Source organism: Ottowia sp., assembly GCF_046348305.1.
GTDB lineage: Bacteria > Pseudomonadota > Gammaproteobacteria > Burkholderiales > Burkholderiaceae_C > Ottowia.
Map to the genome: position 1 here is coordinate 1 of NZ_JAXMEM010000005.1, position 57,092 is coordinate 57,092.

Sequence of the window (57,092 nt, forward strand, 5' to 3'; positions counted from 1 at the left end):
TCATCTTCATGGTCAAGGACACGAGCTACATGTTCGTCACCGGCCCCGAGGTGGTCAAGACCGTCACGCACGAGAGCGTGACGGCCGAGGAGCTGGGCGGCGCGCTCACGCACACCACCCGAAGCGGCGTTGCGGATCTCGCCTTCGAGAACGACGTCGAGGCGCTCTTGATGCTGCGGCGCCTGTTCAATTACATCCCCGCCAGCAACCGCGAGAAGGCGCCACACCGGCCCACGCAGGACCCGGTCGATCGCATGGATGCCAGCCTGGACAGCCTGGTGCCCGAGAACCCCAACCTGCCCTACGACATCAAGGAAGCCATCGTCAAGACGGTGGACGACGGCGAGTTCTTCGAGCTGCAACCCGACTACGCCGCCAACATCGTCATCGGCTTTGCGCGCATGGACGGCAATGTGGTCGGCATCGTCGCCAACCAGCCGCTGGTACTGGCCGGCTGCCTGGACATCAAGAGCAGCATCAAGGCCGCCCGCTTCGTGCGCTTTTGCGACGCCTTCAACATCCCCGTCATCACCTTTGTCGATGTGCCCGGCTTCATGCCCGGCACCAGCCAGGAGTACGGCGGCATCATCAAGCACGGCGCCAAGCTGCTGTTTGCCTATGCCGAGTGCACCGTGCCCAAGATCACCGTCATCACCCGCAAGGCCTATGGCGGCGCCTACGACGTGATGAGCTCCAAGCACCTGCGCGGCGACGTCAACCTGGCCTGGCCGAATGCAGAGATCGCCGTGATGGGCGCCAAGGGGGCGGTGGAGATCATCTTCCGCGAGGAAAAGAAGGACCCCGAAAAACTCGCCGCCCGCGAGGCCGAATACAAGGCCCGCTTTGCCAACCCCTTCGTGGCCGGCAGCCGCGGCTACATCGACGACGTGATTTCCCCGCACGAAACGCGCAAGCGCATCTGCCGCAGCCTGGCGATGCTGAAGGACAAAAAGCTGGACAACCCGTGGCGCAAGCACGGGAATATTCCACTCTAATTTTGATAGCTTTTGACGCTTTATGGATAAGCGACAGAGCCTTAAAACACTCAAAACTACTGAACCATGTTCACCCAAATCCTCATAGCCAACTGCGGCGCAAACGGCCGTGCAGCGGGCGTTTCGTCAAATCGCCTGCCGCAGCCCACGCAGCGGGCTATTGCACGCGACCCCATCGCATAAGGAAGCCAAAAATGTTCACCAAAATCCTGGTCGCGAACCGCGGCGAAATCGCCTGCCGCGTCATCACCACCGCCCGCCGCATGGGCATCGCCACCGTGGCGGTGTATTCGGACGCGGACAAGAACGCGCGGCACGTAGCACTGGCCGACGAGGCGGTGCGCCTGGGCCCGCCGCCTTCGCGCGAGTCGTATCTGCTGGCCGACAAGATCATCGAGGCATGCAAACAGACCGGCGCGCAGGCCGTGCACCCGGGCTATGGCTTCTTGTCTGAGAACGCCGAGTTCGCCCGCAAGGTGGAGGAGCAGGGCATCGCCTTCATCGGCCCCAAGCACGCGGCCATTGCCGCCATGGGCGACAAGATCGCGTCCAAGAAGCTGGCGGGCGAGGCCAGGGTCAGCACCATCCCGGGCTACAACTCCGCCATCGACAGCCCCGAGCACGCGGTGGAGATCGCCCGGGGCATCGGCTACCCGGTGATGATCAAGGCCAGCGCGGGCGGCGGTGGCAAGGGCCTGCGCGTGGCCTACAACGACCAGGAGGCGCACGAGGGTTTTGCCTCCTGCAAGCACGAAGCCTTGAGTGCCTTCGGCGACGACCGCGTGTTCATCGAGAAGTTCGTCGAGCAGCCGCGCCACATCGAGATCCAGGTGCTGGGCGACAGCTTTGGCAACGTGGTTTATCTGAACGAGCGCGAATGCTCGATCCAGCGCCGCCACCAGAAGGTGATTGAAGAAGCGCCTTCGCCCTTCATCAGCGAGGCGACGCGCAAGGCCATGGGCGAGCAGGCCGTGCAGCTGGCTCGGGCCGTGGGCTACCAGAGCGCGGGCACGGTGGAGTTCGTGGTCGGCAAGGACCAGGACTTTTATTTTCTGGAGATGAACACCCGCCTGCAGGTGGAGCACCCGGTGACGGAGCTGATCACGGGGCTGGACCTGGTCGAGCAGATGATCCGCGTGGCGGCGGGCGAGAAGCTGGCCTTCTCGCAGAAGGACGTGAAGCGCGAAGGCTGGGCCATGGAGTGCCGCATCAATGCCGAAGACCCGTTTCGGGGCTTTTTGCCGTCCACCGGCCGGCTGGTGCGCTTCGAGCCGCCGGCGCAGGACCTGCAGCAGGGCCAGGCCACCACGGCGCTGGGCGTGCGCGTGGACACGGGCGTGGTCGACGGCGGCGAGATCCCGATGTACTACGACTCGATGATCGCCAAGCTGATCGTGCACGGCAAGGACCGGGGCGATGCGATTGCCCGCATGCGCGAGGCGCTCAACGGCTTCGTCATTCGCGGCGTGCAAAGCAACATCCCGTTCCAGGCCGCGCTGCTGGCGCACCCCAGGTTCCAGGCCGGCGACTTCAACACCGGCTTCATCGCCGAGCATTACGCACACGGTTTTTCGGCCGCCGACGTGCCGCACGCCGACCCCAGCTTTCTGGTGGCGCTGGCGGCTTGCCTGCACAAGTTCTATCGCAACCGCGCGCGCTCGCTGCAAGGGCAGTTCTGGGAAGGCAAGCAGCGATCGCCGCGGCGCGACTTCACGGTCTGCACGCTGGGCCATGCGGGTGACAACCACTACGTCAACGTCACGCTGGAAGAGGGCGCCATCGGCCCCGCCACGCGCGTCACCGTGCATGCGCCGGGTGGCGATCGGGTTTACGACCTGCATCTGAAGCACGACTTGGGCGACGCGCGCATCGAAGGCCAGTGCAACGGCCACGCCTTTACCGCGCAGATGGAGCGCGGCCGCGCGCGCAACCCACTGGCCATCCGCGTGATCCACAACGGCACCCAGCTCGACGCCTTGGTGATGCAGCCGCGCACGGCCGAGCTGCACCGCCTGATGCCCTACAAGGCGCCGCCCGACATGAGCAAGTACGTGCTCTCGCCCATGCCCGGCCTGCTGGTGCAGGTGGCCGTCAAGCCTGGCCAGGAGGTCAAGGCCGGCGAGCGCGTGGCCGTGATCGAGGCCATGAAGATGGAAAACGTGCTGTTCGCCAGCGCCGATGGCGTGGTCAAGGCGGTCAAGGCCGAGCAGGGCGACAGCCTGGCGGTGGACCAGGCGATCGTGGAGTTTGAATAGGGCAGCAGCCCTGGACGGGCGCGACGTTTGCACCGTTGCTGTGTTGACCCACGTACTCAAGCTCTCCATCCACGCCACGCCCGGCGCCAAGCGCACCGAGGCCGCGGGCACGCACGGTGAAGCCCTGCGCGTGCGCCTGGCCGCGCCGCCGCTCGATGGCAAGGCCAACGCGGCGCTGATCGCGTGGGCGGCCGAGGCCTTTCGCCTGCCCAAGGCGCGGGTCCAACTGCTGCACGGCGCCGCGGCTCGGCAGAAGGTGCTGGCCATCGCTTTCGATTCGACGGCTGAACTTGTTGCGGCACAAGCTCAGGTGGCGGCGTGGATGGCGACGAACCCCGCTGGCCGCTATGAGAACGAAAGCTGCTCGCGCAAACCCTTCCAAGGCTGAGGGCCAAAAAAGGCTCTGAAACGGCGGATTCGCATCCCATGTTCCCGTCAAGCCTGCGTCGCCGCGATCTGGGCGCCGCCGCGCTCGGTGGTTTGACCGGTGGTCTGACCGCGGCTTCGCCGGCCTGGTCCCAACGCGCCGCCGCGGCTGTCGCCCCGCCCGCTGCTGACGTGGTGCTCGCCGCGCGTCACCGGCGCGTCTTTGCTGGCTTGGCGGCGCGCATCGACGCCCAACTGACCGACGTGCAAAGCGTGGTCGTGCAGCACCGGGGCCAGCCGGCGTTCGATTGGTTCCGAAGCGGCACCACCGCCGACACGCTGCACGACGTGCAGTCCGTCACCAAGAGCGTGCTGGCCCTGCTGTTCGGCCAGGCCATGGCCGACGGCCTGGTGCGCGGCCCCGACGAGCTGGTGGCGCTGCGCCTGCCCGCCATGCTGCGGCTGGGGGCCGACGCACGCGTGCAGCGCTTGCGCTTTGCCCACCTGCTGACGATGACCGCCGGCTGGCCGCCCGACGAGATCGCGCGGCCAGGCCGCGACGATGACCTGCGCTGGCTGGTGCGCCGCCCCTTCGTGGCCGAGCCCGGCACGCGCTTTGCCTACGACAACGGCGCGGCCAACCTGCTGGCGTTGGGGCTGGCCCAAGCGGTGGGCGAACCGCTGGCCAACTATGCGCGCCGGCGCCTGTTCCAGCCCCTTGGCATCGGGCGCCTTGCCTGGCGCCGCGGCGCGCAAGGCCATGCGCTGGGCGCCATCGGCCTGTCGCTGACAACGCCGGCCATGGCGCGGCTGGGCGAGTTGGTGTTGCACGAGGGCCAGTGGCAGGGCCGCTCCCTGGTGCCGCGCGCCTACGTGCAGGATTTGGCGCGGCGGCACAGCAGCGGTGGCCCGCCGCTGTCCACGGCCTACGGCTACCTGTGGTGGCTGGGCGCGGGCAGCGTCATGGCCAGCGGCTACGGCGGGCAGTGGATTCACGTCGATCCCGCGCTGGATCTGGTGGTCGCGCTCACGTCGCGCCGCACGCCCGAGAGCGCCGCGCGCGGGCAGGGCGCCACGCTGATCCGCCGCGACATCGTGCCGGCCGTGCGGCGCCTGCAGCGCGCGGGACAATAGCGCCATGAACGACGCCACGGCCCTGCTCATCGTTGACGCGCAATACGGCTTCATGCCCGGCGGCGGCCTGCCGGTGGCCGGCGGCGACGCCATCGTGCCCGTCATCAACCGCATTGCCCCGCACTTTGCCAACGTGGTGCTGACGCAGGACTGGCACCCGCGGGATCACGTCTCGTTTGCCGCCAACCATCCGGGGCGCCAGCCCTTCGAGACCATCGCGCTGCCGTATGGCGAGCAGGTGCTGTGGCCCGTGCACTGCGTGCAGGGAACGCGTGACGCGGCGTTGCACGACGGGCTGCAGGTCGATCACGCGCAACTCATCGTCCGCAAGGGCTTTCGCCGCGATGTGGACAGCTACTCGGCGTTCACGGAGGCCGACCGCCGCACGACGACCGGGCTGGCCGCCTGGCTGCACGCGCGGGGCATCACGCAGCTGACTCTGTGCGGACTGGCCACCGACTACTGCGTGGCCTGGAGCGCGCTGGACGCGCGCGCGGCCGGCTTCGAGGTCACCGTGGTCGAGGACGCCTGCCGCGCCATCGACCTGAACGGCTCGCTGGCGCGCGCCTGGGCCGACATGGCGGGCGCGGGCGTGCGGCGCGCCCTGTCCAGTCAATTCTCATGACAAATTGGCCTGTGGCGCTTGGTGGACAGGCGCGAACAGCTACTATTTCAATAGTATCGCCTTGAACCTGCCGCGTGCCCGGTCTGCGCCACAATGCGGGGCATGAACCCACAAGACAAGGCATCAAAACCCCGCGTCGTGCTGCTGGGCACCGGCGGCACCATCGCGGGATCGGGCACGGCGGGAGCTGCTGCGGGTGCGGGCTCGGCCGCCTACCAATCGGCCGTGGTCGGCGTGCAGGACCTGATTGCCGGCGTGCCGGGGCTGAACGCGCTGGCGCAGCTGCGGGCCGAGCAGATTTTCCAGATCGACTCGGCCGACTTCACCGACGGGCATCTGCTGCTTCTGGCGCGCCGGGTGGCCGCGCTGTGCGCGCGCGATGACGTGGACGCGGTGGTCATCACCCACGGCACCGACACCATGGAGGAGTCGGCCTACTTTCTGCACCTGACGGTGCCCACCGACAAGCCCATCGTGCTGACCGGCGCCATGCGCCCCGGCACCGCGCTGGCGGCCGACGGCCCGGCCAACCTGCTGCACGCCGTGGCCGTGGCCGCGCACCCGGGCAGCGCCGGGCGCGGCGTGCTGGTGGTGATGAACGAGGAAATCTACAGCGGGCGCGACGTGGCCAAGGTGCACAGCCTGCGCATGGACGCGTTTGCGTCGCCGCACGGCGCGCTGGGCCTGGTGGTGGAGGGCGCGCCGCGCTGGTATCGGCGGGTGGAGCGAGCGCACGGGCCGCGCAGCGAGTTCGACATCGCGCGCCTCGACGCGCTGCCGCTGGTGGGCCTGGTGGCCAGCCACGGCAACATGCGCGCCGAGATCTACGACAGCTGGGCCGCTTTGGGCGCGCGCGCCATCGTGCATGCCGGCTTTGGCGGCGGCACGGTGCCCGACTATTTGAAGGCGCCGCTGGCCGGCCTGCGCGCGCGCGGGGTGCTGCTGGTGCGCTGCTCGCGCACGGGGGCGGGGCCGGTGGTGCGCAATGCCAGCATCGACGACGACGCGCACGGCTGGGTGGCCGCCGATGACCAGAACCCGCCGCGCGCGCGCCTGCTGGCGGCGCTGGCGCTCACGCGCAGCAGCGATCCGGCAGCGGTGCAGGCGGTGTTTCTGCGCTGCTGACCGACGGCGCCGCGCCGGCCGGCCCGATGTAGCGCTCGCGCTTGTGCGCCTTGATGCGCTGCACGTCCACCAGCACCAGGCCGTCCACGCAGTGGCCGAAATCCGGGTCCACGCCAAAGTCCAGAAAGCGCACGCCGCCGGGCTCGGCCACCTCGGCGTACTGCTTGTACAGCGTGGGCACGCTGCAACCCATGTTGGCCAGCAGCAGCTTCAGGCGAATGAAGTCCGCTGCGCTGTCGCCGCTGGCGTGCGCGGTGGCGTCCAGTTCGCTGCCCTGGACGTAGGGGTTGCGCGCTTCGGCCATGCCCGCCTGGCCGTAGTGGCTGCGGTAGTGGTGCACCAGCAGCTCGCGCGCGGCCTGGGGCATGTCGCGCGACAGCGAGACCGGGCCGAACAGGTAGCGGCACTCGGGGTAGCGGCGCACATAGGCGCCGATGCCGAACCACAGATAGTCCAGCGAGCGGCGCCCCCAGTAGCGCGGCTGCACGAAGGAGCGGCCCAGCTCCAGCCCCTGCTCCAGGCACGCCGTCATGCCCGCGCCAAAGCGAAACAGGCTGTGCGTGTACAGGCCGTCGGCGCCCATCTGCCGCAGCACCGGCGCGGTGCGCACCATGCGGTAGGCGCCGACGATCTCCAGCTCGCGCGGCTCCCACAGGATCAGGTGGTCGTAGTGCAGGTCGTAGCGGTCCAGGTCGCGCCGCTGGCCGCTGCCTTCGCCCACGGCGCGAAAGGCCAGCTCGCGCAGGCGCCCCACCTCGCGCAGCACGGGCGAATCCAGCCCGCCGCGAAACAGGTGGATGCGCTTGCCGTCGGGCGTCTGCCCCAGCTCCTCGCACGCCGCCACGGCCTGCGCCAGCGCGCTGCGGTCCACCGGGTGGGCCACGGCGGTCTCGGTGTGCAGCAGGCCGGGCCGGTCCTGCGCCACGCGGTACAGGTGCTTGCAGAACAGCTTGGCCTTGGCGGCATCCGGCAAGGGCATGGCGGCGTGGCTGCCGTGCGGGATGGGGTGGCCGATGCGCAGCGCGATGCTCTTGCGGTGCTGGCCGAACATCTCCTGCACCAGCAGCAGCGTGGCCAGCGGCTTGTAGCACAGCGACGCGCCGTAGAACAGCGCCGAATTGCGCCCGTCGATGTGCACCGGCACGATGGGCGACTGCGTTTGCGCCGCCAGCCGCAGAAAGCCGCTGTGCCAGCGCCCGTCGCGCACGCCGCCGGGCTGCAGGCGCGACACCTCGCCCGACGGAAAGATGATGACCGCCCCCTCGCCGCGCAAATGCTCCAGGATGGCCTTGAGCTGCCCGGCGCCGCTGCGCCCGCCCAGCACCGTCACCGGCAGCAGCAGGCGCTTGAGCGGCTCCAGCGCCGCCAGCAGGCCGTTGGCCACGATCTTCACGTCGCCGCGGATGCCGCCGACCAGGTTGAGCAAGGCCAGGCCGTCGAGCGATCCGATGGGGTGGTTGGCGACGATGACCACGCGCCCGCGCGCCGGAATGCGCTCGCGCTCGTTGTCGCGCACGGCGTAGCTGAAGGCGAAATGCTCCAGCACCTGCTCGACGAACGGAAAGCCCTCCAGGTGCGGGTAGGCCTGGGCAAAGCTGCGAAAGCTCTGCTCGTGCAGCAGGCGGCGCAGCAGGCCGCGCACGCCCTTGCTCAGCCACGGGTGGCGCTGCAGTTGCGGCAGGTGCAGATCGACGATCTGGTCCACGGAGATCATGGCGCTGGCTCCCGGAAGTCGCGGCCGGATGGCGGCCTTGGCATGGCGCCCATGGTGCGGCCGTCGCATGACAGGACGGCGACAAGTTCATGACAAATCCGGGGGAGGGCGTTTGTGGGGACCGCTCGACTGGCGGCGCGCCCTCAGCCGGGTCGTGCGAGCGCGGCGCGCGCGGCCTCGGCGCGGGCGCGCACCACGCAGCCGGGCGCGTGGTCGTTGATCAGGCCCATGGCCTGCAGGAAGGCGTGCACGGTGGTGGGGCCGACAAAGCTGAAGCCGCGTTTTTTCAGCGCTTTCGACAGCTGGACCGAGGTTGGCGAGGTGGTCACGCTCTGGTGCGCCGCCTGCTCGTGTGCGCCGGGCTCGTGGCGCCAGATCCACGCGGCCAGCGAGCCGTGTTCGCGCACCAGCGCCTGCGCGCGGCGGGCGTTGTTCAGCACGCTTTCAATCTTGCCGCGGTGGCGCACGATGCCGGCGTCGTGCAGCAGGCGATCGACCTCGGGCGCGCCCCAGCCGGCCAGCGCGTCGATGTCGAAGCCAGCAAAGGCGCGGCGGAAGTTCTCGCGCTTTTCCAAGATCGTGCGCCAGCTCAGGCCGGCCTGAAAGCCTTCCAGGCACAGCTTCTCGAACAGGCGCCGGTCGTCGGTGACGGGAAAGCCCCACTCATGATCGTGATAGGCCAGGTACTGCGGCGTGGCCAGGCACCAGGCGCAGCGCGGATGGCCGTCGGGGCCGGGGGCGGTTTGCATGGGGGCTCCAGTACGGGTTGTGATGGGGTTGAACAGCCGGACGCAGAGGACGCAAAGATCACGCAGAAGACGCAAAAGGTTCAAAAACCATTCTGATTTTTGCCAGGAAATTCAATTGGGTATTTTTTGTGTTCTTTGCGATTTCTTCGCGTCCTCTGCGTCCGGTATTGCTGCGGCCTCTATGCACCCTCCGTGCGCTGCATCAGGATGCGCTGACGCACGGTGGCGATGTGGTCGCGCAGCGCGTACAGCTCGTCGGCGTGCGCCAGCGGCACGGCAATGTGGTGGGCCACGCGGTCCAGTTCGTCCAGCTCGTCAAGCAACTGCTCGCGCGCCACGCGGGGGTCCTGCGCGCGCGTCTCGATCTGGCGCAGCCGCGCGTACCAGCGAAACACGCGCTGGCGCACGCGGTAGGTGTACAGCGGCGGCACCACGCGCGACAGCGGCAGCAGCAGCACGATCAGCCCGCCGATCACCAGCCACATGCGCTGCACCAGGTTGCTTGCCCAGAACGGCAGGTAGTTTTGCCAGAACGCCGGCGTGCCGTTGATGGCGCGGTCGCCCTCGGGGCTGACGGGCAGCTCGCTGGTGCGGGTGTTGGGAAACTCGCGCGCGCCGTTGAGCCAGCCCGCGCGGCCGTGGATGGTTTGCGCGGCCTGCGCAAACAACTGGCGCAGGGCGGGGTGGGTCTGCTCGCGTGTCAGCAGCGAGGTGGTGGCCGCCAGCAGGGTGACGTCGTGCGGCGGCACGTCGGCGGCCAGGTCGGCCACGCCGCGCGGCAGCGTGACGGTGCGAAAAAACGGAAAGCGGCGCGTGTAGGCGTCGGCCTGCGAGAGCTCCAGCGGTCGGACGCCCGGCGCGTGCAGCAGCTCGCGCACCACGGGGGACTGCGGCGCGCTGGTCAGCACCACGGCATCGAGCCGGCCGGCCAGCAGGGCCTGGGCGGCGCTGCGCGCGTCCTGCTCGCTGAGATGCACCTCGTCCGCCGCCACGCCGCTGGCCTTGAGCAGGCGCTGCATCAGCGCGGGCACGCCGCTGCCCGCCTGGTCGACGCTGACGCGCAGCCCCTTGAGCTGGGCCAGCGTGCCGGGCGCGTGCGCGGTGGGTGCGCCGGGCTTTTGGCGCACGAAGATCCACAGCGGTTCGTAGAACAGCGCGCCCAGCGACTGCAGCGATTCGTTGGAGTCGGTCGCCACGGCAGGCTCGCTGGCGGCAGCCGAGGCGCTGGCGATGACCGGCGCCGCACCGCTGCCGCCGCGCACGAAGGCCACGTCAGCGCCACCGTCCTGCAGCAGCTTCAGGTTGGCGACCGAGCCTTCGGTGGGGATCAGTTGCACGGTGATGCCCTCGCGCGCCAGCGCCTGCACGTAGCGCTGTCCAAAGCCGGCATAGGCGCTGCCCGCCGGCCCGGTGGCCAGGCGGACGGTCTTGGGCGGCTGCGGCTGCAGCCACCAGTAGGCGGCCACCAGCAGGCCCGCGGCCAGCAGCAGCAGCGGGCCCGCGCTGACCAGCAGGTCGCGGATCGATAGCAGGATGAGGGTGAGGCGGCGCATGGGACGGCTTGGGCGTTGAGAGTGCCGGGCGGGGTTCAGGCGGCAGCGGGCCTCAGTGGGCGCTGGCGGCCCTCACCCCAACCCTCTCCCAGAGGGAGAGGGAGCAAAAACTGGGTCAGAGGGAGAGGAGGGTAAAACCTGCGTGACCGATCGCCCTCGCCCCTTTGGGGAGAGGGAGGGGTGAGGGGCAACGGCGTGGCCATGATCACGGCGTTTGGCCATGGGGCGCTTGTGTATCAAGCGCGAGCAGCTTCCAAATCGGTACCAGATGGCAGCCATAGTCCATCCACCTGCAAGCCTTGCGCCGCCCGCACCGCGTTCACGCAGGCGCGCGCCACCGCCTCGCTCGCCATGGCGCACAGCACGTTGAAGTCGATCGCCGGCGCATGGCCGGTGGACAGGGCAAACAGCGTGTCGCCGTCGCTCATGGTGTGCACCGGGCGGATGGCGCGCGCCAGGCCGTCGTGGCCGGCGCCGGCCAAGCGCTGGGCGCGGGCTTTGCTCAAAGGCGCGTCGGTGGCGATCACGCCGATGGTGGTGTTGCTACCGGCCAGGATGGCGCTGGGTGCCTCGCCCGCCAGCATCGCGCGCACGCTGTGGCGCAGCGCCTGGCCATCGGGCGTGCGTGCGCCGGCGATGGGCGCGCCGCTGTCCGGATCGACCACGTCGCCCAGCGCGTTGACGGCGATCAGCGCGCCCACCGTTACCTCGCCCACGCGCACGCTGGCGCTGCCGATGCCGCCCTTCATGGCCGATGCCATGCCAAACAGCTTGCCCACCACGGCCCCCGCGCCGGCGCCCACGTTGCCCTGCGCGGGCGGGGCGCTGCGGGCGGCCTGGCAGGCCGCGTAGCCGGCATCAAAGCCGGGCCGAATGCGCGCATCGCCCACGTGCAGGTCGAACAGCACGGCGGCCGGCACGATGGGCACGAGCTGGCCCGGCGCGCTGCCAACCGGCAGGCCCAGGCCGTGCTCCTCCAGCCAGCGCATCACGCCGCTGGCGGCGTCCAGCCCCCAGGCGCTGCCGCCCGACAGCAGCACCGCCTGCACCTGCTGCACCAGGTTGGCGGGATCGAGCAAATCCGTTTCGCGCGTCCCGGGCGCGGCGCCGCGCACGTCCACGCCCGCCACGGCGCCGCCGCCATCCGGCCCTTGCGCCAGCACCACGCTGCAGCCGGTGGGGCGGCGCGCGTCGGTGTGCTGGCCGACCCGGATGCCGCGCACGTCGGTGATGGCGTCGGCGCGTTCGATCGGCGGATGCTGGGGCGCGTTCATTTCAAGGCGGCGCGGAGCTGTTGGGCGTAGTCATTCAACGCCGCCGGGCCGGGGTCCTTGCGCGGCCAGGCCAGGCCCACGCCGTCGCCCGCGTGGCGCGGCAGCACGTGGATGTGAAAGTGCCCTACCGTCTGGCCCGCCACGGCGCCGTTGGCCTGAAACAGGTTGAGCCCCGCGGGCGCGAACGCGGCCTGCGCGGCCAGCGCCACGCGGCGCGCGGTCTGCATCACCGCGCCGGCTTCTTCGGGCGTGAGATCAAGCAGCGTGGCCGCATGGCGCTTGCTGGCCACCAGCACGTGGCCGGGGTTGACCTGGCCCAGATCCATGAAGGCCAGGGTCAGAGCGTCCTCGCAGACCTTGGCGGCGGGGATTTGGCCCTGCACGAGCTTGCAGAAAATGCACTCGCCCGCGGGCGAGGTGTCGACGAATCCGGGCATGGCGGCAACGCTCCTGGAATGGGATGAAAGACATGCCCATTAAACCCAAAAACAACCGGTGCTTGCCGGCCCCGCGTCACAACCACTTCTGCATCAGCAGCGCCTGGCCCTCGCTCGGGTCGAGCACGTAGGGCGCAAAGCCGAAGCGCTCGTAGCTGCGCAGCGCGCGGGCGTTGCCCGAAAGCACCTCCAGCGTCAGCTTGCAGCAACCGCGCTCCTGCGCGTGCTTTGCCGCCGCGGCCAGCAGGGCCTGGCCGACGCCGCGCGCGCGGTGCGCGGGCAAGACGACGAGGTCGTGCACGTTCAGCAGCGGCCGCGCCTTGAAGGTGGAAAAGCCCTCGAAGCAATTGATGAGGCCCACCGCCTCGTCGCTCAGCCAGGCGATGAAGCTGATGGCGTGCGGTACCTGGGCCAGGCGGTCGCACAGGCTGGCGCGCACATCAAGAGCCAGTGGCTGGCCGCCGCCCATGGGGTCGATGGCATAGGCGTTCAGCAGATCGACCAGCGCTGCGCGGTCGGTGGCGCCGGTGTAGTCGGCGCGGCGGACCTGCAAGGCGTTGACGCTCAAGCCAACTCCTCGATGGGCAGGCACGAGCAAAACAGGTTGCGGTCGCCATACACGTTGTCCACCCGGCCCACGGGCGGCCAGTACTTGACGGCGCCGCCATGCTGCGCCAGCGCGCCGCCAACCTCGCGCGGGTAGGGGTGGGGCCAGTCGCTTTTCAGCAGGCTGGCGGCGGTGTGCGGGGCGTTCTTCAGCGGGTTGTCGTCCTGCGGCCATTCGCCCTTCTCGACGCGGCGCACTTCCTCGCGAATGGCGATCATGGCGTCGATGAAGCGGTCCAGCTCGGCCAGGTGCTCGCTCTCGGTGGGCTCGACCATCAGCGTGTTGGCGACGGGGAAGGACAAGGTGGGCGCGTGAAAGCCGTAGTCGGCCAGGCGCTTGGCCACGTCCTCGGCCATCACGCCGCTGGTTTCCTTGAGGTCGCGCAAATCCAGGATGCACTCGTGCGCGACGTGGCCGTTGGCGCTGGCGTACAGCGTGGGGTAGTGGTCCTTCAGGCGCTTGCTGATGTAGTTGGCGCTGAGGATGGCTGCTTCGGTGGCGTGCTTCAGACCCTCGGCGCCCATCATGCGGATGTACATCCACGAGATGGGCAGCACGGCGGCGTTGCCGAGAGGAGCTGCGCTCACGGCGCCGGTCTTGCCGGCAATGCCGGCGGTGGCATGACTCGGCAGGTAGGGCACCAGGTCCTCGACCACGCACACGGGGCCCACACCCGGGCCGCCGCCGCCGTGCGGGATGCAGAAGGTCTTGTGCAAATTCAGATGGCTGACGTCGCCGCCGAACTGGCCCGGCGCGGCCAGGCCGACCAGGGCGTTGAGGTTGGCGCCGTCCACGTACACGCGTCCGCCGTGCTGGTGCACGATCTGGCACAGCTCCTTCACCTGGGTCTCGAACACGCCGTGCGTGCTGGGGTAGGTGATCATCACGCAGGCCAGGTTGGCACTGTGCTTTTCGCACTGGGCCTGCAAATCCTGCATGTCCACGTTGCCGTTGTCGTCGCACTTGGTGACCACCACCTGCAGGCCCACCATCATGGCGCTGGCCGGGTTGGTGCCGTGCGCGCTGGCGGGGATCAGGCAGATGTTGCGGTGCGCGTTGCCCTGCGCCGCGTGCCAGGCCTTGATGGCCAGCAGGCCGGCGTATTCGCCCTGGCTGCCGGCGTTGGGCTGCAGGCTGACACCCGCGTAGCCCGTGATGCTGGCCAGCCATTGGCACAGCTGATCGTTCAGCAACTGGTAGCCCGCGCGCTGGTTGGCCGGGGCAAAGGGGTGCACGTGGGCGAACTCGGGCCAGGTGATGGGGATCATCTCGCTGGTGGCGTTCAGCTTCATGGTGCAGCTGCCCAGCGGGATCATGCTGCGGTCCAGCGCCAGGTCCTTGTCGGAGAGCTGGCGGATGTAGCGCAGCATGGCCGTCTCGCTGTGGTGCGTGTTGAACACCGGGTGCGTGAGGTAGCCGCTGGTGCGGTGCAAGTCCGCCGGGATCAGGTCGGGTGCGGAACGTTCAAGCGCGGCAAAGTCGGGCAGCGTTTTGCCCTCGCCGGCGAAGATGCGCCACAGCAGCTCCACATCCGCCCGCGTGCTGGTCTCGTCGAGCGAGATGCACAGATAGATGTCCCAGCTCTTTCGCAGGTTGGCGCCCATCTGCACGGCGCGGGCAGCTATCGTATCGGTAGCGTCGTCGGTCTTCAGGCTGAGCGTGTCGAAGGCGCTCGCGTGGTGATGGTGGCTGAAGCCCAGTTGCGCCAGGCCGGCCTTCAAGATGGCCGCGAGGCGCGCCGTGCGCAGCGCGATGCGCTTCAAGCCCTCGGGCCCGTGATAGACCGCGTACATGCTGGCAATCACCGCCGGCAGCACCTGCGCGGTGCAGATGTTGCTGGTGGCCTTTTCGCGGCGGATGTGCTGCTCGCGCGTTTGCAGCGCCAGGCGGTACGCGGGTTGGCCGTGCACGTCCACGCTCACGCCCACCAGGCGCCCGGGCAGGCTGCGCTTGAAGGCGTCGCGGCAGGCCATGTAGGCGGCGTGCGGGCCGCCGGCGCCCATGGGCATGCCAAAGCGCTGCGTGCTGCCGACCACGATGTCGGCGCCCATCTCGCCGGGCGACTTGAGCAAAGTGAGCGCCAGCAGGTCGGCGGCAAAGATGGCGGCTGCCCCCTTGGCCTGGATCTTCTTGACCTCGTCCGTCCAATCCATCAGCCAGCCGCTGCTGGCGGGGTACTGGATGAGGGCGGCGAAATAGTCGTCCTGGGCGATGGCGGCGTCCCACTCGGCGGCGGAATTGGCCAGCTTGACCGTGAGGCCCAGCGGCGCGGCGCGCGTTTGCATCACCTCGATGGTCTGCGGGTGCGCATCGCCAAACACCACGATGGTGTTGCCCCTGGCCTTGACGCTGCGCCGCGCCAGCGTCATCGCCTCGGCGGCGGCGGTGGCCTCGTCCAGCATCGAGGCGTTGGCGATGTCCATGCCGGTGAGGTCGGTCACCATGGTCTGGAAGTTGACCAGCGCCTCCATGCGGCCCTGGCTGATCTCGGCCTGATACGGCGTGTAGGCGGTGTACCAGGCGGGGTTCTCCAGGATGTTGCGCAGGATCACGCCCGGCGTGTGGGTGCCGTAGTAGCCCTGGCCGATGAAGCTCTTGAGCAGCTTGTTTTGTCCGGCAATGCCTTTGAGCTCGGCCAGCGCGTCGGCCTCGGTCACGGGCGCGGGCAAGTCCATGGGCGCGGCGCGCGCGATGGAGCGCGGCATGATCGAGTCGATCAGCCTGGCGGTCGAGGGCTCGCCGATGACGGCCAGCATCTGCCGCTCGTCCTGCGGCGTCAGGCCGATGTGGCGGGCAATGAACTCGCCGGGGTTTTCAAGGTCGTGCAGGGCAGGGTGGCTCATGGCGGGGGAACGGATTCGGATACTGCAAATACAGGAGCTGCCAGCGCTTGACTGGCGGGCGCAAGCGGCCGATTTGACTTGAAACCTGCACGCAGGCGATCCGGCGCGCAGGACATTTCAGGGACGCTCAGAGGTTGAGAGTTTTTTGGACGTGCCCGAGGAGCGCGTCAAAACGCGACCAATCGAGGCGCAAAGCGCAGTCGTAGCTCGGGCTACGGCGAGCATTTGCAACGACGAGTGGGCGTGTTTTGGCGTGATCAGCGGGCATGGGTAAAAGACTCTCAAGCTCTCAGTCCTTGCTGAACTCGGCGTAGGCCGCTTCGTCCATCAGCGCGTCGAGCTGGCTGGGGTCGGTCAGCTTGACCTTGAAGAACCAGCCCGCACCCATCGGGTCGCTGTTGGCCAGGCTGGGCTCGGCGCGCAGGGCCTCGTTGACCTCGGTGACCTCGCCGCTGATGGGCATGTACACGTCGGCGGCGGCCTTCACGCTCTCGACCACGCCGGCGGTTTCCTTCTGGGCGTAGCCCTGGCCGACGGCGGGCAGGTCGACAAACACCACGTCACCCAGCGCGTCCTGCGCGTGGTGCGTGATGCCGACGGTGGCGATGTCGCCCTCGACTTGGATCCATTCGTGGTCTTCGGTGTATTTGAGGCTCATGGTCGTTGCTCCAAAAAAGGCTTGAAAGATGAATGCTCACACCGGCAAGTCAGACGCGGTGATAGCGCGTGGGAACGAAGGGCGTGGCCACCACCTCCATCGGCACGGGCTTGCCGCGCACCATGGCGAACAGCTCGGTGCCGAGCGTGGCGCTGCCGGGGTGCACGTAGGCCGTGGCGATGGGCTTGTCCAGCGTGGGGCTCAGCAGTCCGCTGGTGACCTGGCCGACGGTCTGGCCGTCCAGGTTTTCCAGCGGCGCGGGCTCGCGCACGGGCACGCGCTCCTTGGCGAGCAGGGCGACGCGCTGGCGCTGCAGCTTATGCGTGCCGTCCAGTTGGCCCAGCACGACGTCGGCACCCGCAAAGCCGCCGGCACGCGCGCCGCCGCTGCGCCGCACCTTCTGGATGGCCCAGTTCAGGCCTGCCTCGATGGGCGTGGTGGTGGTGTCGATGTCGTTGCCGTACAGGCACAGGCCGGCTTCCAGCCGCAGCGAATTGCGTGCGCCCAGGCCGATGGGTTTGACCTCGGGCTGGGCCAGCAGTGCGCGGGCCAGCGCCTCGGCCTGGGGCGCCGGCACCGAGATCTCGAAGCCGTCCTCGCCGGTGTAGCCGCTGCGGGTGATGTACAGCGGCGTGCCCTGCCAGTCGAAGGCGCCGCCGGTCATGAACACCAGCGCCTGCACGCCCGGCACCAGGCGCTGCAGGGCCGTGACGGCCTGCGGGCCTTGCAGGGCCAGCAAGGCCTGCTCGGGCAGGGGTTTGACTTGGCAGCGGCCGCCGATGCGCGCCTGGATATGGGCGATGTCGGCTGCCTTGCAGGCGCCGTTGACGATCAAAAACAGATGATCGCCCCGGTTGACGAACATCAGGTCGTCGATGATGGTGCCTTCGTCGGTCAGCAGCAGGCCGTAGCGCTGCTTGTCCACGCCCAGGCCGATCACGTCCACGGGCATCAGCGTCTCCAGCGCGCTGGCAGCGTCGGGCCCGATGAGTTGCAGCTGGCCCATGTGCGAGACGTCGAACAGGCCGGCGGATTCGCGCACCTGCTTGTGCTCGGCGATCAGGCCGTTTTTGTATTGCACCGGCATCGAATAGCCGGCAAAGGGCACCATGCGGGCGCCCAGCTCGACGTGCAGGGCGTGCAGTGGGGTGGTGAGCAGATCGGCGGTATTGGACATGCGCTGTCTCCATGCAAGGGAAGTCGCGCAAGCATTGTGGCTTGCGAGCATGCCCGGCTGTCCGCTTTACCTGAGAGATTCACGCGGGCGATGCCGCGCTTGCTCCTTCGGTGGAGGGCGTTGCCGCCCCCTCTCTCCAGCCCGGTGGCGCCCGGTTGCCCGGGCGTTTGCCAGTCCTTTTGCCTGAGCGTTTGGGCGTGTGCCGCGCGCCTTCGGCGGCGCCGCGACCGCGGGGTGGCGGGGCGGCGCGCTCTCCTGACAGCCCGCGATTTTACGGGCTATTTGGCAAACACCAGATCGCGCAGGGCCAGCGAGATCCAGGGCACGTAGGTGATGACCATCAGGCAGCCCAGGATGACCAGCACGAATGGGATCAGGTCGCGGATGATCTTGTCCAGCGACACGCGCGCCACCGTGCACACGGCAAACAGGTTCACGCCAAAGGGCGGGGTGATCATGCCCAGCGCCAGGTTGACCACCATGATCAGCCCGAAGTGCACCGGGTCGATACCGAAGTGCGCCGCCACCGGCGCCAGGATGGGGCCCAGCACGATGATGGAGGCGCTGGTCTCGATGAACATGCCGATCACGAACAGCGCAGCGTTGACGCCCAGCAGGAACCAGTGAGGCGACTTCAGGTGCTCCTGCAGCCACAGGCCGATGGCGTCAGGCACGCCGGCGCGCGTGATCAGGAAGGCAAACAGGCCCGCGTTGGCGATGATGAACATGATCACCGCCGACGAAATGACCGACTTGCGCAGCACCGCGGCCAGGTCCTTGAACGTGATCTCGCGATACACCGCCATGCCCACCACCAGGGCATAGGCCACAGCCACGGCCGAGGCCTCGGTGGGGGTGAATACGCCGCCGTAGATGCCGCCCAGCACGACCACGGGCATCATCAGCGCCCAGGCCGCCTTGCGCGTGGCCGTCCACACGCCCAGGCGGCCGTCGCCGTCGTGCTTGCCCCAGCCCTTCCACTTGCAGTACAGCCACACGAACAGCATCAGCACGCCACTGATCAGGATGCCGGGGCCGAAGCCGGCGATGAACAGCTCGCCGATGGAGACCTCGGCGGCCACGCCGTACAGGATCATCGGAATGGAGGGCGGGATGATCACGCCCAGCTCGGCGCTGGTGGCCTGCAGCGCGGCCGCCCAGGTGGTGGGGTAGCCGTGCTTGACGAGCGCCGGCACCAGGATGGCGCCGATGGCGAAGGTGGTGGCCACCGACGAGCCCGAGACGGCGGCAAAGATCATGCAGGTGAGCACGCAGGTCATGGGCAGGCCGCCCTGCACGCCGCCCACCAGACTCTTGGCAAAGTCCACCAGCCGGCGCGAAATGCCGCCCGTCTCCATCAGGTTGCCCGCCAGGATGAAGAAGGGGATGGCTGCCAGCGGAAACTTGTTGAGCGAATTGAACATCTCCTTGACGGAGATGAGCATGGGCGCGCTGGTCACCTGCATGCCGGTGATGGCCGCCAGCCCGATGGACACGGCCACGGAGACGCTGAGCGCGAAGCCCAGCATCATGGTGATCAACATGGCACTGGTCATTGCGCCGTCTCCAGCTCCATCCGGCGCGGGTCCAGATAGTTGGCCACGATGGCCAGCAGGGAAAACACCGCGCCCACGGGCAGGGCCAGGTAAGCCCAGAACATGGAGATCGATTCCAGGCCCGCGACGGTCTGCACGCTGCCGCGGATGGCGTAGTCGCTGCCCCACCACAGGATGATGAGCATCAGCACCAGCGCGGCCAGGGCCACGACGACATCGAGCACGCGCTTGACGCCACGGGGCACGGCCTGGTAGAGCGCATCCACGCTGACCATGGCGCCCTGGCGAAAGGCCAGCGGAATGCCCAGAAACACCATCCAGACCAGGCTGAAGCGGATCAGCACCTCGGTCCATTCGGCGGGCTGCTCCAGCACGAAGCGGGTGAAGATCTGGAACACGCCCAGCGCCGAAGCGATGGCCAGCATCACGCAGGCCAGCACCGTGGCGATGCCGGTGGTCCAGCGCTCCAGGGACAGGATGAACGCCTTCATGAAAACGCCTTGCAAAAAAACGCCCGCCGCGCAATGCTGACGGGCGGGCAATGCTATTGGATGTGAAGCAATCGAGCGGGCCGGCGCAGGCTCACTTGTAGTTGCGGATGCGGTCCATGTTGGCCTTGCCGAACTTCTTCTCGAAGTCCGATTCGACGCCGGCCATGGCCTTGACGAAGGCGGGCTTGTCCACGTTCTCGTCCACGTTCATGCCCTTGCCGCGCAGCAGGGCCACGCCGTTGGTGTCGTCCTCGTCCACCTTGGCGCGGTTGGCCTTGGTGCCCTCCTTGGCGGCCTCGATGAAGGCCTGCTGGTCGGCGGGGCTGAGCTTTTCAAAGGCGCCCTTGTTCATCAGGAAGATGCAGGGCGAGTACACGTGGCCGGTGAGTGAGAGGTATTTTTGCACCTGCTCGAACTTGGCCGAGATGATGACCGACAGCGGGTTTTCCTGTCCGTCCACGGTGCCTTGCTGCAGGGCGGTGAAGACCTCGGGGAAGGCCATGGGCGTGGTGATGATGCCCAGCGCCTTGTAGGCGGTGATGTGCACCGGGTTTTCCATGGTGCGCATCTTCAGGCCCTTGACGTCGGCGGGCTCCTTGATGTCGCGCTTGCTGTTGGTCATGTGGCGAAAGCCGTTCTCGGCCCAGGCCAGGCCCTTCAGGCCCTTGGCGTCGAACTTCTTGAGCAGGTCCTGGCCGATCGGGCCGTCCAGCACGGCGCGGGCGTGGGCCTTGTCGCGAAACAGGAAGGGCACGTCCAGGATCTGCACGTCGGGCACGAAGTTGGGGATGGGCCCGGTGGAAGTGAAGGTCAGCTCCTGCGTGCCCAGCTGCACCGCTTCGACCGACTCGCGCTCGCCGCCGAGCGAGCCGTTGTAGAAGGTCTGGATCTTGTAGCGCCCGCCGGTGCGCTTTTCCACCTCCTTGGCGAAGGTGTCGATGGCGATGCCCTGATGCGAGTTCTGCGCGGTGGAGATGTTGATCTTCATCACCGTCTGGGCGCTGGCGGCGGCCGTCAGGCCAAAGGCGAGGCCGAGGCCCAGGGCGAGTGCGCGAAATGTCATGAGAGAGGTCTCCAGGAAAAAAGGGATTGCGTCCGGCCGAAAAAACGCACGCACGGAGCGCGCGCCGGTGCGCCTGATTGTGAAACTCCCGGTGTGCGATTCGTCTCGGGGTTTTCGCGCATGCGCCCCGTCCCTGGGCGCCCTCACCGCGTTACGCACGGATACCCGTGTCACGTCAGCGACGTGCGCCGCGGCGTCACCTTGTGCGTTGTGGGGGTGGGCGGGCGCCGTTCGGGGGTTCCGAGCGCACCGCGCACGAGGAGTTTCATCATGACGAAAATGCTGCGGGTATTGGCCGCCGGCCTGCTGGCCGCCGGTGCCTTGGGCGTCGCGGGTGTGGCGCAGGCGCGCGACGTGTACTGGTCGCTGGGCGTGGGCGTGCCGGGCGTTGCGGTCGGTGTCGGCGCGCCGGCGCCGTACTACGTGCCGGCGCCGGTGTACGCGCCGCCGCCACCCGTCTATTACCAGCCGCGCCCCGTGTATGTGCCGCCGCCCGTGGTCTACGGCCCGCCGCCCGGGGCCTATCGCCCGCCGCCCGGGTACTACGGCGACTGGCGCTATCGCGATGACTGGCGCCGGTATCGCCGCTGGCATCACCGCGATCGCGACTGGGACGATTGAGGCGCACACGGCCGCGGCGCACGGCGCTCGCGCGAGCGCCGCTCACATGGCCTTGAAGCGGTGCGCGTAAAGGCGACTGACGACCAGGGGCTCGGCCAGTCCGCGCAGGGTCAGGTGCAGTCGCCCCGCGTCGTCGCGCTGCACGGTGTCGATGGCGTCGGCGCGCACCACGGTGGCGCGGTGGATCTGCCAGAACGCATCGGCGTCCAGTTGCGGCAGCAGGTCCTTCAGCGGCGTGCGCAGCAGGTGCTCGCCAGCTGCGGTGACGACGCGCACATATTTGTCGGCCGCCTGCAGCAGCAGCACGTCGGCCACCGGCACCATGCGGATGGTGTTGCCGTTCGACCCGGCCGGGCTGACCTGGAGTTGGCGCAGCGCCGCTTGGGCGGTCGGCGCGGCGGGCTGGAGCGCCGCCAGCAGCTGGCGCAACTGCTCGGCGGTGGCCTGCAGCGGGTCGTTCTTGTTTGCTTCTGTATTGATAGCTGCTTGCGCTTGCTGGTCAAGCGCCAGACGCAGTTTTTGCACTGTTTTTTGCAAACGCGCCGGCTGCACGGGCTTGAGCACGTAGTCCAGCGCCTGGGCGTCGAAGGCCTGCACGGCGTACTGGTCGTAGGCGGTGACGAAGACCAGCGCCGGAAAGGGCTTGACGGCGGTGTCCCAGGCGTCCGCCAGCTCGGCGGCGGCATCCAGCCCGCTCAGGCCGGGCATGCGGATGTCCAGCAGCAGCACGTCGGGCGCGAGGCGCAGCGCCTCGCGCACCGCGCTGGCGCCATCGCCCACGGTGGCGACGATGCGCAACTCGGGCCAGGCGCGGGCCAGCTCGGCGGCGAGCGCGGCGGCCAGCAGGGGCTCGTCTTCGGCGATCAGGGCGGTGGGGGCGTTCGGTTTCATGGCCGGGCTTCGTCCAGCGGCAGCGTGACGGTGACGGTGGTGCCGGCGCCGGGCGCCGACTCGACCGCGCAATGCGCGCGGGCGCCATAGGCCGCGGCCAGGCGTTCGCGCACCTGCGTCAGGCCGAAATGCGTGCCGGCTGCGGCGGCCTGCGCGGGCTCGAACCCGACGCCGCTGTCGTGCACCACGAGCGTGAGGCGATCGCCCGCGCGCGCGGCGGACACGTCGATGCCGCCGCCGTCGATGCAGGGCTCCAGCCCGTGCTTGATGGCGTTTTCAACCAGCGGCTGCAGCAGCAGTGTGGGCACGGGCAGCGCGCGCAGCGCATCGGGCAGATCGAGCGTGGTGCGCAGGCGTGGGCCCATGCGCACGGCCATCAGCTCCAGGTAGTCGGCCAGGCGGGCGAATTCGTCGGCCAGCGGATGCACGGTGGCCCGGCTGGCGCCCAGCGTCGCGCGCAGGTAGCCGTCCAGCCGGTCGAGCATGCGCTGCGCGGCCGCCGGGTCAACCGCGATCAGCGCGCGCAGATTGGCCAGCGTGTTGAACAGCATGTGTGGCTCGAGCTGGCTTTGCAGCAGCATCAGGCGCGCCTGGCTGGCGTCGCGCTCGGCAGCGGCGATGTGGGCTTGCAGCGCGGCCTGGCGTCCACGCGTGAAAAAATAAAAACTGCCCACCACCCCGGCGGCGATGGTGACCAGCAGGCTGAGCACGGCGTCGCGTTGCGAGTATTCCAGCGGGCGGCCGAGCAACCAGAATCCCAGCGGCCGGCCGATCAGGAAGCCGGCGGCGAGACCCAGCAAGGTCAGCACCACGCCGCGCCAGCCCCTGGGCCAGCCGTGCCCCTGATTGCCGTGGCCCCGGTAGCACCGATCGCGCGGCACCAGCAGGCGGCCGAACTCCATCACCGCCCACGTCACCATGCCGGTCGCGGCCGAGTGCACCAGTTGCTGCCCGTAACCCGTGTCCGGCCAGATCATGTTGGTGAACACCGCCACCACGCAGCAGAAGGCCAGCACCTGCAGGCCGTGCCGCAGCACGTCGCGCCAGTCGATGACCATGCGCGGCCTACCCCGCCTCACGCGCCTGGGCGCGCTGCCAGGCCGGGCGCGCCTGGATGCGCGCCAGCCAGGCGGTCAGGCGCGGGTGTTCGCGGGCGGTCAGCCCGGCCCGCTCCCGCGCGGCCTGCACGGGGTAGCTCATCTGGATGTCGGCCGCGCTGAAGGCCTTGCCGGCAAACCAGTCTGATGGCGCCCGACTCGGCCAGCACTTCGCCGTCCAGGGTGACCACCGGTGACTTGCCCAAGGGGTGAATCCGCTTGAGTTCGGGCGGCGCCAGCATTGTCCCGGGGTCGCGCTGGTAGCGCACGACCTCGTAGGTCAGGCCCAGCTCTTCCAGCAGCCACAGGATGCGCTGCGAGCGGGACTGGTTGAGGTGGTGGACGGTGATGGAAGTCATGGGAAAGGTCCTGGCGCGCCGATTGTCACAGAGGGCGGTTGCGCAGCTTCTCACGTTCGGCCTGCAGCAGGCGCTCGTGCAAACCCGCGCCGCCGGCGTTGATCCACACCACCAAGCCGTGAATGGCCAGGCCCAGCCCCCAGCCGGCCAGCGGAAAGATGAACCAGGGCCGGTCGCTGCTCATGGAGATCAGCGCCAGCCCGGCGTTGACGCAGACGTAGACCAGGGCATGCACGTACCAGCCCATTTTGGCGCCGGCGCGTTTGCGCGCCAGGCGCTCGATCTGGGCGCGGTCGGCGGCTGCGCCGTCCGGCGCCGGGGAGCGGGGGTCGAAGGAGGACATGATGGGGACCTTTCGAGGGGAGATGGGGCGGGCCTCAGCCGGCCTGCAGCACCGGGCGGCCGGCCAGCCGCAGCACGCGCAGCGCACGCACGGCAAACAGGCCCGACAGCAGGCCGTACAGGGCCGTCACCGCGATGGCAAAGCCCAGGTGCCGGGCCAGCGTGGGCTCCAGGGCCAGTTGCACGCCCACGCTGTACTTGATCAGGAACACGCCGACGATCAAGGCCATGGGCACCCAGCTTCCGGGCAGCAGAAACTGGCGCGCGGCGGGATCGAAGCGTGTTCCCGCGGGTGCCGCGGCGCGGCTGCCCAGCAGCAGCATCGCGACGAAGCACAGGGCCCACAGCAGCAGCAGCGCCGGCAGGTGGCCGCTGGCGGCAAAGGCCGACTGCACGCCCCACAGGGCCAGGCCCAGCATGGCCAGCGGCATCAGCGCCAGCCGGCTGGCGGCCACGCGGCGGGGGCGCGTGGCCGAGTAGCCCAGGGCGAGCAGGGCTGCCAGCAGGGCGCCGACCCAGACGGGCGTATCGCGCACGATGTCGACGATGGCCGAGGGGTGCTGGCTGAGGAGGGTGGTGAGCAGCATGATCGATCTCCGGTGATGGGTTGAACGAATGGCGTGATGCTGCCGGCTGGCGCCCGCGCGCTCCAGCGCGATGCGACGAAATGCAGGATGCGGGCGCGAAACGCAAATGGGAGGCGGTGAAATGCGGCGCAGCGGCTGACGCGACGCTTTCCTAAAATCGCCGCCGCAAGCTGCGCGCGGCGCGGCAACCGGAAAGGCTCGGGTGTGGATACGTTGTTGCTGCTGAAGGCGGCCGTCATGGGGGTGGTCGAAGGCCTGACCGAGTTTTTGCCCATCTCCAGCACCGGGCACCTGATCCTGGCGGGCAGCCTGCTGGGTTTTGCCGACGCCAAGGCCAAGGTGTTCGACATCGCCATCCAGACGGGCGCGATCCTGGCCGTGGTCATCGTTTACTGGCACCGGATTCGCGACACGCTCGTCAGTCTGCCGCACAGCCGCTCGGCGCAGCACTTTGCGCTCAACGTGCTGATCGCGTTTTTGCCGGCGGTGGTGCTGGGCCTGCTGTTCGGCAAGGCGATCAAGGCGCATCTGTTCACGGCGCCGGTGGTCGCCAGCACCTTCATCCTGGGCGCCTTCGTCATCCTGTGGGCCGAGCGCCGGCCGCAAAGCGCGACGTGCGTATACCGCGTGGACGAGATGACGGCCTGGGACGCGCTCAAGGTCGGCCTGGTGCAGTGCGCAGCCATGGTCCCGGGCACCAGCCGCTCGGGCGCCACCATCATCGGCGGCATGCTGCTGGGGCTGTCGCGGCAGACGGCCACCGATTTTTCCTTTTTCCTGGCCATTCCCACGCTGATCGGCGCGGGCGCGTATTCGCTCTACAAGGAGCGCGCGCTGCTGTCCTGGGCCGATGCGCCGCTGTTCGGCGTGGGGCTGCTGCTGTCCTTCGTCAGCGCCTGGGTGTGCGTGCGCTGGCTGCTGCGCTACATCGCCAGCCACAGCTTCGTGCCGTTTGCGTGGTATCGCATTGCCTTTGGGGTGGTCGTGCTGCTGACCTGGTGGAGCGGGGCGGTGGTGTGGGCCGATTGAGCGGTCCGCGGCGCCGCTTTACATTTCTTCAAGTGCCGCATACCGGGCGCTTGCGCCGTCCGGCTACGATGCGTTGCCCATAGACAACAACCCGAACCATGACCGATTCCTCGCCCACGGCGCCGCCGCCGCCCCTGTCCCCAGCGCCGCCGCGCCGGCGCTGGCTGGGGCGCGTGCTGGCCTTGCTGCTGGTGCTGGCGCTGGTGGGCACGGCCTGGTGGCTGGTGCAGCGCAGCAAGGAGCCGGCCGGCGGCGCGCCAGCCGCGGGTGGGCGGTTTGGCGGGCCGGGCGGCCCGCCGGGCGGGGGCGGTTCGGGCGGCGTCACGGTGGGCGTGGCGACGGCGCGCCAGGGCGACTTGCCGGTGCTGATCGACGCGCTGGGAACGGTCACGCCACCGATCACGGCCACGCTGGTGCCGCAGGTGTCGGGCGTGCTGCAGGAGGTGCTGTTCACCGAGGGGCAGATGGTCACCAAGGGCCAGGTGCTGGCGCGCATCGACGTGCGCCCCTACGAGCAGACGCTGCTGCAGGCGCGCGGTGCGCGCGCCAAGGACGAGGCACAACTGGCCGCCGCGCGCGTGACGCTGGGGCGCTATCAGACGCTGCTGACGCAGGACTCCATCGCCCGCCAGGACGTGGACACGCAGGCGGCGCTGGTCAAGCAGCTGGAGGGCGTGGTCGAGGCCGACCGCGCCAGCGAGCGCGCGGCCGAACTGAACGTGGGCTTTGCCAGCATTCGCGCGCCCATCAGCGGGCGCATCGGCCTGCGCGCGGTCGATCCGGGCAACCTGGTGGCCGCCAACAGCGCGACGGGGATCGCCACCATCACCCAGATCACGCCGATCGACGTGGTGTTCAGCGTGCCGCAGGACCGCGTGCCCGCCGTGCAGAAGGCCCAGCGCCAAGGTGCCTTGCCCGTCACGGCGCTGGACCGCGCCCGCACGCAAACCCTGGCCGAAGGGCAGTTCCTGACGCTGGACAACCAGGTCAACACCACCACCGGCACGGTGCGCGCCAAGGCGCGCTTTGCCAACAAGGACGGGGCGCTCTTTCCCAACCAGTTCGTCAACGCGCGCCTGCAGCTGGGCAGCGCCGCGGGGGTGCTGATTCCGGTGACGGCGGTGCGCACCGGCCCGCAGGGCGACTATGTGTATGTGGTGGACGACGCGCGCACGGCCCACATGCGCACCGTCACGCGCGGGCTGGCCACGGTGGACCAGGTGCTCATTGCTCAAGGCCTGCAAGCCGGCGAGCGCGTGGTGACCGAGGGCGGCGATCGTGTCAAGGATGGCGGTCGCGTGCAGCTGGCGGCCGACCAGCCCGCGGGCGGCGCGGGCCGGCGCGCTGCGGCCAGCGCGGCCGCCGGCGCCAGCGGCGCGCGCCCGGCGCAGCCCATCGATTCGGCATCAAAACCGGCCGCAGCGCCCGACCAGCAAGCGCGGGCAGCTACTGAATCAGCAGCAAACGGGAGCGCTGCCGAAAGCGCCGCCACCGGCCGCGCCGGCGCGCTCGATCGCCTGCCGCCCGAGCTGCGCGAGAAGGTGCTGTCGCTGCCGCCCGAGGAGCGGCGCGCCTACGTGCAGAAGCTGCGCGAGCAGCGCTCGGCGCAAAAGCAGTGAGCGAGGCGCGCCAATGAACCGGATCGCATGGGCGCCTTTCCCCTTTGGGGGAGGGCGGGGATGGGGGCCAGCGGCGCGCCCCAGTGAGCCGCCGATGGCCCCCACCCCAACCCTCCCGCAATGGGGGAGGGAGCGGGCCCTGCTCGCGGCGCCGCGCCGGAAAGCCGACGGACCAGACATCGCATGAACGTCTCGCGCCTGTTCATCCAGCGGCCCGTGGCCACGGCGCTGTTCATGCTGGCCATCGTGCTGGCCGGCCTGGTGGGGCTGCGCTTCTTGCCGCTGGCGGCGCTGCCGCAGGTGGACTACCCCACCATCCAGGTGCAGACGCTGTACCCCGGCGGCAGCCCCGACGTGATGAGCCGCACGGTGACGGCGCCGCTGGAGCGCCAGTTCGGTCAGATGCCCGGGCTGGCGCGCATGAGCAGCACCAGCAGCGCCGGCGTGTCGATGATCACGCTGCAATTTGTGCTGAACCTGAAGATGGACGCCGCCGAGCAGCAGGTGCAGGCGGCCATGAACGCGGCCGGCTCGCTGCTGCCGGCGGACCTGCCAGCGCCGCCGGTGTACGCCAAGGTCAACCCGGCCGACGCGCCCATCATGCAGCTGGCCGTCACGTCCACCAGCTTGCCCTTGACCGAGGTGCAGAACATGGTCAACACGCGCCTGGCGCTCAAGATCAGCCAGATCGACGGCGTGGGCCTGGTCACGCTGGCCGGCGGGCAGCGCCCCGCCGTGCGCGTGCAGGGCAACCTGGAGGCGCTGGCCGCCATGGGTCTGGGCCTGGACGCGATCAGCAGCGCCATCGCCACCGGCAACGCCAGCACCGCCAAGGGCAATTTCGACGGACCCAAGCGCCAGTACAGCATCAACGCCAACGACCAGTTGATGACGGCCGACGACTACCGCGAGCTGATCATCGCCTATGTCAATGGCGCGCCGGTGCACCTGTCGGACGTGGCGCGCGTGATCGACGGCTCGGAGAACGACCGGCTGGGCGCGTGGACAGGCATCAAGAACGATATCTCGCGTCCAACGTCCAAGAGTCAGAAGGCTGCGGAGCAAGCCGTACCAGCGACCGCCGCGGAAGGGCTTTGCCCGCCCGCTGGCGGTGCCCCCTTGAGGGGGGAGGCGCAACAACGCGCAGCGTGTGGAGACTGGGGGGGAGCCCTTGCTCCAGCCATCATCTTGAACGTGCAGCGCCAGCCCGGCGCCAACGTGATCGCCACGGTGGACGCCATCAAGCGCCAGTTGCCGCAGCTGGAGAAAAGCCTGCCGCAAAGCGTGCAACTGACCGTGCTGACCGACCGCACGCTGGGCATCCGCTCTTCGGTCGAGCACGTGGAGATCGAGCTGGTGCTGGCCGTGGTCATGGTGGTGCTGGTGATTTTTGCCTTTCTGCACAGCCTGCGCGCCACGCTGATTGCCTCCATCGCGGTGCCGATCTCGCTGCTGGGCACGGTGGCGGCGATGTACCTGCTGGGCTACTCGCTCAACAACCTGAGCCTGATGGCACTGACGATTGCCACCGGCTTCGTGGTCGATGACGCGATCGTGATGATTGAAAACATCGCTCGGCATCGCGAGATGCAGGCCGGCGCAGGCGCCGGGCCAGACGGCGCAGCCGTCGTGAGCGAGGTTTCGGCGCAGGCTCATGTCGGCGCAGCCGACGTGAAGGGCGCGCAAGCGGCCGGCCGCAGCCAGAACATCTCGCGCCACCGCGAACTGGGCAAGCCGCCCATGGCCGCCGCGCTGGCCGGGGCGGGCGAGATCGGTTTCACCATCATCTCGCTCACGGTGTCGCTGATCGCGGTGCTGATCCCGCTGCTGTTCATGCAGGAGGTCATCGGGCGCCTGTTTCGCGAATTTGCCGTCACGCTGGCCATCACCATCCTGTTCTCGGCGCTGGTGTCGCTGACTTTGGTGCCGATGATGTCGGCGCGCATGCTCGAGCCCCTGGACGAAACCCATGGGCGCATCGGCCGCTGGATCCAGGCGCGCATGGACTGGACCATCGCCCGCTACGACCGCGGCCTGCAATGGGTGCTGGCGCACCAGCCCTTCACGCTGGCGCTGGCGCTGCTGACCCTGGCGTTCACCGTGGCGCTGTACGTCGTGATTCCCAAGGACCTGTTCCCGGTGCAGAGCACGGGGCAGCTGCAGGGCCGCGTGCAGGCTTCGCCCGACGTGTCCTTCGATCGCATGTCGGCGCTGCAGGGCGAGGTGGCGCGCCTGGTGCTGCAAGACCCGGCGGTGCAGTCGCTCAGCTCCGTGGTCGGCGTGGACGCGGCCAACAACAGCGCGCTGTCCTCGGGCCGGCTGGTCATCAACCTGCGCGCGCGCCCCCTGTTCGGCGACTCCGAGGCCGCCATCATGCAGCGCCTGCGCCAGCGGGTGGCCGAGCAGGTGGCGGGCGTCACCTTGTTTCTGCAACCTACGCAAGACCTCACCATCGACTCCGACACCGGCCCCACGCAATACCGGTTCGACCTGGAGGGCGTGGATACCGCGCTGGTCAACCAATGGGCCCAGCGGCTGGCGCAGCGCCTGCAGGGCGTGCCCGAGCTGCGCCACGCCACGACCGACGCCGGCGCCACCGGCCCGGCGGCGATGGTCAGGCTCGACCGCGACACCGCCGCGCGCCTGGGCGTGACCACCAGCGCGCTGGACAGCGCCCTGTACAACGCCTTTGGCCAGCGCATCGTCTCCACCATCTTTACCGAGACCAACCAGTACCGCGTGATCCTGGAGGCCGCGCGCAACGACGCCGCCAGCCTGCAATCGCTGCGCGACATGCCGGTCAAGACCACGGGCGGGGGCGTCACGCCGCTGGGCTCGATTGCGCAGATCGTCGAGGAGCCGGCGGCGTTGACCGTGCAGCGCGTGGGCCAATACCCGGCGGCGACGGTGGGCTTCGACACCGCGCCCGGCGTCAGCCTGGGCGCGGCGGTGCAGGCGGTGCGCGCGGCGGCGCAGGCCGAAGGCTTGCCGGCCAGCATCAACCTGCACTTCACCGGCGCTTCGGGCGCCTACGAAAGCTCGCTGGCCAACCAGCTGTGGCTGATCCTGGCGGCGGTGGTGTGCGTGTACATCGTGCTGGGGGTGCTGTACGAGAGCTACGTGCACCCGCTCACCATCCTGTCCACCTTGCCCTCGGCCGGCGTGGGCGCGCTGCTGGCCCTGTGGGCCACCGGCCATGCGCTGGACGTGGTCGGCATCATCGGCCTGGTGCTGCTGATCGGCATCGTCAAGAAGAACGCCATCATGATGATCGACTTCGCCATCGAGGCCGAGCGGGGCGAGGGCAAGACCGCCGTCGAGGCGATCCACCAGGCCGCGCTGCTGCGCTTTCGCCCCATCCTCATGACCACCCTGGCCGCACTGGCCGCCGCCGTGCCGCTGATGCTGAGCTGGGGCGACGGCGCAGAGCTGCGCCGGCCGCTGGGCATCGCCATCTTCGGCGGGCTGGTGCTGTCGCAGCTGCTGACCTTGTTCACCACGCCGGTGATCTATCTGTGGTTCGACCGGCTGGGCGGAGGGGTCAAGCGGCTTGGTGTCGAGGACGTCGGGCTCGAAGGCGCAGCCCAGGGGGTCGAGCCGTGATGCGCCCCTGTCTTGCTCCCTCGCCCCTTTGGGGAGAGGGCTGGGGTGAGGGGCCGCTGGCGTTGGATTGTTCGCTGTTGTGACCTTGCCCCCGAAAAACGTATCCCTTGCTGAGTGGTTCAATCCAAGCAAGGAGAGACGAAGATGACGAAGACGACGAGAGCGCGCTACACGCTCGAATTCAAGCAAGAGGCCGTGCGGCTGGTCGAAGGCGGCCAGAGCATCGCGGCGGCCGCCCGCACCCTGGGCGTGGTCGATCAGACCCTGTTCAACTGGGTCAAAGCCCAGCGTGCCGGCAAACTCACCGGCGCCGACAGCAAGCTGGTGAGCGCCGAGCAGATGGAGATCAGTCGGCTGCGCGCAGAACTGGCGCGCGTGAAGATGGAGCGCGACATCCTGGGAAAAGCGACGGCGTACTTCGCAAAGGCATCGACGTGAAGTACGCCTTCATTCAGCGCCACCGGCGCGTGTGGCCCATCTCGGTGCAGTGCCGCGTGCTCGGCGTCAGCGTAGCTGGTTATCACGAGCACTTTGTACGGCGCGCCAGCGATGACCATCGTCGCCACCTGAGCGACGACGCGTTGCTGGTACACATCAAGGCCATCCATGCCCAGAGCCGCGGCAGCTACGGTTGGCCCCGCGTGTGGCGTGATCTGCTGGCCCGGGGTATCCGCGTAGGCAAAGAGCGGGTGCAAAAGCTCATGCAGTTGCACGGCATCCGCGCCAAGGGCAAACGCCGCTTCAAAGTCACCACCGACAGCCGCCACGATCTGCCGATTGCGCCCAACCTGCTTGGGCAGCAGTTCAACGTGGCCGAGCCAGACAAAGTCTGGGTGGGCGACATCACCTACATCGCCACCGACGAAGGCTGGCTGTTTCTGGCCGTGGTGATCGATCTGTTCAGCCGTCAGGTGGTGGGCTGGAGTCTGCGCAGCGACATGACGCGCAGCATCGTCATCGATGCGCTGCGCATGGCGTGGTTCAAGCGCCATCCAGGCAAGAATGCCGGGGTGATCTTCCACAGCGACAGAGGCAGCCAGTACGCCAGCGGCGAGTTCACGGCGGTGCTGGCCGAGTACGGCATCACCAGCTCGATGAGCCGCAAGGGCAACTGCTGGGACAACGCATGCAGCGAGACCTTGTTTGGTTCGTTGAAGGTGGAGCGGCTGCACGGGCAGCGGTTCAACACTCGCCGTCAGGCCATGGATGAGGTGATTGGCTGGCTGCTCTGGTACAACCGGGAACGGCTGCATTCGACGCTGGACTACGTCAGCCCGATGCGGTTTGAAGAGAACTGGCAGGCCAATCAACCCCGGCAAGCCAGTGCATGAGAGCAGCTATGGGATACGGATTCCAGGGGCAAGGTCAGTTGTTTGCTTCTTCTGTGGGTCTGCAAGCGCCTGCTGGCCGGGATATGCGCCCGGCAGCGCACCTCCTTTTCTTGTACGCACAAGAAAAGGAGGCAAAAGAAAGCGCCCCCACGTCTGCGACCCCTGCGCTTCGCTGCGGGGCAAACCTGCGCCGCAACGCTTGCGGGGTGCGCCGCAGAACTCACTGCGCGCTGGCGCGCTCCGTTCAGACAACCGCGGCGAGCCAGTCCACGAAGCGCGTGCATCCTGCGGTGCACGCGCCACCCCGCAAGCGCCGCGCCGCGGGCGCAGCCTCAAGGGGGTGGAAAAACCACACGGGCCATCGCTGCGCTCGGCCCCGGGTTTGGCTGTTCGCGGGGCCGAGCGCAGCGATGGCCCGTGTTGGAGTTCAACTCCCCTCTGGCCGTGCCGAGAAGCGCAGGGCGTGGGGCGGGCATGGGCAGCGCAGCATGCCCATGCATCGTGATCTGACTTGCTGCGGTTGTCTGAGCGGCGTGAGCGCAGCGAACAAAGCGAGTTCCGCAGCACCGCCCCGCGCGCGAGCATCGCAGGCTGCCCGCAGCGAAGCGAAGGGACACGGCCAGTGGGGTCGCCTTTCTTTTGCCTACTTTTCTTTGGCGAAGCAAAGAAAAGTAGGTGCGCCGCCGGGCGCATATCCCGGCCAGCGAGAGCATGTAGAACCATCTGCACTTCAAACAACGGCCATCGACTCAAACACCAGCGGCCCCTCACCCCAGCCCCAGAGGGGTGAGGGAGCACGGCAGGGGCGCGGGCGCAAGGCAGGGGATGTCGCATGAACCTCTCGCGCCCCTTCATCCAGCGCCCCATCGCCACCGTGCTGCTCACGCTCGGTCTGGCGCTGGCCGGCATCGGGGCGTTCTTCGGCCTGCCGGTGGCGCGGCTGCCGGCGGTGGACTTTCCGGTCATCTTCGTCAGCGCCAACATGGCCGGTGCCAGTCCGGCCGACATGGCGCGCACCGTGGCCACGCCGCTGGAGCGCACGCTGGGCACCATCGCCGGGGTCAACGAGATGACCAGCTCCAGCAGCACCGGTTCGGCGCGGGTGGTGCTGCAGTTCGACCTCAACCGCGACATCGACAGCGCCGCGCGCGACGTGCAGGCGGCCATCAATGCCGCGCGCATCGACATGCCGGCCAACCTGCGCAGCAACCCGACCTATCGCAAGGCCAACCCCGCGGCGCAGCCCTTCATGATCCTGGCGCTCACGTCCAGCACGCGCACGCCGGGGCAGATCTACGACGCCGTCAACAACATCATCAACCAGCGCCTGCTGCAGGTGCCGGGCGTGGGCGACGTGACACTGGGTGGCGGCTCGCAGCCGGCCGTGCGGGTGGAGCTGGATCCGTTCGCGCTGGCCGATCTGGGCATCAGCGGCGATGACGTGCGCGCCGCGCTGCAGGCCAGCAGCGCCTTGCGGCCCAAGGGCGTGGTCGAGCTGGGCGGCGCCCAGGACGGGCGCGCGCTGCAGGTGCTCACGCCCACGCCGCGCCTGCGCGCGGCTGACTACCGCAACCTGATCATCGGCATGCGCGACGGCGCCGAGGTGCGCCTGAGCCAGGTGGCGCGCGTGATCGACGGCGTGCAGGACACGCGCACGCGCGGCATGTTCAACGGCCAGCCGGCCATCGTGGTCAACATCACGCAGCAGCCCGACGCCAACCTGATCGCCACGGCCGACGCCATCGACGCGCTGCTGCCCAGCCTGCGCGCGCAGCTGCCGGCCGACATCAACCTTCAGGTCGCCATCGACCGCACCGGCTCGGTGCGCTCCTCGGTGCGCGAGGTCGAGATCACGCTGGTGATCGCGGTGCTGCTGGTGGTGGCGGTGGTGGGCCTGTTCCTGCGCAACCTGCGCGCGGCGCTGATCCCGGCGGTGGCCACCGTGGTGTCGCTGCTGGGCACCTTTGGCGTGATGTTTGCGCTGGGTTTTTCGCTCAACAACCTGACGCTGATGGCGCTCACCGTGGCCACCGGTTTCGTGGTGGACGACGCCATCGTGGTGCTGGAGAACATCTCGCGCCACCTCGAGATGGGCCGCTCGCGCCTGCGCGCGGCGCTGGACGGTGCCAGGGAAGTGGGCTTCACGGTGCTCACCATCAGCGTGTCGCTGATCGCGGTGTTCATCCCGCTCCTGTTCATGGGCGGCCAGCCCGGGCGGCTGTTTCGCGAGTTTGCCGTCACGCTCTCCAGTGCCGTGATGATCTCGCTGGTCATCTCGCTCACCACCACGCCCATGCTGTGCGCACTGCTGCTGCCGCGCCATGCGGCAGGCGCCGATGCCGCTGCCGCGCCGCCCCGGCGCAGCCTGGCGGGGCGGCTGCGCGCGCGCCTGGGCGGCTGGCTGCGCGGCGGCGAGCAGCAGCTGGTGCGCACCTACACGCACTCGCTGGACTGGGCGCTGTCCGCGCCCTGGGTGGTGATCGGCGTGTTGCTGGTGGTGGTCGGGTTGAACGGCTACCTGTTTTCGGCCATCACCAAGGGCTTCTTTCCCGAGCAGGACAACGGCCAGCTGATCGGCGGCCTGCGCGCCGACCAGAGCATCTCGTCGTCCGCCATGGCCGACAAGTTGCAGCAGGCGGTGGACATCATCCGCGCCGACCCGTCGGTGGGCACCGTGGTGGCCTTTGCCGGCGGGCGCAGCGCGGGCGGGGGCTTTCTGTCGGCGGCGCTCAAACCCGCCAGGGAGCGCGCCAAGGGCGAGACCACGCGCAGCGTCATCAACCGGCTGCGCCCGCAACTGGCCGGCATCACGGGGCTGCGCGTGTTCCTCAACCCGGTGCAGGAGCTGCGCATGGGCGGGCGCAGCAGCAACAGCACCTACCAGTACACGCTCAAGGCGGACAACGCGGCCGACCTGAAGGACTGGACGCTCAAGCTGTCGGCGCGCCTGGCGCAGGACGAACGCCTGACCGACGTCGACAACGATCAGAGCGACAACGGCGTGGAGACATACGTGCAGGTCGATCGCAGCAAGGCCGCCAGTCTGGGGGTGGCGCTTTCAAGCATCGACGCAGCGCTGTACAACGCCTTCGGCCAGCGCCAGGTGGCCAACGTCTACACCGACCTGAACCAGTACACCGTGGTGATGGAGTGGGCGCAGCGCTACGCGCTCTCGCCCGTGGCCCTGGGCGATGTCCATGTGCCGGCCGCGCGCAGCGCCACGGCCACCACGCCCACCACCGGTGGCAGCTCGGCCAACCCGGCGCTGCGCAGCGCGTCCACCGGCCAGCCCATCTCGGTCAGCCCGGCCGCCATGGTGCCGCTGTCGGCCTTTGCCCGCGTCAGCGAGCGCGCGGTGCCCACCTCGGTGTTTCACGACGGCGGCGAGCTGTCGGCCACCCTGTCCTTCAACCTGGCCGACGGCGTGTCGATCGAGCAGGGGCGCCAGGCGGTGCTGGACGGCGTGGATGCCATTGGCATGCCCAACAACGTGCGCGGGGAGTTCTCGGGCGCGGCGGCGCAGGCGCAGCAAACGCAGTCGCAGCAGGGCCTGCTGATCGTCGCGGCCATCGTCGTGATCTACATCGTGCTGGGCATGTTGTACGAGAGCCTGATCCACCCCATCACCGTGCTAACCACCCTGCCCAGCGCCGGCTTTGGCGCCGTGCTGGCGCTGCTGCTGTTCAAGATGGAGTTTTCGATCATGGCGCTGATTGGCGTGTTTCTGCTGATCGGCATCGTCAAGAAAAACGCCATCCTGATCATCGACTTCGCGCTCGAGGCCGAACGCGCGCGCGGCCTTTCGGCCGTGCAGGCCGTGCGCGAAGCCTGCCTGCTGCGCTTTCGCCCGATCCTGATGACCACGCTGGCCGCGGGCCTGGGCGCGCTGCCGCTGGCCATCGGCTTCGGCCAGGGGGCCGAGCTGCGCCAGCCCCTGGGCGTGACCATCGTCGGCGGACTGATCGCCAGCCAGCTGCTCACGCTGCTGACCACGCCGGTGGTCTATGTGCTGCTGGACAAGCTGCGCCGGCGCCGAGCCGGCGAGGCGAAATTGGCTCATGCCGTGATGCGTTGAGCACCGTGCGGTGCGTTGCTCAGCGCACCCATGCGCCACCGCGCAACCACCAGCCACCGCCCGGGCGCTGCTCCCAGTGGTGCGGTTGCCAGTGATAGCCGGGATTGGGGCGCACGTAGCGGCCGGGCACCCACACGTGCCGCCCGCCATACCAGTTCCAGTAGCCGCCCACCCACACTGCGCCGACGAAGGGCACCGGCGGAATCACCTCGACCTGCGGCGGCGGCGGCGCGGCGGGCGCATACACGTCACCCGCGGCGACCGCCACGGGCACGGGGGCCGGCACGACGGCGCAGCCGCTCATCAGCAGGCCAGCGGCCAACACGGCGCCAGCGCCGAAGAAGGTTCGAACAGGGGGGTTCATGGTGAATTCCTTTTTGGGTTTCACGGGGATGTGGGAATGACGCCGTTTCGGTGTGCCGTCAACGCGCCCAGTGCCCGGCGACGAGGCTCCAGCCGCCGCGGTAGGGGCGCCAGTGCGCAGGCACCCAGTGCATGCCTTGGCGCGGGTAGGCGTAGTGCCCCGGCAGCCACACGTAACGGCCACGCTCCCAGAACCAGTGGCCGGGCACCCACACGGCGCTGACGAAGGGCGCCGCCGGGACCAGCTCGGCTTGCAGCGGTGGCGGCGGCACCGGGGCCACGATGGCGTTGACCACGATGGTCGGACGCGCCTGCGCGGGCGCCGTCGTGCCCAGCAGGCCGGCGCACAGCACGGTCGCCAGTGCCAGCGGCGCGCCGCGCGAGGAGGGGAGTGAAAATCGCATGGTGTTCTCCTTGCTGAAAGCGTCGTTGCGAAGCGCGCTTTCAGCGATCCAACGGCTTGGCACGCGGGGCGCTGACGCGCTTTACGAAACTTTGCCCGCCCGATGGCGATCCTTGAAACCGAGCCGTCATGCTCACCAGGCTCGCCATTTCCCATGCCCTTTGCCTTTCGTCCGCTGTCCCCATCCGCCGCACCGGCGCCCCGGCCGCCTCGCGTCTGGCGGCAGGTGACGGGGCGCAGCCTGCTGGTGCTGCTGCTGGCGCAAGCCTTCACGCTGTTCGTGGCCGTGCCGCTGGCGGCCTCTCATCTGTCGGGCCTGGTGCTGGCCGACCTGTGCCGGCTGGCCTTTGCCGGCGTCTGCATTCGCGTGTTCACGCGCAACCGGCTGGTGCGCGCGTTGCTGGTGGCGGGGCTGGTCGCAATGATCGCCATTCCCGCCCTGGCCGGGCATGCCGGGAGCTATCACACCCTGGTGCGCCAGCACGAATGGTTGACCTGGATCGTCGCGGTCTTCAACCTCACGGTCACGGCGCTGGTGGGGCGCTACGTCTTCGGCCCCGGCCGCGTGGGCGCCGACCGGGTGCTGGGGGCGATCCTGATCTACTTGAACCTGGCTGCCCTGTTCGCCAACGTCTTCAGCCTGATCGTGCTGCTGCATCCCAGCGCCATCAGCGGCTTGTCACCGCTCAGCCTGATCGACATGCCCGACAAGCGCGCGGCCGACCTGACCTACTTCAGCCTCAGCACCATCACCTCCACCGGCTGGGGCGACCTCAAGCCGCTCCATCCGCTGGCGCGCGGCCTGGCCAACCTGGAAGCCGTCATCGGCCAGCTGTTTCCGGCCACCCTGGTGGCGCGCCTGATCGGCCTGCACCTCGCCCACGGGCGGCGCGCAGCCGGGCGCAGGTTGCCGGGCGGCAAGTCGCAATAATCCGGGCTCAGAGTTCGCCCCCCACCGCCATGGCACGTTCGCACACTCCCACCCGTCTGGCCGGGCCCCTTCAAGCCCCGGTGCATCGCGCCGCCGTGCTGGCACTGGCGTTGCTGCTGGGCGCCTGCGCCGGCCAGGCTCCCGACGCCCGACCGACGGCGCCGGTGTCGGCGGCCTGGAAGAGCGCGCCGCCACCCGGCTGGATCAGCACCGCCGACGCGCCCAAGGACTGGCAGGAAGGGCGCTGGTGGGCGCTGTTCGACGACGCGGCGCTGGATGCGCTGATGGGGCGCATCGAAATCGGCAACCAGAATCTGGCGCTGGCCCTGGCCAACGTGGCGCAGGCCGAGGCGCTGCTGCGCCAGGCGCAGGCCCAGCAATGGCCCACGCTGGACGTGCAGCTGGGCGCGCAGCGCAGCGGACGACCGTCCGCGGGCAGCGGCACCCTGCAGGCCGGCGCCAGCTGGGCGCCCGACCTGTGGGGCCGCCTGGCCGATGCCGTGCAGGCGCAGGGCGCCAGGGTGCAGGCCAGCCGGGCCGACCTGGCAGCCGCGCGGCTGGCGGCCCAGGGCAGCCTGGCCAATGCCTACTTTGGCGTGCGCGAGGCCGACGCCGAGCTGCAACTGCTGGACGACATCATCACCGGCTATGAGCGGGCCGTGACCATCACGCAAAACCGCTACAGCGCCGGGGTGGCCGCCCACACCGACCTGCTGCAGGCGCAAAGCACGCTGGCCAACGCACGGAGCAGCCGCGCGGCGCTGGCGGGCAGCCGCAACAGCAGCGAGCAGGCCATTGCCCTGCTGGTGGGCGAGCCGCCGGCGCAGTTCGCGCTGGCGCCCGCCCCGTGGTCGGCCGCGGTGCCCGTGCTGCCGCTGACCATGCCCTCGGAGCTGCTGCTGCGCCGCCCCGACGTGGCGTCCAGCGAGCGCGCGGTGGCGGCGGCCAACGCCAACATCGGCGCCGCACGCGCGGCCTACTTTCCCAGCCTCAACCTCAGCGCCGGCCTGGGCGGCAAGGCCGGCAGCCTGGCGACGCTGGCCTCGGCGCCCACGCTGGCGTGGTCACTGGGCGCGACGCTGGCGCAAACCCTGTTCGACGCCGGCGCGCGCGACGCCGCGCTCGATCAGGCGCGTGCCGCGCAGCAAGCGGCGACCGCCAGCTACCGCCAGAGCGTGCTGACCGCGCTCGGCCAGGTCGATGGCCAGCTCAACGCCATGGCCGCGCTGAGCCAGCAGATCGAGCACGCGCGCGCCGCCGCCGAGGCCGCCGCCGGCGCCGAGCAGCGCATCCTGAACAGCTACCAGGCGGGGCTGTCGGCCTATACCGACGTGGTCACGTCCCAGGCCACCTCCTTGTCGGCGCGCCGCAGCGTGCTGCAACTGCAGGTGCAGCGCCAGCAGGCGGCGGTGGCCCTGGTGCAGGCCATGGGCGGCGGCTGGCAGGCGCCGTGGGGCGTGGCCGCGTCATAGCAAACCGCTGAACGATTCCCGCGCGGCGCGGGGCCAGTTCGGGCGGCTTTCTACAATCGGGCGCATGCCCATGCACTTCGACTTGGTGGATCTGCGCCTGATGGTGCACATCGCCGACGCCAACAGCATGACGCGCGGCGCCGAGCTGTCCTTCATCTCGCTGCCGGCGGCCAGCACGCGCATCAAGAACCTGGAGGAGGGCATCGGCACCAAGCTGCTGTACCGCACCAGCCAGGGCGTGACGCTGACGCCGCCGGGCCAGGCCTTGGTGACGCACGCGCGCACGGTGCTCAGCCAGCTCGAACACCTGCGCGGCGACATGCAGGAGTACGTGCGCGGCATCAAGGGGCATGTACGGGTGTTCGCCAACACCACCTCGCTGGGCGAGTTTCTGCCGCCGGTGCTGCGCCAGTTTCTGCGCCTGCACCCGGACGTGAACATCGATCTGCGCGAGCGCCTGTCGCACGACATCGTGCGCGCCGTGACCGAGGGGCAGACCGACATCGGCATCGTGGCCGGCCTGGTGCGCACCGAGAACCTGCAGACCCTGCCGTACCGGCGCGACCGCCTGGTGCTGGTGGTGCCGCGCGGCCATGCGCTGCAAAGGCGCCGGCAGATCGAGTTTGCGGACACGCTGGAGTTCGACCACGTGGGCTTGAACGAAGCCAGTGCCCTGCATGCTTTTCTGCGCCAGGCCAGCGACCAGTTGCATCGCCCGATCCGGCTGCGCATCCAGGTCGGCAACTTCGAGACCGCCTGCCGCATGATCGAGTCGGGCGTGGGCGTGGGAGTGCTGCCCGAGTCCGCCGCCAGCCGCCACGCCCACGCCATGGCCATCGCCCTCGTGCCGCTGACGGACGCCTGGTCGGTGCGCGAAATGCAGATCTGCGTGCGCAGCCTGGAGGCGCTGCCCAGCTTTGCGCAGGAGCTGGTGGCGCTGCTGGTGGACGATGCGCAGGGGCAGTCCGCGCCGCAGTGACCCTGTCGGCGCCCGCCGCCGCGCGCTGGTTCCTGATCCCGGTCCCGGCCCTGGCTGCACGCCACGGAGCGGCCTGGCAGCGGCACTTCACCACCGCGAAAGAGGTGCTTTCAAAAACAGCGATTGCGCCGCGAGGCGCCAGCGCCGAAGATCGCGGGCATGACGCAAACGCCCATGCTCGACGCTGCCGCCTTGGCCCACCTGCAGACCTGGCAGGGCAAGAGCGAAACCCTGCACGACAGCATCACGGCCGTGCCCCTGGCCGCGCTGTCGGCCACGCTGGACCGGGATGACCCCGCGCCCGCGCCCGGCACCGCCGTGCCGCCGCTGTGGCACTGGCTGTACTTTCTGCCGCATGCCCGCGCCAGTGAGATCGGGCCCGACGGCCACCCCCGGCGCGGCGGCTTTCTGCCGCCCGTGCCGCTGCCACGGCGCATGTGGGCGGGCGGGCGCCTGTCATGGGAAGCGTCCAACCCGCTGCGCGTGGGCCAGCAGGTGCAGCGCCAGTCCACCATAGAGTCCGTCAAGCACAAGGCCGGCCGCACGGGCGAGCTGCTGTTCGTGCTGGTGCGGCACCGCCTGTCCAACGCCAACGGCCTGTCGCTGACCGAGGAGCACGACATCGTCTATCGCTCTGCCGCGCACCGGGCCCCCACGCTCGGCACTGGCGTGTCCTCGCTGCCCCCCGAGGGGGCTCTCGCGGCTCGGGGCGGCCCGTCGCCGCTCAGTGGCGAGGCCGCGCCCGCGCCGCAAAAGCCGCCGCTGGCCGGCCAGGCTGCCTGGTCGCGCACCATCGTGCCCGATGACGTGCTGCTGTTTCGCTACTCGGCCCTGACCTTCAACGACCACCGCATCCACTACGACCGCAAGTACGTGACCGAGGTCGAGGGCTATCCCGGCCTGATCGTGCATGGCCCGCTGATCGCCACGCTGCTGCTGGACCTGCTGCGCCGCCAGCTGCCGCAGGCGCAGGTGGCGCGCTTTGAATTCCGCGCCGTGCGGCCGACCTTCGACCTGCACCCGTTCAGCGTGCACGGCAGGCCCAGCCCCGACGGCAAGACCGTGGAGCTGTGGGCCCAGGACCACGAGGGCTGGCTGACCATGCAGGGCCAGGCCACGCTGGCCTGATCACTCCTTTATCAATAGCTGTCGGCGCTTGATGGACGGACGACAGAGGCCAAAACCATAGAAAGACCACCATGATCCAACACACCGGCTCCGACAACCACCACGAGATCCGCGACGCCATCCGCGCGCTGTGCGCCGAGTTCCCCGACGAGTACTTCCGCAAGGTGGACGAGCAGCGCGCCTACCCGGCCGAGTTTGTTGACGCCCTCACCAAAGCCGGCTGGATGGCCGCGCTGATCCCGCATGAGTACGGCGGCAGCGGCCTGGGGCTGACCGAGGCCAGCGTGATCATGGAAGAGATCAACCGCGCCGGCGGCAACAGCGGCGCCTGCCACGGCCAAATGTACAACATGGGCACGCTGCTGCGCCATGGCAGCCAGGCGCAAAAAGAAAAGTACCTGCCGAAGATCGCCTCCGGCGAATGGCGCCTGCAATCCATGGGCGTGACCGAGCCCAGCACCGGCACCGACACCACCAAAATCAAGACCACGGCCGTGAAGAAGGACGGCCGCTACGTGGTCAACGGCCAGAAGGTCTGGATCAGCCGCATCCAGCACAGCGACTGGATGATTTTGCTGGCGCGCACCACGCCGCTGGCCGAGGTGACGAAGAAGAGCGAGGGCATGTCCATCTTCATGGTGGACCTGCGCGAAGCCGAGAAGAGCGGCATGACGGTGCGCCCCATCCTGAACATGGTGAACCACGAGACCAACGAGCTGTTCTTCGAGGACCTGGAGATCCCCGAGGAGAACCTGATCGGCGAGGAAGGCAAGGGCTTCAAGTACATCCTGGACGGCCTGAACGCCGAGCGCACGCTGATCGCAGCCGAGTGCATTGGCGACGGCTACTGGTTCCTGGATCGCGTGACCAACTATGTGCGCGACCGCCAGGTGTTCGGCCGCCCCATAGGCCAGAACCAGGGCGTGCAGTTCCCCATCGCCGACGCCTTCATCGAGGTCGAGGCCGCCAACCTGATGCGCTGGAAGGCCTGCGAGCTGTTCGACAAGCACGAACCCATGGGCGCCCAGGCCAACATGGCCAAGTACCTGGCGGCCAAGGCGTCGTGGGAGGCGGCCAATGCCTGCCTGCAGTTCCACGGCGGCTTCGGCTTTGCCTGCGAATACGACGTGGAACGCAAGTTCCGCGAGACACGGCTGTACCAGGTGGCGCCGATCTCGACCAACCTGATCTATTCCTACGTGGCCGAGCACCTGCTGGGGCTGCCGCGATCGTTCTGAATGAAGGCAAACCTCAAGCAGCCGGACGCAGAGGACGCAAAGGTTTCGCAAAAGACGCAAAAAATCATTTGCATGAGCGTATCGGCAACGCCATGCGTGTTTTCAATCCTTCATTCAATGCTTGAATTTTTTGCGTCCTTTGCGTTCTTTTTGCGTCCTCTGCGTCCGGCTGTTTTGATGAAACGGAGTCATCCATGCCCCGACCCCTCGACGGCATCACCGTCGTCTCTCTAGAACATGCCGTCGCCGCCCCTTTCTGCACGCGCCAGCTCGCCGACCTGGGCGCGCGCGTGATCAAGGTCGAGCGCCCCGGCAGCGGCGACTTTGCGCGCGGCTACGACCAGCGCGTGCGCGGCCAGTCGTCCCACTTCACCTGGATCAACCGCAGCAAGGAAAGCCTGGCGCTGGACGTCAAGCAGCCTCAGGCCAAGGCCGCGCTATTGCAGTTGTTGAAGACGGCCGACGTGCTGGTGCAGAACCTGGCGCCCGGAGCAAGCGCGCGCATGGGGCTGTCCTACGAGGCGCTGAAAGAACACAACCCGAAGCTGATCGTCTGCGACATCAGCGGCTACGGCGCCGACGGCCCGTACCGCGACAAGAAGGCCTATGACCTGCTGATCCAGAGCGAGGCGGGCTTTCTGTCCGTCACCGGCACGCCCGAGACGCCCAGCAAATCCGGCATCTCGGTGGCCGACATCGCCGCCGGCATGTACGCCTACACCAACATCCTCTCGGCCCTGCTGCTGCGCGGCAAGACGGGCCAGGGCAGCCAGATCGACGTGTCGATGCTCGAGGCCATGGGCGAGTGGATGGGCTATCCGCTGTACTACGCGTTTGAAGGCGCGCCGCCACCACCGCGCACCGGCGCATCGCACGCCAGCATCTACCCCTATGGGCCGTTCAAGGCCGGCAAGGATGTGGGAGAAATCGGCACCGTGATGCTGGGCCTGCAGAACGAGCGCGAATGGCAGGCCTTCTGCGACGGCGTGCTAGAGCAGCCCGAGGTGGCGGTGGATGAGCGCTTCTGCTCCAACGCCCTGCGCAACCAGCACCGCGCCGAGCTGGAAAAGCTGATCCTGGAGATCTTTGCATCCATGACCGCCGCCCAGGTGGTGGAGCGCCTGGACGCGGCGGCAATAGCCAACGCCCGCGTGAACGACATGGCGGGGCTGTGGGCGCACCCGCAGCTCAAGGCGCGCAATCGCTGGCGCCAGGTGGCCACGCCGGCCGGCGAGGTGCCGGCCCTGCTGCCGCCGGGCGTGAACAGCGCCTTTGATTACCGCATGGACGCGGTGCCCGCCGTGGGCCAGCACAACGCGGCCATCCTGGCGGAGCTGGGGTGGACGGCGGAGCAGATCGCTGGAATTTCTCCCTCCCCCTTTGGGGGAGGGTAGGGGTGGGGGCCAGCGACGCTCGCGCCCCGAGGCCAACACGATGCTGGCGCACCAGCCCCCATCCCAGCCTCGGTGCTGGCGGCGAGACGCCGCCGCTCTTCAGGCTGTCCAGTTCCGCACTGGCGGAACTGGAGCCGCAGCCCTCAGCCCCAGTGGGGGAAGGAGTGAAAACCAATACCCCGGAGCCCCAAATGAAGCAAGAAACCCAAGCCACCATCCACCCCCTGGCCCAGTTCGCCGCCCAGCTCCAATGGAGCGATGTACCCGGGCCCGTGCAGCGCCGCACCGAAGACCTGTGGGTGGACTGGTTCGGCTCGGTGCTCGCCGGCTGCAAGGCGCGGCCTGTGGCCAGCATCACGCGCTTTGCGCTGTCGCAGGGGCCCGCACAAGGGCCGAGTGAAGTCATAGGCCACGGCGCCACCAGCTCGCCCATGATGGCGGCGCTGGCCAATGCCGCCGCGTCCCATGTGGCCGAGCAAGACGACGTGCACAACGGCTCGGTGTTCCACCCGGCGGCCGTGGTCTTTCCGCCGGCGCTGGCCGTGGCGCAGAGCATTGGCGCCAGCGGCGCCGAGCTGATGGCGGCCTGCGTGGCGGGTTACGAGGTGGGCATTCGCGTGGGCGAGTTCCTGGGCCGCAGCCATTACCGCATCTTCCACACCACGGCCACGGCCGGCACGCTGGCCGCCGCCGCCGCCGTGGGGCGTTTGCTGCACCTCACGCCGGCGCAGATGCAGCACGCCTTCGGCTCGGCCGGTACGCAGTCGGCGGGGCTGTGGGAATTTTTGCGCACCGCCGCCGACAGCAAGCAGCTGCACACGGCCCATGCCGCCAGCGCGGGCCTGATGGCGGCCTATCTGGCGCAAGACGGCTTCACCGGCGCGCAGGACATCTTCACCGGCCCCCAGGGCCTGGCGGCGGGCATGTCCACCGACGCCAACCCGGCCAAGCTCACCGACGGCCTTGGCACCCGCTGGGCCACGGCCGAGACGAGTTTCAAATGGCACGCCTCCTGCCGCCACACCCACCCCGCCGCCGACGCCCTCTTGCAGGTGATGCGCGCGCACGGCCTGGCGCCCACCGACATCGCCCAGGTCACCTGCCATGTGCACCAGGGCGCCATCGACGTGCTCGGCCCCGTGGTCTCGCCCGCCACCGTGCACCAGAGCAAATTCTCGATGGGCACGGTGCTGGCCCTGGCCGCGCGCTTTGGTCATGCAGGTTTGACCGAGTTCGACACCGACTACCTGGCACCGGACACCGTGGCCCTGCGCGAGAAGGTCAGCATGGTGCTCGACCCCGAGGTGGACGCCGCATACCCGCAGCGCTGGATCGGCAAGGTCACCGTCACTACCACCGATGGACGCGAGCTGCATGGCCGCGTCGATGAGCCCAAGGGCGACCCCGGCAACACCCTCTCGCGCGAAGAAATAGAAGCCAAGGCGCTGCGCCTGGCGGCCTATGGCGGCGCGGTAAGCACAGCCCAGGCCCAGCGCGCCGTCACCGCGCTGTGGCAGGTGGCGCAGTGGCCGCGCGTGGGCCATCTTCTCGCCGAAGGCGCATAGCGCCTTCACCATTTTTTTCGCGTTCGCAACACAGGAGTCAAACGCATGAAGTCATCCTCTCTCAACACCCGCCGCGGCATCGCCGGTGCCTGCGCTTTGCTGGCCTTGGGACTGACCGGCCCCGCCCAAGCCGCCTGGCCCGACAAGCCCATCACCCTGGTCGTGCCCTACAGCGCCGGCGGCCCCACCGACGTGGTGGCGCGCGTGCTGGCCATACCCATGGGCCAGTCGCTGGGGCAGACGGTGATCGTGGACAACACCGTCGGCGCGGGCGGCACCATTGCGCCCGCCCGCGTGGCCCGCGCCAAGCCAGACGGCTACACCATCCTGATCCACCACATGGGCATGGCCACCGCGCCCGCGCTGTACAAGAAGCTGCCCTACGACCCGCTCAAGGATTTCGAGTACATCGGCCAGGTGCTGGACGTGCCCATGACCTTGCTGTCGCGCAAGGACTTTTCGGCCAACACCTTCCCCGAGCTGCTGGACTACGTGAAGAAGAACCAGGACAAGGTGACCCTGGCCAACGCGGGCACCGGCGCCGTGTCGCAGCTGTGCGGCATGCTGTTCATGCACCAGGTCGGCGTCAAGCTGACCACCGTGCCCTACAAGGGCGCCGGCCCGGCCATGAACGACCTGATGGGCGGCCAGGTGGACCTGCTGTGCGACCAGACCACGCAAACCGCGCCGGTGATCGCCGACGGCAAGCGCGTCAAGGTGTTTGGCGTGACCACGCTGCAGCGCCTGTCGTCCATGCCGGGCATCCCCACGCTGGACGAGCAGGGCCTGAAGGGGTTCGATCTGAAGGTGTGGCACGGCATGTACGCGCCCAAGGGCACGCCCAAGGAAGTGATCGACAAGCTGAACCAGGCGCTGAACGTGGCGCTGAAAGACGCCAACGTCAAGAAGCGCATCACCGAGCTCAGCTCCGACCTGGTCTCGCCCGACAAGGCCACGCCCGAGAGCCTGCACACCTTGCTGCAAAGCGAGACGGCGCGCTGGGGCAAGCTCATCAAGGCGGCCGGGGTCACCGCGGATTGACCAGGACGGCATCCATGTCCCATCTGGTGCGCCAAGCCTGCTCTTTCCTGTTCGTCCCCGCCACGCATCCCGAGCGCCTGCCCAAGGCCCTGGCCAGCGGCGCCGACGTGGTGATCGCCGACTGGGAGGACGCCGTGGCGCCCGCTGACAAGGCGGCCGCCCGCGCCGCGCTGGCGCAGGCCGTGGCGCCGCTGGACGCGGCCCAGCGCGCGCGCCTGCTGGTGCGCATCAACGCCGAGGGCACGCCCTGGTTTGCCGATGACCTGCGTGCGCTGGCGGCGTTGGTGGCGCAGGGCTGTGCTGGCGCCGTCGTCCCCAAGGCCGAAAGCGCGGCCACGCTGCAGGCCGCGGCCCAGGCGGCCGGTGTGCAGGCCGCGTTGCTGCCGCTGGTCGAAAGCGTGGCCGGCCTGGACGCCGTCGACACGCTGGCCAGCGCGCCGCAGGTGGCGCGCCTGGCCTTTGGCCACCTGGACTTTCAGGTCGATGCCGGCATCGCCTGCGGTGACGACGAAGCCGAGCTGCTGCCGATGCGCATGGCCCTGGTGCTGGCCGCGCGCCGCGCCGGGCAAGCCGCGCCGATCGACGGCGTGACGGTGAACACGCGTGAACCCGGGCGCATGACGCACGACGCCGAGCGCGCCCACCGCATGGGCTTTGGCGGCAAGCTGTGCATCCACCCCGCGCAGGTGGCGCCGCTGCATGCCGTGTTCGACCCCGACGAAGCCGCCGTGGCGCAGGCGCTGCGCGTGCAGCAGGCCTTGCGCGAGACGGGCGGGGGCGTGTGCGTGCTTGACGGCCGCATGGTCGATGCGCCCGTGCTCAAGCGCGCCGAAGACACGCTGCGCCGCCATGCGTGGGCGCGGCAACGCGCCGGCGGGGGGAATTGAATACTATCAATAATATAGCTGCTTGCGCCTGATGGGTGGGCGCTGACGCCATGTTTTGTTCAAGAACGCGGCGGACTGCGGCGCTGCGTGTTCACGGCGCCGGCGTCTTGGGCGTGTAGTCGCAGCAGTCCGCCACCGCGCACTGCCAGCAGCGCGGCGTGCGCGCCACGCACACGTAGCGCCCGTGCAGGATCAGCCAATGGTGCGCGTGCGACAGGTAGGCGGCGGGCACGCGCGCGAGCAGCTTTTGCTCGACCGCCAGCGGCGTCTTGCCCGTCGCCAGGCCGGTGCGGTTGGCGACGCGAAAGATGTGCGTGTCCACGGCACAAGTCGGCTCGCCAAAGGCCACGTTCAGCACCACGTTGGCGGTCTTGCGGCCCACGCCGGGCAGTTGCTCCAGTTCTTCCCGCGTGCGCGGCACTTCGCCGCCGTGGCGCTCGACCAGGATGCGGCAGGTCTGCATCAAGTGCCGGGCCTTGCTGCGGTACAGGCCGATGGTCTTGATGTAGCCCTCCAGGCCCTCCATGCCCAGGTCAATGATCTTCTGGGGCGTGTTGGCGACGGGAAAGAGCCGCCGCGTGGCCTTGTTCACCCCCACGTCGGTCGCCTGCGCCGACAGCAGCACGGCGGTGAGCAGCTCGAACACGCTGGTGTACTCCAGCTCGCTGGCGGGCAGCGGGTTGGCGGCTTTCAGGGTGGCAAAGAAGCGGTCGATCTGTTGGGCGTTCATGCGCCGGATTTTGCAAGAATCGGGGCATGAACCGTCCGACCATCTGCCTGAACATGATCGTCAAGAACGAGGCGCACGTCATCGAGCGCTGCCTGGCCTCGGCGCGCCCGCTGATCGACGCCTGGTGCATCGTCGACACCGGCTCCAGCGATGGCACGCAGGGCACGATTCGCGCCCTGATGGCAGGTATTCCCGGCACCCTGCACGAGCGGCCGTGGAAAAACTTTGGCCACAATCGCACCGAGGCCTTGCAACTGGCCCACGCCCAGGGTTGCGACTACCTGCTTTTTATCGACGCCGATGAGTGGTTTGACGCCCCCGCCGACTTTGCTTGGCCGCGGCTTGCGGACGACGCGTATGAACTGCCCTGCCACTACGCCGGCATCGTCTACGCCCGCTGCGCGCTGGTGGCCACGCGCCTGGTTTGGCGCTGGGAGGGCGTGCTGCACGAATACTTGGCCAGCACACCGGCGCACCAATTGGCCGCACTGGTTCAGCCGCGAATCGTCGTGCACCACGACGGCGCCCGAGCGCACGATCCCGACACGTATCTGAAAGACATCGCCGTGCTGCAAGCTGCGTTGGCAGAGCAGCCGGACAACGCGCGCAACGTCTATTACCTGGCGCAGAGCCTGCGTGACGCAGGCCGTCTGGACGAAGCGCGCACGATGTACTTGCGCCGCGCCGCCATGGGGGGCTGGGACGAGGAAGCCTGGCACGCCCTGTACCAGGCCGCAAAGCTGCTCGACCGCCTGCAAGGCCCGCCCGCCGAAGTGCAGGCGGCCTACCTGGCCGCCTTCGAGGCGCGCCCCACCCGCGCCGAGCCGCTGGTGGAACTGGCGCGCCACCACCGCGAGCGCCAGCAGCACGCCCTGGCGGCCCTCGTCGCCCAGTGGGCCGTCGCCATGCCGCGCCCGGCCGATCGCCTGTTTGTCGAGCCCGCGGTGTATGACTGGCGCGCGCTCGACGAACTGGCCGTCAGCGGTTTCTACGCCCGCTCACCCGAGTTGAAGACCGCTGGCCACGCCGCCATGCGGCGCCTGATGGAGCGGATCGACGCCCTGCCGGACGAGGTGCGGGCAAGGGTGCGGGCCAATGCGGGGTTTTATGACCCGTGAGCCAGCCGCTGCCACTGTGCGCGCACAAAAAAGGGCGCCGCAGCGCCCTGGTGAATGTCTTGCCTTGAATCAGTTGATGATCGTTGGCAGCGCGGGGACGTTGCCATAGTAGCCAGTCCAGCTGAAAGTCCGAGCTGTCCCACCGCCGCCACCGCCGCCGTCGGTGTATGACACGGATACGTTGATTTTGTCGCCCGCCACAAAACTGACTGTCCCGGCGGCGGTGCAAGAGTTTGAACCAGCATTGATTGTGCAGGTGATCGACGTGGCCGTATTGTTGTTGCGCACGGTCACGGTCGCAGGAGAGCTGCCCGGGAGATTGCCTGATGCCGTTGCCGTGAAATTGCTCAGGACGCCTGCGACGCCGATCGTGTTCTGGTTGTTGGTGGATGAGTTGTTCGGAGCTGAAGTACCCTGCAAGCGGTAATATTGAGTCGTGCCTCGCGCTTGAGTGCTGGTCCCTCCGCCAGCAAGGCTGACCGAGAACCCGGCAGGCCCAGCAGGACCTTGTGCACCTGCAGGCCCAGCAGGACCTTGTGCGCCTGCAGGTCCAGCAGGACCTTGTGCACCTGCAGGCCCAGCAGGACCTTGTGCACCTGCAGGCCCAGCAGGCCCCGCAGGGCCTATCGCCCCGATCGGTCCGGCCGCACCAGTCGCTCCCGTTGCTCCGGCCGCACCAGTCGCTCCCGTTGCTCCGGCCGCACCAGTCGCTCCCGTTGCGCCCGTGGCTCCGGACGGCCCCGTTGCGCCTGTGGCTCCGGACGGCCCCGTTGCGCCTATGGCTCCGGTCGGGCCCGTTGCACCCGTGGCTCCGGTCGGCCCGGTCGCCCCATACGTCGACGGGCACGGCCCCAGTGCGCCGCCGGCGGCCATGCAGACTACGTTGGCGGTTTGCTGGGCGCTGCCCGGCACGCCGGGCATGGAAACCGGGCCATTCACGACCACGCCGCCGCCGGCGGGCGGGGTGATGGTCACGTCCGCCGCCAGGGCGGGCGTGGCGGCTGCAGCCAGGGTAATACCTGCTGCCGCGGCCAGGCCGTGGAGATAAAAACGCTGCTTCATGACGACTTCCTTCCTGTGGGGGTGTGTGTTTTTCGGGTACGGCGTTGGCGAGCGGCGAGCGCGCCCAGCGCGAGCGCCATGCCCATCAGCGTCCATTGCGATAGGGTGGGCACGGGAGCGATGCCGCCCGGCGGGGTGGGGGTGCCGAACCAACGGTTGACCGGGCCGGCGCCCTGATTGGTCTGGCCGGCTGCCAGCCACTGGCCGCTGGCGCTCATGCCGCGCACGGCCAGGTTGGCCAGGTTCTGCGTGCCTCCAGTGAGCAAATTGATGTCGGCGCTCACGCTGGCCGGCGTGGTGGATTCGATGCGCAACGGAGTGCCGGCAGCACCTGTCAGCGTCAGGGCCGACTGCACGGTCTGTACGCTGCCGGCGGTGAATTGCACCAGCTTGCCAGTGGTGCTGGTGATGCTGAACGCGTGGAAGCTGCTGTTGCCGCTGACGACCGAACTTGTGGCGCAGGCAGCGTTGTCGACAATGCTGACGGTACCGGTGCCCGCATTCAGCGCGCCGCCATTGCTCCAGTTGCCGGCCAGGTTGACGGAACCGCTGCCCAGCGCCAAGCTGCCCGCGGCGCCGATCTGCACATGCCGCACGTTGGTGAGCGAGCCGCCTTGCAGGTCAAAGGCGCCATCGACGATGACGTCGGTGCATCCGAGGTCCATCGAGCCGCCCCCGAGCCCGAAGCTGGCGCCCGCTGGCACCACGTAATCGGGCGTGTGCCACGGCGGTGGCGAGCAGCAGGCATACCCCTGCAATCGGCCAGCGCGGCAAGGCGCCGCGCCGCTTGGATCGATTCATGTTGACGGCCTCCCCTTTTAGGGACAATGATGTTGTCACTTGAGGAAATGTAACGGCTCTAGACTGAATTGGTCAATTTGTAAACCGTGCGAAATTTCACGGTTGCAATCGATCATTCGTTGCTGACGAGTCTTAAATTAGAACTTATTTTTACTTCATTGGGCGAATCACGCCCAATCTGCCTTGTAAAATTCAAACAAAACTAAATAATTGGGCAAGGGATGCGGGTGTCTCGAATTGACCACTCACTATCGGCTTGGCAGCGTTTCGGAGTGCCTGCGCCCCGTCGCGCGGCCAAGAAAAAAGCCCGCTTCGATGAGGAAGCGGGCTTTCGGGGAAAGGGTGGGGTGGCTGATGGGACTCGAACCCACGACGACCAGAATCACAATCTGGGACTCTACCAACTGAGCTACAGCCACCACGTCAAGCCCAAGATTATAGCCGCTCCCGTGCCGGCGATGGCCATGAAAAAGCCCCGCGGACGGGGCTTGGAAGGCTTGGGGGCAGGCCGCTCAGTCGCTGCTGCCGCCCAGTCCCAGCAGGGCCAGCAGGCCCTGGAAGACGTTGAACAGGTCCAGGTACAGGGCCAGGGTGGCGCTGATGTAGTTGGTCTCGCCGCCGTCGATGATGCGCTTCAAGTCATACAGCATGTACAGGCTGAACACGCCCACGCACAGGGTGCTGATCACCATCATGCCGGCGGTGGAGCCGACGAACACGTTGATGATGGCGCCGGCAATGATGATCAGGGCGCCGACGAACAGCCACTTGCCCATGCCCGACAGGTCGCGCTTGATGAAGGTGGACAGGCTGGCCATGACAAAGAACACGCCGGCCGTGCCGCCCATGGCGGTCATCACCAGCTCGCTGCCGTTCTTGAAGCCCAGCACCATGGCGATCATGCGCGAGAGCATCAGGCCCATGAAGAAGGTGAAGGCCAGCAGCACCGGCACGCCGGCGGCCGAATTCTTGGTTTTCTCGATGGCGAACATGAAGCCGAAGGCGCCGCCCAGAAAGACGACGAGCCCCAGGCCGCCGCCCAGGCCCAGCGTGATGCCGGTGGCCACGCCCATCCAGGCGCCCAGCACGGTGGGGATGAGGCTGAGGGCCAGCAGCCAGTAGGTGTTGCGCAGGACTTTGTTGCGCTGCGCTTGCACTGCGCCTGTGTCGGGGGCGCTGCCGTATTGGGTAAATGCGGGTAGACGGTCGTTCATCGGTCAAATCTCCTTGGATCGGGCCTGAGGCTGCCACCGCGGCGGCCATTGAGCTTCATTGTACGTAGAGTCTTGCGGATCGCAGAAATTCCCTCGCCTTTGGGCGATACGCCAATGGGTGCGCTTGAATCCGCGGGTTTTCCCGGAGGTTATTCCGATATCTGTATACAATCCATGGCAAAAGCCGCATGGGCTGCGCGGCCGATGGGGCAAATGCAGCCGGTTTCCTGGATCAAGCATGAAAACGAAATTTGTACTCGAAGCGGCCGACGTCAAGATGATTGCCGCGGCGGCCGAGGCCGAGGCGCACAAGAACGCCTGGCCGGTGACGATCGCCATCGTGGATGACGGCGGTGCGCTGCTGCACCTGCAGCGCCTGGACGGCGCCGCGCCGATGAGCGCGCACGTGGCGCCGGCCAAGGCGCGCAGCTCGGCGCTGGGCCGGCGCGAGAGCAAGGGTTTCGAGGACATGATCAACGGCGGTCGCACGGCGTTCCTGTCCGTGCCGGTGCTCGACGGCCTGATGGAAGGCGGCGTGCCGATCATGAAGGACGGCCAGTGCATCGGCGCGGTCGGCGTGAGCGGCGTGAAGGCCCCCGAGGATGCGCAGGTGGCGCGCGCCGGCGTGGCGGCACTGGGCCTGTAACGGCGCTGCATGAAAAATATGGCTGTGACGCTTGTCCAGCAAGCGCCGGCAGCTATTGGTTTGATAGTTGCCAACCGGATGCCGAAGGTTCGGACGGCGTGAGTGAATGGCGAGTGTCCGAAAGGATCGCCGAAACCTGTCCGATCAAGACGCAGGGCGCAGATGCAGCCCGGGCCGCGGCGAGCATTTGCACCGCGGAGCGGGCGGGTCTTTGGCGCCCAAGGCGGGCCTGAGGGGTTCGTTCACACCGCCTCAGTAATTCAGCCGTTCGGGGCGCACCTCCTGCAAGATGGTGGTGGCGATTTCCTCGATCGACTTGGTGGTGGTGGACAGCCAGCGGATGCCGGCGCGGCGCATCATGGCCTCGGCCTCGGCCACCTCCATGCGGCAGTTGTCCAGCGCGGCGTAGCGCGAGTTCGGGCGGCGCTCGGCACGGATCTCGGCCAGGCGCTCGGGTGCGATGGTCAGCCCGAAGATCTTCTTGCGCCACGGCGTCAGCGCGGGCGGCAGCTGGCGCCGCTCGAAGTCCTCGGGGATCAGCGGGTAGTTGGCCGCCTTCAGCCCGAACTGCATGGCCAGGTACAGGCTGGTGGGGGTCTTGCCGCTGCGGCTGACGCCCACCAGGATCACGTCGGCGCCGGCCAGGTCGCGGTGGCTCTGGCCGTCGTCGTGCTGCAGGCTGAAGTTGATGGCCTCAATGCGGTCGTGATAGGCCTGGTTGCGGCTGATGTCCGAAAAGCGCCCCACGCGGTGCAGGCTTTTGATGCCCAGCTCGGCCTCGATGGGTTGCACGAAGGTGCCGAACATGTCCAGCAGCATGCCCTTGCAGCCCTCGCGCAGGATGGCCAGCATCTGCGGATCGACCAGGGTGGTGAAGACGATCGGCCGCTGGCCCTCCACTTGGTGAACGTGGTTGATCTGGCGCACCACCTGGTGGGCCTTGTCGGGCGTGTCGGTGAAGGGCAGGCGCACGTGGCGCGGGGTGATCTCGAACTGCGCCAGGATGGCGTTGCCAAAGGTCTCGGCGGTGATGCCGGTGCCGTCGGAGACATAGAAAACCGTGCGGTGGGTCATGGCGGGTCTGTGGCGGCGGGCGGCCAGGGCGGCCGGTGCCCATATCTCTAGAATGGCGCCCATTATGCGAATCCGCATGCCGCGCACCGCAAGAGGGCCGCTGATGCTTCAGCCGTCCCGTCTGCGCACCCCCGTCTTTTTGCGCCGCGCCCGCCTTTGGTGCTGCCGCGCGCCCCGGTTTTCAAACTCTGGAGTTTTCCCATGTCCGAACGCTTTGCACCGGCCGCCCTGGTCGTGCCCTTTGAACAACTCAGGATGACCGACGTCGAGGCGGTCGGCGGCAAGAACGCCAGCCTCGGCGAGATGATTTCCCAGCTGCCCCAGGGGGTGCGCGTGCCTACCGGCTTTGCCACCACGGCGCACGCGTTTCGCGAGTTTCTCAAGCACCAGGGCCTGGCCGAGCGCATCAGCCAGCGGCTGGCCGCGCTCGACGTGGACGACGTGCGCGCGCTGGCCGAGGCGGGCGCCGAAATCCGCGCCTGGGTCGAGGCCCAGCCCTTTCCGGCCGACCTGGAAAAGGCCGTGCGCGAGGCCTTTGCCAACCTGTCGGCGGGCAACGCCCAGGCCAGCTTTGCCGTGCGCAGCTCGGCCACGGCCGAGGACTTGCCCGACGCCTCGTTTGCCGGCCAGCAGGAGACGTTTTTGAACGTGGTGGGCGTCGATGACGTGCTGCACAAGATGAAGGAGGTGTTTGCCAGCCTCTACAACGACCGCGCCATCAGCTACCGCGTGCACAAGGGCTTTGCGCACGACGTGGTGGCGCTGTCGGCCGGCGTGCAGCGCATGGTGCGCAGCGACCGGGGCGCCGCCGGCGTGATGTTCACCATCGACACCGAAAGCGGCTTCGACCAGGTGGTGTTCATCACCAGCAGCTACGGCCTGGGCGAGACGGTGGTGCAGGGCGCCGTCAACCCGGACGAGTTCTACGTGCACAAGCCCATGCTCAAGGCCGGCCACAAGGCACTGATCCGCCGCAACCTGGGCAGCAAGCTGATCCAGATGGTGTTTGCCACGCCCGAGGAAAAGGCCGCCACTGGCAAGCTGGTCAAGACCATCGACGTGCCGGCCGAGCAACGCAACCGCTATTCGCTCACCGACGCCGAAGTGCAGCAGCTGGCCCAATACGCGCTGGTGATCGAGCAGCATTACGGCCGTCCCATGGACATCGAGTGGGGCAAGGACGGCCAGGACGGGCAGCTCTACATCCTGCAGGCGCGCCCCGAGACGGTGAAGAGCCAGGCCCATGGCAAGACCGAGCACCGCTACAAGCTCAAGGGCAGCAGTACCGTTTTGGCCGAAGGCCGTGCCATCGGCCAGAAGATCGGCACCGGCCCGGTGCGGATCGTGCACAACATCAGCGAGATGGACCAGGTGCAGGCCGGCGACGTGCTGGTCACCGACATGACCGATCCCAACTGGGAGCCGGTGATGAAGCGCGCCAGCGCCATCGTCACCAACCGCGGCGGGCGCACCTGCCACGCCGCCATCATCGCGCGCGAGCTGGGCATCCCGGCCGTGGTGGGCTGCGGCGACGCCACCGAAACGCTCGCCAACGGCACGCTGGTGACCGTCAGCTGCGCCGAGGGCGACACCGGTCGCATCTACGACGGCCTGCTGGACACCGAGGTGACCGAGGTCAAGCGCGGCGCCATGCCGGCGATTGCCACCAAGATCATGATGAACGTGGGCAACCCACAGCTCGCCTTCGACTTCGCCCAGCTGCCCAACGAGGGGGTGGGCCTGGCGCGGCTGGAGTTCATCATCAACAACAACATCGGCGTGCACCCCAAGGCCATCCTGGACTACCCGCAGGTCGATGCCGACTTGAAAAAAGCGGTGGAGAGCGTGGCGCGCGGTCATGCCAGCCCGCGAGCCTTTTACGTGGACAAGGTGGCCGAGGGCGTGGCCACCATCGCGGCGGCCTTCTGGCCCAAGCCGGTGATCGTGCGCCTCTCGGACTTCAAGAGCAACGAATACCGCAAGCTGATCGGCGGCAGCCGCTACGAGCCCGAGGAAGAAAACCCCATGCTGGGCTTTCGCGGCGCCGCGCGCTACATCAGCGAGGACTTCCGCGAAGCCTTTGCCATGGAGTGCGAGGCCATCAAGCGCGTGCGCGACGAGATGGGCCTTGTCAACGTGCAGGTGATGGTGCCCTTCGTGCGCACCGTGGAGCAGGCCGCGCGCGTGGTCGCGCTGCTGGCCGAAAAAGGTCTCAAGCGCGGTGTCAACGACCTGAAGGTGGTGATGATGTGCGAGCTGCCCAGCAACGCCGTGCTGGCCGAGCAGTTCCTGCAGCATTTCGACGGCTTTTCGATCGGCTCCAACGACCTCACGCAGCTCACGCTGGGGCTGGACCGCGACAGCGGGATGGAGCTGTTGGCGCACGACTTCGACGAGCGCGACCCGGCGGTCAAGGCCTTGCTCGGCATGGCCATTGCCGCCTGCAAGGCCGAGGGCAAGTACGTCGGCATCTGCGGCCAGGGCCCCAGCGACCACCCGGACTTTGCCCGCTGGCTGGCGGACGAAGGCATCGCCTCGATCTCGCTCAACCCCGACAGCGTGATCGACACCTGGACGCTGCTGGCGAAAACATGAAGCACCCCCAGTCTCCACTCGCTGCGCGATGGCATGCCCGGTGCTCGCCGCCAGAGGCGGCGGCTCTTCGGTCTGTCCAGACCTGCGCAGGCAGGTCTGGAGCTGCAGACCTCAGCCCCCTTGCAGGGGGCCGAGCCTGCGCACAAAAGGTCCGGTGGACCTTTTGTTGGCTGGCGAGGGGCCGGGCCACTGGCCCGGCGCGGCCTGCAAGGCTCGCCAGTGACCGGGGAGACCCCGGCCACGGCGATTACGGACAGGGCCTGCTCCGCGGCCTT

47 protein-coding genes, 1 tRNA gene, 1 pseudogene and 2 riboswitches are annotated in these 57,092 nt (G+C 68.5%); of the genes and pseudogenes, 25 read left to right on the forward strand and 24 right to left on the reverse strand.

What is annotated here, in order from left to right; genetic code table 11:
* From U1F38_RS06050 to U1F38_RS06075, 6 genes are all read left to right on the forward strand, one after another.
* Nucleotides 1-995 (forward strand): acyl-CoA carboxylase subunit beta (locus U1F38_RS06050; protein ID WP_409986158.1); only part of this gene is annotated, 995 nt, incomplete at its 5' end.
* Nucleotides 996-1,189: 194 nt separating this feature from the next.
* Nucleotides 1,190-3,250: an acetyl-CoA carboxylase biotin carboxylase subunit gene (locus U1F38_RS06055; RefSeq protein WP_409986159.1), complete on the forward strand. Its 2,061-nt coding sequence runs from the start codon at nt 1,190-1,192 to the stop codon at nt 3,248-3,250.
* A 43-nt stretch (nt 3,251-3,293) separates the two neighbouring features.
* Entirely contained in the window at nt 3,294-3,638 is a 345-nt protein-coding gene (locus U1F38_RS06060) for a DUF167 domain-containing protein (protein WP_409986160.1), read from the forward strand.
* Nucleotides 3,639-3,676: 38 nt separating this feature from the next.
* Entirely contained in the window at nt 3,677-4,750 is a 1,074-nt protein-coding gene (locus U1F38_RS06065) for a serine hydrolase domain-containing protein (protein ID WP_409986161.1), read from the forward strand.
* 4 nt (nt 4,751-4,754) lie between these two features.
* Entirely contained in the window at nt 4,755-5,375 is a 621-nt protein-coding gene (pncA, locus tag U1F38_RS06070; RefSeq protein WP_409986162.1) for a bifunctional nicotinamidase/pyrazinamidase, read from the forward strand.
* 102 nt (nt 5,376-5,477) lie between these two features.
* On the forward strand, nt 5,478-6,500 hold the full coding sequence (locus U1F38_RS06075; RefSeq protein ID WP_409986163.1) for an asparaginase: 1,023 nt from the start codon (nt 5,478-5,480) through the stop codon (nt 6,498-6,500).
* On the opposite strand, the gene U1F38_RS06080 is transcribed toward U1F38_RS06075, so the two are convergent.
* The 12 genes from U1F38_RS06080 to U1F38_RS06135 form a co-directional block, all read right to left on the reverse strand.
* Entirely contained in the window at nt 6,448-8,214 is a 1,767-nt protein-coding gene (locus U1F38_RS06080) for a lysophospholipid acyltransferase family protein (RefSeq protein WP_409986164.1), read from the reverse strand. The genes U1F38_RS06075 and U1F38_RS06080 overlap by 53 nt on opposite strands.
* 143 nt (nt 8,215-8,357) lie before the next feature.
* Nucleotides 8,358-8,963 (reverse strand): DNA-3-methyladenine glycosylase I, encoded by a 606-nt coding sequence (locus U1F38_RS06085; RefSeq protein WP_409986165.1) that lies wholly within the window; start codon nt 8,961-8,963, stop codon nt 8,358-8,360.
* Nucleotides 8,964-9,142: 179 nt separating this feature from the next.
* On the reverse strand, nt 9,143-10,516 hold the full coding sequence (locus tag U1F38_RS06090; protein WP_409986166.1) for a TAXI family TRAP transporter solute-binding subunit: 1,374 nt from the start codon (nt 10,514-10,516) through the stop codon (nt 9,143-9,145).
* 236 nt (nt 10,517-10,752) lie between these two features.
* The gene (locus tag U1F38_RS06095; RefSeq protein ID WP_409986167.1) at nt 10,753-11,790 is read right to left on the reverse strand and encodes a P1 family peptidase; all 1,038 of its coding nucleotides are present in this window, start codon (nt 11,788-11,790) and stop codon (nt 10,753-10,755) included.
* Nucleotides 11,787-12,227: an HIT family protein gene (locus tag U1F38_RS06100; RefSeq protein WP_409986168.1), complete on the reverse strand. Its 441-nt coding sequence runs from the start codon at nt 12,225-12,227 to the stop codon at nt 11,787-11,789. Before U1F38_RS06100 ends, U1F38_RS06095 begins: the two co-directional genes overlap by 4 nt.
* A gap of 76 nt (nt 12,228-12,303) precedes the next feature.
* A complete protein-coding gene (locus tag U1F38_RS06105) occupies nt 12,304-12,795 on the reverse strand; it encodes an N-acetyltransferase family protein (protein ID WP_409986169.1) in 492 nt (163 codons plus the stop codon).
* Nucleotides 12,792-15,677 carry an aminomethyl-transferring glycine dehydrogenase gene (gcvP, locus tag U1F38_RS06110; protein WP_409986170.1) on the reverse strand — a complete coding sequence of 962 codons (2,886 nt, stop codon included), beginning with the start codon at nt 15,675-15,677 and terminating at the stop codon, nt 12,792-12,794. Before gcvP ends, U1F38_RS06105 begins: the two co-directional genes overlap by 4 nt.
* A gap of 289 nt (nt 15,678-15,966) precedes the next feature.
* Nucleotides 15,967-16,335 carry a glycine cleavage system protein GcvH gene (gene gcvH / locus U1F38_RS06115; RefSeq protein WP_409986171.1) on the reverse strand — a complete coding sequence of 123 codons (369 nt, stop codon included), beginning with the start codon at nt 16,333-16,335 and terminating at the stop codon, nt 15,967-15,969.
* Nucleotides 16,336-16,384: 49 nt separating this feature from the next.
* Nucleotides 16,385-17,512: a glycine cleavage system aminomethyltransferase GcvT gene (gcvT, locus tag U1F38_RS06120; protein WP_409986172.1), complete on the reverse strand. Its 1,128-nt coding sequence runs from the start codon at nt 17,510-17,512 to the stop codon at nt 16,385-16,387.
* A gap of 47 nt (nt 17,513-17,559) precedes the next feature.
* Nucleotides 17,560-17,662, reverse strand: a riboswitch (glycine riboswitch).
* An 18-nt stretch (nt 17,663-17,680) separates the two neighbouring features.
* Nucleotides 17,681-17,773: riboswitch (glycine riboswitch) on the reverse strand.
* A gap of 17 nt (nt 17,774-17,790) precedes the next feature.
* Entirely contained in the window at nt 17,791-19,068 is a 1,278-nt protein-coding gene (locus U1F38_RS06125) for a TRAP transporter large permease (RefSeq protein ID WP_409986173.1), read from the reverse strand.
* Nucleotides 19,065-19,559, reverse strand: a complete 495-nt coding sequence (locus tag U1F38_RS06130; RefSeq protein WP_409986174.1) for a TRAP transporter small permease — start codon at nt 19,557-19,559, stop codon at nt 19,065-19,067. Before U1F38_RS06130 ends, U1F38_RS06125 begins: the two co-directional genes overlap by 4 nt.
* A 91-nt stretch (nt 19,560-19,650) precedes the next feature.
* Nucleotides 19,651-20,622, reverse strand: a complete 972-nt coding sequence (locus tag U1F38_RS06135; protein WP_409986175.1) for a TRAP transporter substrate-binding protein — start codon at nt 20,620-20,622, stop codon at nt 19,651-19,653.
* Nucleotides 20,623-20,892: 270 nt separating this feature from the next.
* On the opposite strand from U1F38_RS06135, the gene U1F38_RS06140 reads away from it, so the two are divergent.
* On the forward strand, nt 20,893-21,243 hold the full coding sequence (locus tag U1F38_RS06140; RefSeq protein ID WP_409986176.1) for a hypothetical protein: 351 nt from the start codon (nt 20,893-20,895) through the stop codon (nt 21,241-21,243).
* Nucleotides 21,244-21,285: 42 nt separating this feature from the next.
* Here the strand turns inward: U1F38_RS06140 and U1F38_RS06145 are convergent, their stop codons facing one another.
* The 5 genes and pseudogenes from U1F38_RS06145 to U1F38_RS06165 form a co-directional block, all read right to left on the reverse strand.
* The gene (locus tag U1F38_RS06145; RefSeq protein ID WP_409986177.1) at nt 21,286-22,134 is read right to left on the reverse strand and encodes a LytR/AlgR family response regulator transcription factor; all 849 of its coding nucleotides are present in this window, start codon (nt 22,132-22,134) and stop codon (nt 21,286-21,288) included.
* A complete protein-coding gene (locus tag U1F38_RS06150) occupies nt 22,131-23,192 on the reverse strand; it encodes a sensor histidine kinase (RefSeq protein WP_409986178.1) in 1,062 nt (353 codons plus the stop codon). The genes U1F38_RS06145 and U1F38_RS06150 overlap by 4 nt, the downstream gene beginning before the upstream one ends.
* Before the next feature lie 7 nt (nt 23,193-23,199).
* Nucleotides 23,200-23,590 (reverse strand): annotated as a pseudogene (locus U1F38_RS06155) (glutathione S-transferase).
* A gap of 25 nt (nt 23,591-23,615) precedes the next feature.
* Nucleotides 23,616-23,933, reverse strand: a complete 318-nt coding sequence (locus tag U1F38_RS06160) for a 2TM domain-containing protein (RefSeq protein ID WP_409986179.1) — start codon at nt 23,931-23,933, stop codon at nt 23,616-23,618.
* A gap of 34 nt (nt 23,934-23,967) precedes the next feature.
* Nucleotides 23,968-24,519, reverse strand: a complete 552-nt coding sequence (locus U1F38_RS06165) for a DUF6622 family protein (protein ID WP_409986180.1) — start codon at nt 24,517-24,519, stop codon at nt 23,968-23,970.
* Nucleotides 24,520-24,723: 204 nt separating this feature from the next.
* On the opposite strand from U1F38_RS06165, the gene U1F38_RS06170 reads away from it, so the two are divergent.
* The 5 genes from U1F38_RS06170 (at nt 24,724) to U1F38_RS06190 (ending at nt 36,176) form a co-directional block, all read left to right on the forward strand.
* A complete protein-coding gene (locus U1F38_RS06170; RefSeq protein WP_409986181.1) occupies nt 24,724-25,548 on the forward strand; it encodes an undecaprenyl-diphosphate phosphatase in 825 nt (274 codons plus the stop codon).
* A gap of 98 nt (nt 25,549-25,646) precedes the next feature.
* On the forward strand, nt 25,647-27,167 hold the full coding sequence (locus U1F38_RS06175; protein ID WP_409986182.1) for an efflux RND transporter periplasmic adaptor subunit: 1,521 nt from the start codon (nt 25,647-25,649) through the stop codon (nt 27,165-27,167).
* 183 nt (nt 27,168-27,350) lie between these two features.
* Nucleotides 27,351-30,770 carry an efflux RND transporter permease subunit gene (locus tag U1F38_RS06180; RefSeq protein ID WP_409986183.1) on the forward strand — a complete coding sequence of 1,140 codons (3,420 nt, stop codon included), beginning with the start codon at nt 27,351-27,353 and terminating at the stop codon, nt 30,768-30,770.
* A gap of 144 nt (nt 30,771-30,914) precedes the next feature.
* Nucleotides 30,915-32,101, forward strand: a protein-coding gene (locus U1F38_RS06185; RefSeq protein ID WP_409985737.1) for an IS3 family transposase whose coding sequence is annotated in 2 segments (ribosomal slippage) — nt 30,915-31,170 and nt 31,170-32,101 — 1,188 coding nt in all. Because the reading frame shifts where the segments join, the coding sequence is not laid out codon by codon here.
* Between the two features lie 832 nt (nt 32,102-32,933).
* Entirely contained in the window at nt 32,934-36,176 is a 3,243-nt protein-coding gene (locus tag U1F38_RS06190; RefSeq protein ID WP_409986184.1) for an efflux RND transporter permease subunit, read from the forward strand.
* A 19-nt stretch (nt 36,177-36,195) separates the two neighbouring features.
* On the opposite strand, the gene U1F38_RS06195 is transcribed toward U1F38_RS06190, so the two are convergent.
* Together U1F38_RS06195 and U1F38_RS06200 are read right to left on the reverse strand one after the other, a co-directional pair.
* A complete protein-coding gene (locus U1F38_RS06195; RefSeq protein WP_409986185.1) occupies nt 36,196-36,540 on the reverse strand; it encodes a hypothetical protein in 345 nt (114 codons plus the stop codon).
* Between the two features lie 58 nt (nt 36,541-36,598).
* Nucleotides 36,599-36,943, reverse strand: a complete 345-nt coding sequence (locus U1F38_RS06200) for a YXWGXW repeat-containing protein (protein WP_409986186.1) — start codon at nt 36,941-36,943, stop codon at nt 36,599-36,601.
* 153 nt (nt 36,944-37,096) lie between these two features.
* Between U1F38_RS06200 and U1F38_RS06205 the strand changes: the two genes are divergently transcribed.
* The 9 genes from U1F38_RS06205 (at nt 37,097) to U1F38_RS06245 (ending at nt 47,577) form a co-directional block, all read left to right on the forward strand.
* Nucleotides 37,097-37,873 (forward strand): ion channel, encoded by a 777-nt coding sequence (locus tag U1F38_RS06205; protein WP_409986187.1) that lies wholly within the window; start codon nt 37,097-37,099, stop codon nt 37,871-37,873.
* A 29-nt stretch (nt 37,874-37,902) separates the two neighbouring features.
* Nucleotides 37,903-39,345 carry an efflux transporter outer membrane subunit gene (locus U1F38_RS06210; RefSeq protein ID WP_409986188.1) on the forward strand — a complete coding sequence of 481 codons (1,443 nt, stop codon included), beginning with the start codon at nt 37,903-37,905 and terminating at the stop codon, nt 39,343-39,345.
* Between the two features lie 64 nt (nt 39,346-39,409).
* Nucleotides 39,410-40,324, forward strand: coding sequence for a LysR substrate-binding domain-containing protein (locus tag U1F38_RS06215; protein ID WP_409986189.1), 915 nt, complete (start codon nt 39,410-39,412; stop codon nt 40,322-40,324).
* A 150-nt stretch (nt 40,325-40,474) separates the two neighbouring features.
* Nucleotides 40,475-41,452 (forward strand): MaoC family dehydratase N-terminal domain-containing protein, encoded by a 978-nt coding sequence (locus U1F38_RS06220; protein ID WP_409986477.1) that lies wholly within the window; start codon nt 40,475-40,477, stop codon nt 41,450-41,452.
* A gap of 71 nt (nt 41,453-41,523) precedes the next feature.
* Complete coding sequence (locus U1F38_RS06225; protein WP_409986190.1) at nt 41,524-42,690, forward strand: acyl-CoA dehydrogenase family protein; 1,167 nt, start codon at nt 41,524-41,526, stop codon at nt 42,688-42,690.
* Between the two features lie 194 nt (nt 42,691-42,884).
* On the forward strand, nt 42,885-44,084 hold the full coding sequence (locus tag U1F38_RS06230) for a CaiB/BaiF CoA transferase family protein (RefSeq protein WP_409986191.1): 1,200 nt from the start codon (nt 42,885-42,887) through the stop codon (nt 44,082-44,084).
* A gap of 191 nt (nt 44,085-44,275) precedes the next feature.
* The gene (locus tag U1F38_RS06235) at nt 44,276-45,649 is read left to right on the forward strand and encodes an MmgE/PrpD family protein (RefSeq protein WP_409986192.1); all 1,374 of its coding nucleotides are present in this window, start codon (nt 44,276-44,278) and stop codon (nt 45,647-45,649) included.
* Nucleotides 45,650-45,694: 45 nt separating this feature from the next.
* Nucleotides 45,695-46,690 carry a tripartite tricarboxylate transporter substrate-binding protein gene (locus U1F38_RS06240; RefSeq protein ID WP_409986193.1) on the forward strand — a complete coding sequence of 332 codons (996 nt, stop codon included), beginning with the start codon at nt 45,695-45,697 and terminating at the stop codon, nt 46,688-46,690.
* 14 nt (nt 46,691-46,704) lie between these two features.
* On the forward strand, nt 46,705-47,577 hold the full coding sequence (locus tag U1F38_RS06245) for an HpcH/HpaI aldolase/citrate lyase family protein (protein ID WP_409986194.1): 873 nt from the start codon (nt 46,705-46,707) through the stop codon (nt 47,575-47,577).
* Nucleotides 47,578-47,668: 91 nt separating this feature from the next.
* Here the strand turns inward: U1F38_RS06245 and nth are convergent, their stop codons facing one another.
* Nucleotides 47,669-48,307, reverse strand: a complete 639-nt coding sequence (gene nth, locus U1F38_RS06250) for an endonuclease III (protein ID WP_409986195.1) — start codon at nt 48,305-48,307, stop codon at nt 47,669-47,671.
* A gap of 26 nt (nt 48,308-48,333) precedes the next feature.
* Here nth and U1F38_RS06255 point away from each other — a divergent pair, with 26 nt between their 5' ends.
* Nucleotides 48,334-49,425: a glycosyltransferase gene (locus tag U1F38_RS06255; protein WP_409986196.1), complete on the forward strand. Its 1,092-nt coding sequence runs from the start codon at nt 48,334-48,336 to the stop codon at nt 49,423-49,425.
* Nucleotides 49,426-49,588: 163 nt separating this feature from the next.
* Nucleotides 49,589-49,852 (forward strand): hypothetical protein, encoded by a 264-nt coding sequence (locus U1F38_RS06260; protein WP_409986197.1) that lies wholly within the window; start codon nt 49,589-49,591, stop codon nt 49,850-49,852.
* Nucleotides 49,853-50,483: 631 nt separating this feature from the next.
* On the opposite strand, the gene U1F38_RS06265 is transcribed toward U1F38_RS06260, so the two are convergent.
* The 3 genes from U1F38_RS06265 to U1F38_RS06275 all read right to left on the reverse strand — a co-directional run bounded on the left by U1F38_RS06265 (nt 50,484) and on the right by U1F38_RS06275 (nt 52,502).
* Nucleotides 50,484-51,152 carry an IPTL-CTERM sorting domain-containing protein gene (locus U1F38_RS06265; protein WP_409986198.1) on the reverse strand — a complete coding sequence of 223 codons (669 nt, stop codon included), beginning with the start codon at nt 51,150-51,152 and terminating at the stop codon, nt 50,484-50,486.
* 479 nt (nt 51,153-51,631) lie between these two features.
* Nucleotides 51,632-51,707: transfer RNA gene (locus U1F38_RS06270), tRNA-His, on the reverse strand.
* A gap of 93 nt (nt 51,708-51,800) precedes the next feature.
* The gene (locus U1F38_RS06275) at nt 51,801-52,502 is read right to left on the reverse strand and encodes a Bax inhibitor-1 family protein (RefSeq protein ID WP_409986199.1); all 702 of its coding nucleotides are present in this window, start codon (nt 52,500-52,502) and stop codon (nt 51,801-51,803) included.
* Nucleotides 52,503-52,740: 238 nt separating this feature from the next.
* On the opposite strand from U1F38_RS06275, the gene U1F38_RS06280 reads away from it, so the two are divergent.
* Complete coding sequence (locus U1F38_RS06280; protein ID WP_409986200.1) at nt 52,741-53,148, forward strand: heme-binding protein; 408 nt, start codon at nt 52,741-52,743, stop codon at nt 53,146-53,148.
* Between the two features lie 252 nt (nt 53,149-53,400).
* Here U1F38_RS06280 and U1F38_RS06285 read toward each other — a convergent pair whose 3' ends face one another.
* A complete protein-coding gene (locus tag U1F38_RS06285; protein ID WP_409986201.1) occupies nt 53,401-54,222 on the reverse strand; it encodes a pyruvate, water dikinase regulatory protein in 822 nt (273 codons plus the stop codon).
* Between the two features lie 201 nt (nt 54,223-54,423).
* Between U1F38_RS06285 and ppsA the strand changes: the two genes are divergently transcribed.
* The gene (ppsA, locus tag U1F38_RS06290; RefSeq protein WP_409986202.1) at nt 54,424-56,817 is read left to right on the forward strand and encodes a phosphoenolpyruvate synthase; all 2,394 of its coding nucleotides are present in this window, start codon (nt 54,424-54,426) and stop codon (nt 56,815-56,817) included.
* Nucleotides 56,818-57,092: the final 275 nt, after the last annotated feature.

Bases quoted from the DNA above. Each gene is read 5' to 3' on its own strand.
- U1F38_RS06055 (WP_409986159.1), top strand. From the start codon at position 1,190: ATGTTCACCAAAATCCTGGTCGCGAACCGCGGCGAAATCGCCTGCCGC.
- U1F38_RS06065 (WP_409986161.1), top strand. From the start codon at position 3,677: ATGTTCCCGTCAAGCCTGCGTCGCCGCGATCTGGGCGCCGCCGCGCTC.
- pncA (WP_409986162.1), top strand. From the start codon at position 4,755: ATGAACGACGCCACGGCCCTGCTCATCGTTGACGCGCAATACGGCTTC.
- U1F38_RS06075 (WP_409986163.1), top strand. From the start codon at position 5,478: ATGAACCCACAAGACAAGGCATCAAAACCCCGCGTCGTGCTGCTGGGC.
- U1F38_RS06080 (WP_409986164.1), bottom strand. From the start codon at position 8,214: ATGATCTCCGTGGACCAGATCGTCGATCTGCACCTGCCGCAACTGCAG.
- U1F38_RS06085 (WP_409986165.1), bottom strand. From the start codon at position 8,963: ATGCAAACCGCCCCCGGCCCCGACGGCCATCCGCGCTGCGCCTGGTGC.
- U1F38_RS06090 (WP_409986166.1), bottom strand. From the start codon at position 10,516: ATGCGCCGCCTCACCCTCATCCTGCTATCGATCCGCGACCTGCTGGTC.
- U1F38_RS06095 (WP_409986167.1), bottom strand. From the start codon at position 11,790: ATGAACGCGCCCCAGCATCCGCCGATCGAACGCGCCGACGCCATCACC.
- U1F38_RS06100 (WP_409986168.1), bottom strand. From the start codon at position 12,227: ATGCCCGGATTCGTCGACACCTCGCCCGCGGGCGAGTGCATTTTCTGC.
- gcvP (WP_409986170.1), bottom strand. From the start codon at position 15,677: ATGAGCCACCCTGCCCTGCACGACCTTGAAAACCCCGGCGAGTTCATT.
- gcvH (WP_409986171.1), bottom strand. From the start codon at position 16,335: ATGAGCCTCAAATACACCGAAGACCACGAATGGATCCAAGTCGAGGGC.
- gcvT (WP_409986172.1), bottom strand. From the start codon at position 17,512: ATGTCCAATACCGCCGATCTGCTCACCACCCCACTGCACGCCCTGCAC.
- U1F38_RS06125 (WP_409986173.1), bottom strand. From the start codon at position 19,068: ATGACCAGTGCCATGTTGATCACCATGATGCTGGGCTTCGCGCTCAGC.
- U1F38_RS06130 (WP_409986174.1), bottom strand. From the start codon at position 19,559: ATGAAGGCGTTCATCCTGTCCCTGGAGCGCTGGACCACCGGCATCGCC.
- U1F38_RS06135 (WP_409986175.1), bottom strand. From the start codon at position 20,622: ATGACATTTCGCGCACTCGCCCTGGGCCTCGGCCTCGCCTTTGGCCTG.
- U1F38_RS06140 (WP_409986176.1), top strand. From the start codon at position 20,893: ATGACGAAAATGCTGCGGGTATTGGCCGCCGGCCTGCTGGCCGCCGGT.
- U1F38_RS06145 (WP_409986177.1), bottom strand. From the start codon at position 22,134: ATGAAACCGAACGCCCCCACCGCCCTGATCGCCGAAGACGAGCCCCTG.
- U1F38_RS06150 (WP_409986178.1), bottom strand. From the start codon at position 23,192: ATGGTCATCGACTGGCGCGACGTGCTGCGGCACGGCCTGCAGGTGCTG.
- U1F38_RS06160 (WP_409986179.1), bottom strand. From the start codon at position 23,933: ATGTCCTCCTTCGACCCCCGCTCCCCGGCGCCGGACGGCGCAGCCGCC.
- U1F38_RS06165 (WP_409986180.1), bottom strand. From the start codon at position 24,519: ATGCTGCTCACCACCCTCCTCAGCCAGCACCCCTCGGCCATCGTCGAC.
- U1F38_RS06175 (WP_409986182.1), top strand. From the start codon at position 25,647: ATGACCGATTCCTCGCCCACGGCGCCGCCGCCGCCCCTGTCCCCAGCG.
- U1F38_RS06180 (WP_409986183.1), top strand. From the start codon at position 27,351: ATGAACGTCTCGCGCCTGTTCATCCAGCGGCCCGTGGCCACGGCGCTG.
- U1F38_RS06190 (WP_409986184.1), top strand. From the start codon at position 32,934: ATGAACCTCTCGCGCCCCTTCATCCAGCGCCCCATCGCCACCGTGCTG.
- U1F38_RS06195 (WP_409986185.1), bottom strand. From the start codon at position 36,540: ATGAACCCCCCTGTTCGAACCTTCTTCGGCGCTGGCGCCGTGTTGGCC.
- U1F38_RS06200 (WP_409986186.1), bottom strand. From the start codon at position 36,943: ATGCGATTTTCACTCCCCTCCTCGCGCGGCGCGCCGCTGGCACTGGCG.
- U1F38_RS06205 (WP_409986187.1), top strand. From the start codon at position 37,097: ATGCCCTTTGCCTTTCGTCCGCTGTCCCCATCCGCCGCACCGGCGCCC.
- U1F38_RS06210 (WP_409986188.1), top strand. From the start codon at position 37,903: ATGGCACGTTCGCACACTCCCACCCGTCTGGCCGGGCCCCTTCAAGCC.
- U1F38_RS06215 (WP_409986189.1), top strand. From the start codon at position 39,410: ATGCCCATGCACTTCGACTTGGTGGATCTGCGCCTGATGGTGCACATC.
- U1F38_RS06225 (WP_409986190.1), top strand. From the start codon at position 41,524: ATGATCCAACACACCGGCTCCGACAACCACCACGAGATCCGCGACGCC.
- U1F38_RS06230 (WP_409986191.1), top strand. From the start codon at position 42,885: ATGCCCCGACCCCTCGACGGCATCACCGTCGTCTCTCTAGAACATGCC.
- U1F38_RS06235 (WP_409986192.1), top strand. From the start codon at position 44,276: ATGAAGCAAGAAACCCAAGCCACCATCCACCCCCTGGCCCAGTTCGCC.
- U1F38_RS06240 (WP_409986193.1), top strand. From the start codon at position 45,695: ATGAAGTCATCCTCTCTCAACACCCGCCGCGGCATCGCCGGTGCCTGC.
- U1F38_RS06245 (WP_409986194.1), top strand. From the start codon at position 46,705: ATGTCCCATCTGGTGCGCCAAGCCTGCTCTTTCCTGTTCGTCCCCGCC.
- nth (WP_409986195.1), bottom strand. From the start codon at position 48,307: ATGAACGCCCAACAGATCGACCGCTTCTTTGCCACCCTGAAAGCCGCC.
- U1F38_RS06255 (WP_409986196.1), top strand. From the start codon at position 48,334: ATGAACCGTCCGACCATCTGCCTGAACATGATCGTCAAGAACGAGGCG.
- U1F38_RS06265 (WP_409986198.1), bottom strand. From the start codon at position 51,152: ATGGACCTCGGATGCACCGACGTCATCGTCGATGGCGCCTTTGACCTG.
- U1F38_RS06275 (WP_409986199.1), bottom strand. From the start codon at position 52,502: ATGAACGACCGTCTACCCGCATTTACCCAATACGGCAGCGCCCCCGAC.
- U1F38_RS06280 (WP_409986200.1), top strand. From the start codon at position 52,741: ATGAAAACGAAATTTGTACTCGAAGCGGCCGACGTCAAGATGATTGCC.
- U1F38_RS06285 (WP_409986201.1), bottom strand. From the start codon at position 54,222: ATGACCCACCGCACGGTTTTCTATGTCTCCGACGGCACCGGCATCACC.
- ppsA (WP_409986202.1), top strand. From the start codon at position 54,424: ATGTCCGAACGCTTTGCACCGGCCGCCCTGGTCGTGCCCTTTGAACAA.